Genomic DNA, 56,793 nt, shown 5'->3' with positions numbered 1-56,793 from the left:
TTTTCAACGCGCAATTCCGCCTTGTAAGTCGCTTGGAACAGCGCGCGCCAATATGCGCTTTCCCCGCCTGATGCCGGCCCCAAAGCTGCTGCCAATCGCGCCGCTGTTTTGCAGGCTGCACTAATGGCATCAGCGACCGATCCGCGCGCTTTCTCATCCGCCGCCCAGATCAGCGCAGATGGCTGGACAAAACGCGCCCAGATGGTCGTATCGATCAGCTCGCCTGCGGCGGCTTTCGCAAAGGTATCGAGCGTCATTTCCGCGACTTTGGCGCGCAAATCACACCCAGCGATAGTGCGCTCATGATAGCTGACGCGCGGCCAGATGCGCGGTTCATCGCCGCCCCGGTAAAGCAGGTAGAAATCAATCACACCTTCAAGCTCGCCCGTGCGCAGGTTTGATCCGTAAAACAGCACCGCTGCGGCGCCGCGTTTCTCCGCAAGAACATGCGCAAACTGCGCCGCCTGATCTTGCACCGATACATCCAATTGCCCGGCAATTCGGGCGGAGAGAGGCGATGCGTCTGTCATGGCGAACGGCGTGCTTAAGGGGTCACGAAGCGCAGGTCAGGCCCTGATCCAAGCGTGTAATCACCCGCTGGAAAGGATTCGCCATCCATAACAAACGGCTCTTCAAGCGACAGAGAAAGGCTGGACGCTGCCAATTGGTGGATGCCGCGCGATCGCAGGCCCTTGGTCATATAGCCTGCAAGAACAAACGGAATGAGTGCGGTCGTCCGGCGAGATATCTGATCAATCGCGACCAGTTTAAACTGAGCGGCACCGGCCTTTTGCACCGTGCCAAACGGGTTGATGCCTGCAGGCATGTTTTCAAGGCTGGAGACGAACAGCAATTGCCGCCTGTTTTCATCGCCATGCCCGCTATGGCCCAAAGGTGCCTTGTCCGGCCCAAGGCCGATTTTCATCACCGCGCCTCTGCGCCACACATTGGCGCGGCTGGCGGTTAAAGACTGAATAAGCGCCCACAGCGCGGTGCTGGCCACCGCCATGCTGTTGAATGCGCCCAGCCGGTGGGCAGATTGCCCAGCCTGCGTAGCTTTGGTGAACGCGCCTGCCCCCAAAATAAAGCCGAAGACGGGGTTCTCACCCTTGGCGTTGCGAGTGATCGCCAGCGGACGCCGTTCGGCGAAAGACCCTTTGCAATAAGCATCTTTTGCATCGGCCAATCCCCATTCCGGCGGAATATCAAGATCATGCGCCAACGCATTCGTCTTTCCGCGGGGCAGAACCGCCAATGCTGGCCAGTTTGCGCCAAACACCGCATGGCCGCAGGTCAGCACATCGCGCACAGTTCCATCGCCGCCATCGATGACCAGCAGATCAATGCCCTGCGCGGCAAAATTTGCCAAAGCTTCAGGCAAGGCTGATCGATTATCAGGCTGCGCGATATGGATATTGCTTCCCAGATCTTGCTTGAGCCTCGCCTCAGCCTCGGGGCAATTGCGATTGCGGTGGCTGCGCGGATTGTAGATCACTCCGACCTTTGGCGCTGTTTCGCAATCAGGCGCTCCGCGCGCTGACCCGCGCTGCGCTGCCTCAGGCGTATGGCCGCGCACAACACGACCGCTCATCTGCCAAACAGGCAGCGGCGCAAAGTCGTAGATTGTGCTGGACATAGCGGTCCTCAAAAGATCCTTTGTTCATCAATCAGCAGCGCGCCAATGACACAATTGCGAAATTCTGTCATATATATGTTCGGTAAAACGCAAGTTCCAACCGCTAAGCTGCGTTTTTAGGCGGGTAGCACGCCTGCAATTTAACCAACGTGACATTATTGCACTTGCGGGGGCAATTCAATTCTCCCTTTTACAAGCGATCACTGCGCTCTAGGCTGAACGCATGCTCACACAAACGCTCCTTGATGCCGCGCGCGGCCATGCCGATCAGATCACGTCTTTGCGCCGGGCAATCCATGCCGAACCCGAATTGGGCCTCGAATGCCCGTTGACCATGGCGAAAGTCCGCGATGCCCTGTCCGATCTGCCACTGGAATGGCGCGAAGGCAGCTCGACCACGGGCGCGGTCGCGACCCTGAGGGGCGGCAAAGCAGGCGTGCACGGCCGCCGCGTGCTGCTGCGCGGCGATATGGATGCGCTGCCGATGGAGGAAAAGACAGACCTCGCCTTTGCTTCCACAATTGCAGGCCGGATGCATGCCTGCGGGCACGACACGCACACGGCCATGCTGACAGGGGCCGCGCGTATTTTGTGCGAGCGGCGCGGTGATCTTGCCGGCACGGTCGATTTCATGTTCCAGCCGGGCGAAGAAGGCTTTCACGGCGCGCGCTATATGATCGATGATGGCCTGATTGATCCGCTGCCCGATGCCGCCTTTGCCTTGCATATCATGCCCAATGCGCCTTTTGCGGTGATTGCAGGAAGGCCAGGGCCGCTGATGGCGGCGGCTGATCAATTCACGATCACAGTGACCGGCAAAGGCGGCCATGCCTCCATGCCGCATGATTGCGCCGATCCCGTCCCGGCAGCCGCCGCCATCGTATCGGGATTGCAAACAATGGTGACGCGCCGGTTCAAAGCGACCAGCGCGGTGGTGGTAACTGTCACCCAAATCCATACAGGGACAACGCACAATATCATCCCCGACAGCGCTATGATTGCAGGCACAATCCGCACCCTGTCAGCAGAGCACCGCGCCAAAGCGCACGAAGTCATTACCCAAACCGTCAAAGCCATCGCGGCAGGCCACGGCGTTTCGGCCCAATGCGAAATTGACCATGGCTATCCCGTCACTCTCAACGATCCGCGCGCGGTGAAATTGGGCGAAAAAGTCGTGCGTGCCATGGGCGATGAAACCGGATGGAATGATCTGGAAGACCCGATCATGGGGGCAGAAGATTTCTCATACGTGCTTGAAAAAGTGCCGGGTGCGATGTTTTTCCTCGGCGTTGCAAAACAGGGCGATCACGATTGGCGCTGCGCTTGCTCGCTCCACAATCCTCGCATGCATGTCGATGAAAGCGCCATGCCGCACGGCGCTGCGATGCTGGCAGGATGCGCAGCCGAGTTTCTTGAAAACGGGTTTTGACAGCAGGCGGGGCACTGCCAGCGTTCAGTCTTGGCCGCGCAGAACTGACAATCCACAGATATTACCGCAATCCGCCCCAGTCATGCGGTAAGCAATCTTCAATTTGGCGCGCCCATACGGCACCGTGCAATCACGCAGCGTGCGAAGGGGGCTGTCCGCCAATGAAGCCGGGCAACATCACAATCGAAGATGTCGCCAAAGCGGCGGGCGTGTCCCGCCAAACAGTGTCGCGCGTCATCAATGCCCAGCCCAATGTTCGCCCTGCTGTGCGCAAGCGGGTGGAAGAAGCGATTGCGCAGCTCGGCTATGTTCCCAATCTTGCTGCGCGGCGAATGGGCGGGGCACGCAGCTATGTCATCCTTGCCGCATTTGAACAGGACGCCGTGGGCCGGGATATGGGACGGTTGCCGCTCGATACCATGATGCTGGAAGGTATGCGGGCATGCACCCCGCATGGGTACAGCCTGCTGTTTGAAGAGGTTGCCCCCGGCTCTGGCAGCGCCGATCAAGCCGCCACAATCATCCGCGCGCTAACCTCGCTTAAACCCGATGGCGTGATTTTGTGCCCTTCGCTTGAAGAGAATGTCGATATTCGCAATGCGCTGTCAGAGCGCGGTATTGCAGCCGATTATCTGGGGCAACGCAGCGAATTTGGGCGTATGATACCCGGCCTTGATGATGCAGCCTTTGGCGAAGCCGCAGCCGAACATCTGCTCACCCGCGGCCACCGTCAGATCGGTTTTCTCAGCGGCCTGCATGATACAATGCGCTCCGGCAGGCGGCTGGCCGGATATCGCCGGGCGCTGGTCAAAGTCGCCAGCCGCGCGCATGGCCATTTCATGTCCGAGGTACCCTTGCGCTTTGACGAAGCGCTCGAGATGGCGCGCACCTGGCTGACACCAACCATTCGCCCGACCGCGATCATCGCCGAAACGCAGGAAACCGCGCTGGCTGTGCTGCGCGCGGCTGCGCAGTTGTCGATCAAAGTCCCAGATGACCTGTCGGTTCTGGTTCTGGATGATCAGCCGGGCCTGGCGCTGGCTCAGCCTGCGCTCACGGTGCTGCATCAGGCCTATGCCGAACATTTTGCGCAGTCGTGCACCCGGTTGATGAAACGGGTCGAAAAAACCGGCGATCCAGACGCGGATATGCCGCGTGATGATGGATTTGCCCTGATTGAACGTGGCAGCATCACCAGCGCCCCGCGCGGGCGGTAATTGGCGAGCCTGCCGCCCGGCAAAATGCTGCCGGGGCGGCATGATCTGACCCCGCGCCCTTTCCCAAAAACCCCTGCTATGGCGGAAATCTGATGCTGGCATGGCTCTTGCTCCAACAGCTTCATGCCTTTCACTCCGCAACCCGCGCATCCCGCAATCGCCCGCGTGCTGTTCTACATTCCCGTAGTGACCCCGTGGTGGTTTGCCGAGGTGATCTTCCCACTCATTCAGGCCATGTCCAAAGCGCACGAAGTGCACGTAATGGCGCCCCCGCAATGGCGCGGCACGGGATTGGGGGCGGGGCAAGGTCCCTTGATTGAGCGAGCCCGCGGCGTGTTCTGGCATTTGCTCGACGGGCCAAACCACCCGCAATTGCGCGTGGATGCGAGCGAAGATGCAGCGCTGTTGGATTTCGTCAACGCATTGGCGCCCGATCTTACCCTGTGCCGCTCTGCCGATGTGAAGGCGCCCGCGCGCTTTCCTGGCGTGGTCAAGCATATGATGGAAGGGGCTGCACCGCCGCTCAAAAGCGGAGTCAATCGGATCAGGCTGGCAGACACTTTGCTCGATTACGGAATGATGCCGGATTTCACATCCGAAGAGGCAGCGCGGCTCGATGCGATCGGCGATACGCTGTGGGCCGATCAGGTGGAGCCGCTGATCCGGTCGCTCCCCAGCCGCGCGCAATTCTGCGGCGAAAATGGCCTGCCGCAGGATCGCAAGATTATCGCGCTGCCGCTGGAATATGAGCATCCGGAAAACTTCTTCACCCAGCATCTGCCCTTTGCCGGCAATGCAGCCATGGTGACTGCCATCGCACAGTGTATTCCCGATGATTGCGTGCTGGCACTGACGCAGCATCCTTTGAACGAGCTTTATGCCAATATCCTGCCCGTCAACGCCGCGATTGCCGCCCAGGATGAGCGCGTCGTCTTGCTGGAAAGCGGTCCATCGCAAGGCCGCCGGACATTGGAATTGAGCCTGCATTGCGACGGAATGATCGTGGGCAATTCGAAAAGCTGGGCCCCCTGTGCCGCTTTCGGCAAGTCGGTGGCCCGCTTGTCATCGTTTCGGTCGGGCGCATGGATCAACGCCTATGACGCGGCAGAGCCAATGATCGCCGATATCCGCGCGGCAAGCGCGCGCGTGCCCGATGCGCAAATGACGCGGCGCTGGTTCGCCTATCACTACGCAAATTGCGTGTTTGCCCCCAGCGATCCTGCGCTCAGCGCCGCGATGATTGCCGATTACGCGGTGCGCCCGCACCGCCCCGATAGGTGGGAACAAGTGATCGAGAATTACCGCGCGCAATTTGCACCAAAGGCCGCTGCTTAACCTGACCTATGCGCTTTACCTATGCGCCTCACCCAAGGAAACCTGCACCATGATTGATCTCGGCATAGTTGTCCCCGCACGGCGCGGCAGCTCTCGCATCAAGGAAAAGTGCCTGCTGCCCTTTGGCGATCAAAGCAGCCTGATCGAATGGAAGCTATCCCAGCTGATCAAAGTGATCGAACCGCATCGCATCTATCTTTCCAGCGAAGATGACGAATTCTTGCAGCTGGCTGATGGCTTCGGCGTCTCGCGCCACCACCGTGACCGCGCGCTTGCCACCGGGCATGATGCGCCGTTTTGCGATGTTATCACTGGCATTGTGCAGCACATCCCGCATGAACACATCGCCTGGGCAACAGTCGTATGCCCGCTGATGTCGCCTGCCCAATATGCAGCGGCGTTTCGCGCTTATGAAGCGCATGCGGTGAACGGCTGCGCAGATTCACTCGTGGGCGTAAACCCGGCCAAGGATTATTACTGGTCCGACACTGGCGCGCTCAATTACGAAGCGAGCCGCAATCACACGATCTCGCAAGATCTGCCCAATTGGCACCGCGTCACCAACAGCCTCTATATTGCCCCGCGCTCGCTAATGCTGGAGCGAGAATACTTTCTGGGAGAAAACCCACACTTGTTCGAGCTGCCAAAACTGGCCGGGATCGATATCGACTACATCGAAGATTACCGCATCGCACAGGCGCTATATGCAGTGTATCACGAAGATGGCTTAGACGATATGCATCAAACATATCCCGAAAAAGCAGCATAGACCGAAACAATGGCGCACCCGAGAGGATTCGAACCTCTGGCCTCTGCCTTCGGAGGGCAGGATTCTGGAATACTGAGGGATCCCAAGGGAAACTGAATACACTGTTATTGATGGACTTTTATTCTCAGGTGTGCCCATTTGTCCCTCGAGGTTTTTCATATTTTTTTCATATGGAGTCTTGGGCGACAATGGCCGACCTTTCGAAAGTGGGAACGCGCGAGCGACTGAAGCCCAGAAAGGGCAATGAGCCCTATTGGCACCGACTGCAGGCGGGTTGTTTCATCGGCTATCGCCCTTCTTTGAAAGACAAACACGGGAAATGGCTCGCCCGGGTCTATGATGAAGACAAGAAGGGATATGAACGCAAGCCGCTAGGCGACTTTGGGCATCTCGACGGGAACAAGCGGTTCGCCGCAGCAAAGACTGAGGCAGAACTTTTCAAGCAGGTCATCGACGCGGGAGGAAATGCCGCCCCGCGAGTTCAGACTGTAGGAGATGCGTGTCGTCAGTATGCGGCAACAAAGGATGAAGCCGAGGCGCGCTTTAGGCGGTACGTGTATTCCCAGCCGGTTGCAAAGGTCCGCCTCGACAAGCTTCGGAAGAAGCATCTGCAAGAGTGGCGCGAGTGGCTTGAGAGCCAACCTGCACAAGTTAGCCGTTCAAAGACAGGGGCCCAAAAGTCGAGGGAACGAGCCCCGTCGACAGTAAACCGCGACATGGCAGTACTGCGTGCCGCCTTAAGCAAAGTCATCCCCAAGGGTGCACCCAACACCCCAGCGGCGTGGCAAGAAGCCATCACTGCGATCAAGAACGCGGATGGCAGACGCCGAACCTATCTAACCAGAGAAGAGCGCGCTGGCCTGCTTAATCACATCGATGAAGAAGCGGAGCCCTTCTTCAGGGCATTGTGCCTCCTCCCTATTCGCGTTGGCGCACTAGCCGCTCTTTCCGTCAGAGATTTCGACTCTCAAACTATGGAGCTGACCATTGCCAAGGATAAGGCTGGTGAATCACGCAGGATTGAGGTTCCTACTGAAGTCGCCAAGTTGCTCTCCGAGCAGATGTCCGACAAACTTCCAACTGCACCTTTGTTCATGAGAAGAGACGGTAGCCGCTGGAATCGTCATACGTGGAAGAGACCAATGGCAATGGCCGCTAAAGCGGCAGGCCTTCCTCCTACTGCGACAGCCTACACGCTTAGGCACAGCACAATCACGGATCTTGTCAAAGCGAAGCTACCGCTGCTTACGATTGCCCAAATCTCTGGGACCAGCGTTGAAATGATTGAAAAGCACTATGGTCATCTAGCCAATGAGGCAGCTGTTGAAGCGCTCGGGACACTTGTGCTTTAGTCGACCAAATACTCGTACGGATTTTTGGTCTGATTGAGCGAAATGTGGAAAGCAAGGCCGAGATTTTCGCTATTTCAATATTATTTTTCAAATGCTTATGGCTCTGGGACAACTGCCTCGATGGCTTTTGGTATGGCCAAAAAGTTTTTGGTCTCTTTTGGGTCATTGAGGGCACGAAATCGCGGGAGCTTGCCTATCCGATTACGGTGTCCCCACCCTCGTGCAGGTCCACATGATCGTAAAGCGGAGTTTCGTCTATTTGGCGCGCGGCCTCAATCTCTCCACGCGCCCAATCGCGCTCATCAATACCCGGAATGTGAGGCGTAAAACCTCGCTGATTCATGAAGCTAACGCTTTGGTCATTGCTCTCAAGGTCAATCAGGTTGTTCTGTAGACTTTCCGCATTGCTTTTGACTTTGTCTTCATATTCAACCTCTGAGCCATCAAGCAAAATAGTCGTTGTTTTCTCGACGCCGAAGAATACGAGGCCCGGCAATCCCCCCACCTTTGCAAGGCCTCCGAAGAATGCTCGAACCCCGAATTTAATTGCTCCTATTCTTTCAAAAGCTCGCGACCGGGAAGCTAGCTGTAGCTCTTGCTGTCGCAGGGTGGCACGCGTCCTTAAGAGATCGGACCGCTTCCGAAACTCAACGTCGTATTCCATCGGCCAAGCTACCTTGTGAATTCGATCTCGAAGAGGACGAGCAAATCTAGCACAGGATCACTGTCATGATCTCTTCCGCTCCACCCAAGCTGGATGGTGCCATTTGGCTTAAGATTCAACCAGCGGGGATCAGTTAACCAAACGACTTGCGACTTTCGCGGCGTCATTGTGTCATGCTCAAAAACAAGAGTGCCAGCATCAGCCGATCCGAACTTCAATCGCTTGATGGTCTTTCTCGTTTTGTCGGCCCTATCCAAATCCCAAAGTCCATCCAAGAAAGCTTCGCGATCATCTTCTGAAAGCATTATTCTTGCTCGCCGGGCGCTATCGCCTAGGAAACGCGGAATCGTCAGATATTCGACGTAAGTACGGATCCGGACACTATGAGATCGACCCAGATAGTAGTCGCTCTCCCCAGATCTGCTCCTTGTTTGTGTGGATCTGGTCTTCACTGCGGTTCCGACCCTCTTGATCCGCGAGTTTTTGGGAAAACCAAAGTGTGAGAGATCGATGTAGACAGGAAGCTGTTTGAATTTCCTTTCCTGATCCTCAGGTCTGCCATGGAACACATCTTTGCGGGTTACGCGGCCTTTGTCATCGACTGGCGCTCTGAGCTCCACATCAACAAATGAGGAAGCATTCCTGTACATCAGCTCTCGAGCATATGCATCTCTGACACTAATGGTGACGACTTTCCTCTGAGCCTTTGCCCCCCACGCGCGTTGCAGCTCGACCAGTTTCCGCAGGGGCTCTCGGAATACAGAGACAGGGTCTTCCGTTCGGTAGACTTCCGCAGAATCGATATCATCGGGATAGCTCGCTTCGAACAAGACGCGACCACCTTTCTTGGCGGCCAGAGTGTACTTCATCAGATCGGCGAGCTTATGACCAAGTCTGAGCAAAAGGCCCTGCTTGATTTCATTGAATTGAAGACCTTTGGCCAAGCTACCGTGTCGATCTTTCGCGTCTACGGATGCCCCTGAAACTTCGAGCTGGCTCGCAATATAGTTTGCATGCATTTCGGTATAGTGGTGCTCTCTCAGCTCCAGTCGCAATCCTTCTAGCGCATCCAAAGCGGAAAGAGCGGCAGCCAAATTCTCGTCGAAATGCAGAACATTGATGTCTTCGAGCGCGTCAGCGCCGAGGTATCGCTCTTCAAAGAGCCCTTCGCCCTCGCCGCTCTGGTCAAGAGGTTTCAACGGGCGCGCAGTCTGAAGCAGGCCCCCATCTGCTGCAATGGATTGCGACACCCTGTCGTCATCTGCGGTTCCGCCTCAAAGGCAAAAGCCTTTAGCAACTCATCTAGCTTCTTGCAGTTTCACCTCAAACAAATAGGCAGCAGAAACCTTCGTGTTTTGCCGCCAAACAACATAGCAACATCGCCCTCGCGCTAACTATGACCCACCAGCTGTTTTTCGAACTGCTCGATAAAGACCTCGCTGGCATATTGCTCACCGGACAACTGACCTAGCTCACTTCGAATTCCTTCGATGCTGTGCTCTCCCACTCCACGGAAGAGCCGGAAAAGTGCCATTGCACCGGTCGATCGCTGCTCCCATATCGGAAGTACGATAGTCTCGGTCCCACCATCTGAGAAACCCCAACTGCGTGGCGGAAGATGAGGCACTGGGTCGTTGGATTTCTGGAACATGTAACGCCGCGATTGTTCGGCTTGATGCGCCGACGCGAAGCGAGGAGAGGCAAAGATGTAGGGCGTTTGCACATTCCCTTGATCGGGCCATTGCTGACACAAAATGGCGGCGACGGCCCCTCCCAAAGAGTGCCCTGTAAAGTAGACTCTCTTGCCTTTGCCTATGAGTCCTTCAAGTTCTGACAGCACCTCATCAGCTTCGAGAGCGAACCCCTCATGGTAGAAGCCCGCTGCAGACTCGTACTTCGCGGCATTGAGATCGATGAGCCAATCAGTTAGCGAGAACATGTAGGTCCCTCTGACGGCAACAATGGCAAAATCGTTGCCTGCGATGGTGATGTAGATGTAGCCTCGGCGCTCGAGAAAACTCACCTGCAGATCTGGCAGCACGGCCCCATCGACAACGTCGACGCTTTTCTTGTGATCTAACAGGAAGCGCTGGGTGATTGAGGGTTCAAAGACGCCGTGCCTCACCGCTTCCTCACGCTCCCTTTGCGAGAGCTTCCAATAGATAACCTCGCTTAGACGGGCCATGACATAAGCGGTCTTTAAGTCCCAACCCGTTGGTCTTGGCTGGCGACATACATGCCATAGATCGCTGGAAAGGCTCGCAAGCGGATTGTTGGCTTTCGGAACGGTCAATTCGTTTGAAGGGGCGACCGAGGCAACTGGGTGAAGAGCGGTATCCAGCTCATGTCGCTTGCTCTCCAACCGCACTTGTAGATCGGCGATTTTGGCTCGCAGTACTTCGTTCTTACTTTCAAGCTCATCGCATTTCTCTGCGAGGCTAGTAACCTCATTCGCAAGCCTAACCCTAACCCTCTCAGCCTGCAGCAGCTCATCGCCTAGATCACTAAAGTCGACACCCTCCTTTTCTCTCAAGAAGAGATTTCGCAAGACAAATTCCCTGCCGTCCTCAGTCTCTTGACTCTCCTCGAAATCCGCCAAGATGGCGGCCAACTCCTTGATCTTCTCTGCGCGACGTTCATCATTCATCTTGCTTGACCGTTCGACCGAATTTCTTCGCGATGAACCATAGCCATTAGCGCTTCGCCTTCGTTGGAACGCCTAGTGCCGTTGGCAATCTCTCGTTGGCCAAGTTCTCCAATGCGGCCAAACCTGATTTGAACTCATCTAGGGTCCCAGCACCATCGGCCAAAAACATACAAATACCCTGAGCTATCTCTAGCATTGGGGGATCGTCGTCAGCATTAGGTTCGATAGCTCGGAACGCTTGAGTAAGGTTTGCCTTGTGTGCTTTGAGAGAATTGGTTCCTTGGTGTGCGACCTCGTCACGCAAGTCCTGAAATGCCTTTAGCACCCCATTGAGTTTTGCTGCATCGGCCGGATCCTTTTGCCACAGTGCACAAAGCAACTTGGACTTGTGAGCGAAACTGAGCCTAGGCTTGCCTCGCAAGATCATATCGGGGTTGGGCAGGAACTCTCGCAGTACCACCTCAAGCTCATGTTCGACAGCAGCATGGAATGTCAGAACCTCGATGGCAAAGGTGTCGAGCTCCTCGCCGCGTTCCGCGACTCTGAGGAGTCCGCCAATTCCATCATAGTCAGCGCCTGCCACGATCAGGCCTAGCCCGAGGTCATCTTGAGGAAATCTCTGATCGCCCAAGCATCTTGGACGTCGTGAGCGATCTTTCTGGCAAACGCGCTTTCATGATCGCCGTGTGATACGCCAATTTTGGTGCGCATATACCGGCCCATCTCATCAGCATTGAAAGCTTCCTCGCCCACAATCTCTTTCAGAGCCGTGAGGAATCTCTGGCGATCATAGTCGTGATTGGAATGCCATGTTTCATGCCCGAGATAGTGATCGAATGCGGAGTACATCGAAAGCGCCTCCTTAGGTCAAGTTTCAATTCTATTTGAGAAAAGTAAGAACATCTTGTGAACCATATTTGATTATTGACGGTAGATTATACGGTTTTGAGGCCAAGACAATGATTCATGGGTCGCCTGTCTAATGCAGTGCAAATACTATCATCACATCTATATTCGTATTTTCTGAATTTGTTGTCGAACTCTAGGGGCCCGAAATATGGCAAAGAATGTCGGTGCAAATTCGAGAAAGCGCGAGGACTTCAGGCGATCGACACCTTGTTATCATGCGCTTTTTCAGTAGCTTGCATGATTCTCGAGATTAAGCCTTTGGGCGGCGGTATGGCCCTAAAACTGTAGGTGCCTACGTTCGTCAACGAGGCAACAGTTGAAGCGCTAAGCACGCGTGCACTCTAACTCGCAAAAATGTCATACAGATTTTTGGTAGGATAACGCAGAACAAGGGTGATTGAGAACGACTCACTCACAGATTTATCTATGTTATTCATATTCTTATTGAACCGACATGGTGAGCAATTTTAGTTTTGGTCTTGCTAGAAAGTTTTTGGTCGTAAGCGTGCCAGGAGCAGCATCGCCAACGTCGTTGCAAGCTAGTGATCAAGGTCAAGCGGTTTGTACGCTTGACTACCCTTCCAAGTCCGCTTGGCGAATTCAATATCATCAACTTCGACGTTCATGATCGTAGTTACGACATTGTTGCTTGGATTGATCCCAACCGCAACCCGATCACCATCTGGGCCAATCCAGTTAGTGGAGACTGCGGTAAATGACTTATGCTCATGGCTCCAGAAAGGGCTGTGATTTTCTAGCGCTTCCCTTATTTGATCCTTCGTGTAGCCTCGCTCAGCTATTCGCTTTTGGGCGTGATAGCTAAGCACGAAATCATCTAGGTCGTCACCATCGACCACTTTTGCAAAGCCGTATACTTCATCCACCTTGTCGGCAGGAATCTCGTGCATGCTTCGGAAAACTTTACCAGCACGACCTCCTTTGCTGCCCAAGCCGCCTGTCAGCACTCCGATGGCTGCGGACACCCTACTTAGGGTATCAAGCTCGGCCCCGGTAAAAAGATCCTTGCCAGTTACTGCTTCGTATACGTCGCGGCCCCATGAAATCCCCGGGAGAAATGCAGATGCGACATCCATCACACCTACTGCCATATCTATTGCAGCCTGTGCCGCTTGAACGTCGCCTTCGAATAGCAACTCAGCCGCAAAATTCCGAAGGGTATCCCCGGTGTCTAAGACTCGCCCTCGACGCGCGGCGAATCGGCCACCGCTCCCCAATTCACTCCTGAGGGCTGCAGAGCCTTGCTCGTAGGCTTGGTGGGCGCGCCTATAGCGGCTAATTCGGTTATGAAGAGTAGCTTCGGGCAATTCGCCTAAGCTGCTAAAAGTATGACGGACTAAGCTCTCATCTTCGCGTACAACAGTTGCATCAATGCTTGTTAACTCGCCGGATTGGAAATAGCGCAGAGCTCTTGAATCTGTTTCCAGAGCGGAGTGCAAGTTTCTTGCGTGCGAAGGTGCCAGCCTCTGGCCCTCCAGCCACTTCATATTCGATCGAATAGCTTGGGACTGCTCAAGAAGGTCTGGTGTATTCGCTAACTGGCGTTCAGAGCGTTCTGCCTCTCGGACCCTTTGGATGCTTGCTATATCACTTGAGTCGAAGCGATCAGCTTTGGCCCGTACCCCCAGAACTTCGGGTATGCTGGTTTCAATCTTGGCGCGAGGCAAATTGGGAAGACGAAGATCCACGCCCCCAACAGACGCCATCAAGTTCGCCAATGCAGTGGAATCGGCAACACCTTCAGCAAATTCTTGTATGGCTTGCTGATGTCGCTGCAAGTTAGCAGCCTCCCGCGATTGGAACTGCAGTTCCATTTGGCGGTCCTCATCGCCAGCAGTCTGCAACCTTTGCCCCAGCTCCACCAGTGCGCTTTTGTTATTCTCACGCCATTCATTGAAACCAGTACGAGCGACCGAGTAGCCCCTAATCAACCGCTGCACACGCAACTCAATGTTGCTTTTGGTCCTATCTATCGAGTCGCTAGCCCGCCTAGCATCGGAGCTGTAACCTCCATCTCCAACTCCACCGAGAATGTCCGCAGTAGGTCCGCCTCGTGATCGAAATCGATCACGATAGCGTGCACCAAGCGAGTGCGTTAGGCATACAGTCACGTCGCCCTCCTGGGCCAACGAGCAAAATCCTTCATTTAGAGCGAGGGCATTTGCCTTCTGAGCATCGGCTTTGGCAGTAATTTCAAATGGCCTCTCAAGCCAATCTGAACCGCGCGAAATACTTAGCTTAAGCTTCTCACTTTCCGCATCGACAACTTTGAGGCTTAGTTCCACGTTCTTTGTTGTGCCCAGTTGGCCTTGTGCCAAGAGATTCAGCTCGTCTTGCGCCTTTGCTGCGTTCGCATCGCTTAAGTCCAAAAGATCATGGGCAGGTACGGTGAAAGCCAAGCTTCGAAGGGCAGCAAATTGTTCTCTGGCAAAAGCCAACCCCTCTCGATGCACTTCTCGCGCTTCTAAACCGACAGCATCTGGTTTTGCAGAAAGAGCCAAAACACGATTGCTAGCTACTGCCGTATTCACTGCTCGAATGCCAGCAACAATTCGAGTCAACGCAACTTGGGCACGCAATTCCGCAGGGTCCAACCCATGCGCCAAGCTGTCCTTAATATATGATATCTTCCCAGTAGTTAGCACAGATGATGCAGCGGCGGCTCTAGATGCGTTCGCTGCAAACAAGCGATTGAATCGCTTTCTGATGCTATCCAAGGCGTCTTGCGTTTGACTACTTATGTCTCTGAATTCCGCTATAGATTTTTCATCGGCAGCGGAATAGATCTCCCATTGCTTTTCAAACGTGACCAACTTCTCTGGCAGAAGATCAAAAGCCTCTCCCATACGCTTTTTTTGCTTGTCGAACTTACTGCGACAGTCGGCATCGACCACTAAGCCAGCAATGACCATGATTGTGCCGCCGACAATAGCGTAAGGATTGCCGCCACTATTGAGCAGGACAGAAAGACCTGCTTGGATCAGTTCGTTACTGCCATCTGACGCAAAGTCAGTCTCCTGGAACTCTCCGTCTTCCGTGAATGTTACGCCGACATAGAAGCCATAGCGATCATTCAGTGTTTGAGCCGAGATGTCTCCCATTTCTCGGATAGATGCTAGCAGTGTTTCTCGCCCAACTCTGCGCAAACCAGCCTGAACAAAGTACTCCTTCGTGGTGGGAGATGACACCATTTCCAACAACATCTCGGCACGCTCTAGATCGGCCGCAACATCAAGAAGTCGAAAAAACGCGGCTTCCGAAGCAACCTCTCGTTCGATGGCCAGCGCTAAATCGGTCCTACCCGACGAGTCCAATTCAAGAATCGAATTCGCAATCGAACTGAGAATCTGATCAATCGCAACAATCGAAGTATGTAGCTGTTCGAAACTCACTAATCGAAAATTATAGACCCTAGACCTGTAATCCGCCTGGGCCAGGGACAGTGACTGCGCTTCGACATCATTCCTAACCCAGTCAAGAGCCTCGTCGCCGAAGCTTGGATTGCAATCAAAGCTCATTGTCAGTCCTCCTTGCCAGATTGGCAAATGCCAAGATCATTCTGGAAGGCCAAAGAACTCGCGAATTTCTTGGGCTCGCTCACCCAGAGCTGCTTCTGGAATGATGACATCACTAGGCAGCAGCCTAGCTCGGATTGCCTCCCGAACATCGGGTTCCAAAACAGTTTCTAAGGCGCTGTCGGGCACGTACTGCTTATACTCGAGTATCAATGCTTGATATAATTCAGTGTGGTACGCCGTTTGTGCAAAAATAGTCCGCTGCAGATCATTCACTGCATAGCCCGATTGTTCTGCTATCGACTGTAATTGGGCTAAGCGGACTTTTAAGTCCAGCAGTGTATTTCGGCTCGCATCACTTAGATCTCCTTGAGATAGCGCTGCATCTATCTTGATGAGTTCAGCAGCAATGTCATCGGGAGCGAAGAATGCTTGAGCACTTACCACCTCTCTAACCTGTCTGACTTGAAGATCGAGATTAGCTACCACCTCTGCTTGCTGAATAAGCAAATTTCGAACAAGGCTCGGTATGCCAGCGAGGTATGCTTCGGCAGAAGCCGCAGAGAGTTGCGCACGAGCTGTCTTAATCCTCACTTGTTCATCGGTCGAAACCTGCTCCGCGTTTGAGGGATTGGCGGTGACACGAATGGGTGTTAGCTTTGCGTAGAACTCTAAACGCTGCGCTCTGGAAGGGTTGAGGCCAAGGGGTTCAATTCGCGTTGATGGGTATCGTCTTACATCAAGGGAAAGAGAAAATACCTTAGCGGTTACTTGGTTCATCCGAACAACCGCCGCACCGAGACTACGATCGATTAGCACCGTTTCCCCTGGCCCAATTGATAAGTCAGGTGCACCTTCGCGACGTACTACGAAGCTCGCTGACGGAGGACGTTCGAAGCCAGTCTCGGTTCTAATCCGGTAATCAGTAGCAACATTTGGATTGTGGATCAAAACGCCTGGAGGACAGACCTGCCGTAGCAAACTAAAATTGCAGCCCGGAATCGCAAGCTCACCTCCAACCCTAAATGTTTGCTCTCCATTCAACCAGTCTTGGCCATCAACTAAGACCCTAATGACCATTGAGCGCACATTGGACTGCCGCAATCCAAACCTAATCCTATCGGGCTGAACTTCAGCCTCTGAAACTAGTACATTGAAGAACGCGCGTTCATTGCCTGATAACGTGAAAGGTCCCAAACATCGACTGGATTCCGAACAGTCGGCAGACCAAACCATTGCAGGGATAGAAAAAGTTCTTTCCCATTCGTACTCATCTCGAATTGCCAACAGACCTGTTTGCGACTGGTCTTTGGGTTGTGAGATGAGATCTGACTGTAACAATCTAACTGCAAATGCATTGGCGATTGGAGCCGCGCTCGCGAATGTCAAATCGGACTTTTGCCAGGGAGACGAAGTTTCCAAAGTCAACTCTGCACCAGCCCGGAGCAGTATTCTGGCTGCCTCCCACCTTTCGGTCGAGAGTGCAAAGCTCAAAGCAGTTCGGCCTAGTTGATCTCGTGCATCGCGCGTCTCCGGAATGCCCGCCAAGCGCACTAAAGTAGCAAAGTCTCCAGTTCGCACTGCCGTATGGGTAGATGTATCAATGTCGGAAGCGCGGTTAATGGCGCGGTTGAGGGCTTGACTTGTGCTTGGTTTGCGGTCTGCTAACTCTGCGATCGATCCGCCATTGGCGCGCGACAAGTTTACATCAAGACCTCTCTCAAGCAGAAACGAGATAACATCTTCGACTGCTGAATTGATCTTGGATGGACCAGTTCTAAGGCTATCTTTGTAAACCAAAGCATGAAGAACTGTGGGCCATTCTTGATGGGCTCCGTTTGGGTCCCAACCTGCCTCAATCAATGTCGCGATATTCATAGCTCGCCCCTGCTGAAGGGCTTGATAGAACGCATAATAGTCAAGATCATCTGCTGGCTCGAAACCTCTACGCAGAAGTGAACGCAACAACACCTCATTTTCATGACCAGCAGCATCTGAGAGCAAGCGCCCCCTCTTCTCAGCATCAAGAGGTAAAGGCGCATTTAGTTCGAGTAATGCCAGAGCTAAATCTGGCTCGCTATCAATATAGCGCCACGCTTGATCCAAATGCCGAAGTTCGAGCAGTTGTGGCTCTGTTCTTCCAAGGACTGTTCGTAGCGCCAGGGGCGAACGCTGCGAGATCGATCGCTCTATGGTAGCGTTTTCAATCGGCGCACCACCGTCAATGAGCGTCAATATTAGCTGACGGCTGGTTTCCTCACGAGCTATATTGCTATCGAGTACATTGAGGCCGTCGCGGGACTCTTTTCTGGCATCCAATCCGGCAGACAAAATCAGTTCGGCCGCGTGCGGAATACTTCCACCAACCAATCTCTGGTCTCGATTCTCGAAATTGCCGAAATCAGTTTGCAGCGTGTGTAGGCCGTGCAGCGCCGTTCGCCCTTCTATATCGGTCAAGTTTGGGTTCGCTCCTGCCTGCAGTAGTAGGCCAACCGCCTCCGTGGCACCAAACTGCGCCGCACTGCGTAATGGGAAGGCTCCAACTTCATCAATTCGGTTAGGGTCGGCCCCGGCCGACAACAAGGCTTGCAACATGCCTACCGCATTTCGCGACGATGCAATGTTCAGTGGCGAAAGTTGATCATTTGCTGGCGGGTCTGGCCAAGCTGCCGAATCCAGAAGGCGCTCCACAAGTTCAATGTTGCCCGCGTCAGCAGCTAAAGAGATCGCAAATCTCCCGTGCCGGTCGGGCGCATTGGGATTAACTCCTGCCTGTAACAACTGATCGACACCCCAGAGATTATTTGCCTCTACCGCCCCGACAAGTTGAACTTCTCGCTCAGTTTTTTCCGTCCAATCGTTCGGCAGCACCGAACCAAGACGCTTGGCCTCCTCGGCAAGAAGTACATCACCTCTCGTCGACGCCAACTCCCTAAGTCCTACATATTCTTCATTAGCGTCAATATCATATCCAACAATCAACATGACTTCCAGGAGTTCAAAAACCGGATCGTTTACATTTGCGGCAATAGCCCTCGGGCCCGCTTGGAAGAATGCGGAAAGAAATAGATCACTGTCGAGGTTGTCTTGTTCGCCTTTGACGAACGATTGGACCATATCGGTAAATTGGGAGGCTATATCGGGAGGCATCCTCGTCGCCAGAAAAGGAATACCCACTCCTCCTTGATCTGGAACCGGAGCTGTTGGATGAGTGAACAGCAGCTCACCCAAATCTGCTCGACTTAGGCTTATGACCAATTGCAATGAGAATTCATCAACTACAGCCCCTCTGTCTAAGAGGGCATTTGCTGCACGCCGACAGCCGCAAATGACGGCTGCATTTAGTGGTGTGAGCCCAATTCCGTCGTCAGGTTCTGGATTTATCTTGGCCCCGACGGAAATCAGCTCGTCGAATTTTTCAACCTCATCGAGCAACGCGGCGACAGTCAACTGCTCTTGCGCGCTTAGTCCAGGTTCAGCTGAAGCCTGGGTTGGGAGAAAGCCAGCAAAGAGCAAAAGGAGAACTAGGAGCTTTCGCGAACATAACATGCTTGAATCTACTTTCTATCTTAGCAAACCAGCAAATACGGCCACAACCTAGTCATCCTCGAATTGCTCGAGGTGGCTGGCCACCCCTCGGAACAACGTTCTTTTCTCATACAGATCAGCGAAATAGACACTGCCAACGCCACGCGGCCGATTTCCCACAGCGTAGCCAATAGGCATCGGGAATGAGAGTTGCACTTCACCATATCGTTCCCAAAAGATATATGCCGCAACCGCATGCATCTTTGAACAAACTGGCGCTATAACGAAATCGTAGTCATCGATCAGGTAGTCATAATACTCTTCCAGAATATCTAAGCTCTCTTGAATGAATAGCGTAGAAACATCTTCTGTCGCACATCGCCTTGTGGTCTCAAATTTCGAATGAAGGCTCTTCGAAAATTCTGCCCTCCAGCTGTGTCTATGGTCGCCAGGGACGCCATGAAGCAGCAGCAAAAGCGATGGGTTTATGGCATCGATTGCACCACTCGATCTATGCACCTCGTAACCGGCGAAAATAGCCAGGCAGGCGCGGCTATCGCCGCTCCGATGACCAGAAAATGCCTCAAGAACCATGTTTTCTGACATCTCCATCGCCATGGATTGAGGTAGGTAGGAGATGTCGGGCCCTGTTGTTCTCTCAGTTAGAGCGCGATACTCTTCCTCGCTAGGCACGTACTCATCGGCCGACGAGTAGACAACACGCTGCCTTTCTAACGGCCTATGGCTGCGAACTGACCTTAAACAGAGGCAGGCTGCGTAAGATGTCATTCCCGAAACATCGATGGCAATTCGCTTTACCTCAGGCGGTAATAGTGAGATCTTTGCATCAAGTTCCTTTGCAAACTTCTCGATATCATCAGTATTAAGGTCGAGGACGAGAATTCTTTCCTGCGAGAAGTTGCGCTCTGCAAGCTCTATGTATTCTTCAAACACCTGCGAATTTTCGGAGATATCATTCACGTATCGAACAATTAGGCAATATGCAGATTGACCGAATGTACCGTGTCGGAGCAGATGGAATGCTCGGTCCTCAAAACCAGCCGCGAGTACAACGGCATCCATATCGACCGCTACTCGAGAAAGGTCGTCGACCTTATGAACTTCGATCTTATCAGTCATAAATATTGTAACCAAAGAGGCCTTCGTCAAAGTCGCTCTCGGCATGGAGTTTCGCGAGGCGTCTAGTGCCTATTTTTACGAATGATTGTGGATCCAGGAGAAGCAACTCAAGCTTCTTCTGGGAAAGTCTCAAATGCTCATCCCGGCGAAAAATTATGTTGAATGCGGGACAGTAAATGCGGTTTAGAACATAAATCGGTTTCAGCACGCCGTCGTCTCGCGCATACTCGGACTTGCTATCGTCTAGAACTCCAAAAGAAATGAGCTTCTCAAGAACGATCGTCGCCTCGTCAGAGATCTCACTGGAGTCATTCCGTTCGATTGCAAGATGTTGTCGTTTCCGTTTCTTGCCTTGTTCTTCCTTCAGGTAGGCACGGAAGATCGATCCAATTGAAGCAGCTATCTCGTACAGCTTTCTGCCGAGGCTCACCTTTTTGCCCCCAATCATAACGAAACCGGGCACCTGACTGAGTGATTGGAGACGCTTAAGCGAGATTGATCGTATCGCTTTGTCCTGCACTGACATCGAAACCTCTCGCGGTTCCGTACTAGGCTCGATGCCCGCGTAAGCGAATATTTCCGAAACCAGCTCAAGAAGATTTCTTGGCGTCCGTTCTGCGACGTTCCAAACGGTGGTCCAGCCCGCATATCTAGCATCCCTTCTGCTTGCGGCTAGCAAGCCGATCAAGCGGTCAGAAATGTTTGGATTGTCACCTAAATAATCGACAATGTGATCTGATTGATATCCGAAATGCTGCAATCTCTGATCTACGATCTTGCGAAAATACTCTTCAAGTTCCTGGCGGGGGAGCCGCGCATTCCGGGAACCGACAAAAAGTGTTTGTGAGATATCTTGCTCAAAATAGTCATGGCCGTTTTCAGGGACCTTCCCCAATGAACTTTCAAACTCGAATGTGAATTTCTCCGCGGAGAACTTTACGCAAAAGATCGGATTCGACGTTAGAATTAGATCGCAAAGCACTCTTTGGAATTGCTTGTTTAGGTTTGGACTTCCCGCATCATCAAAGAGGATATGGAAACGAGTGCCGGATAGCTCGGCGAATGTCCTCCTAATGACCTTGAAGAAGTCAATAAGCGAGGCAGGGCCGAGCTTTTCACGTGTAGCAAAGCCAGCGAGATTAGTACCGCTAACGAGCTCCATCTCGATCCGGATCATCGTTGAAGCAAAGTTCTTCAACTCCGGTAGCAGATCGCCTTCGACCGAAATGATCCCAGGTGGCGGGACTATCTCATTTAGGAACTCCCTTAAGTGGCCAAGATCAGCCGGGTTCTTGAGACGGCCAGCTTCGACACCTTGTGACACCGCCTCGAGTGTTCTGCGCATAGTTTTAACAACTACTAGGTGGGCAGCAAAAACCCGGAGCTCTGTTTCTGTCCAATCAGTAGCACCAGCCAAAGACTTAAATTCCCCTTGGCGGCATGGGAAATAGACCCCAAATATCTCCCGAAAGTCCACGTTCGAGCCCTGGGAGTGCGGGAAAAAGCCCAGGGCAGCCAAATAGGTCGACTTCCCGGAACCTCGGTTACCAGAAATGAAGTTATTGCTGAAGTCAGAGACCTGGCTCATCAATTCTGGAAAAGGAACAAAAAGCTTTGCTGCTTCAGAAGGGTCGATAATCTCCTCATATCTCTGGAGGCGGAAGGTGGTGGGAGCACCGAACTTCTCGCTCCTGAATTTCAACTTTTGATCGCGAAATGCTCGTTCGGAGGAGTTTTCGCTGAGTGCTACCAAAACCTCAGAGAAATTTGCGACGTCCCCGGACATGATGTGAGTGAGCTTGCGGAATTGGTTGGTTCCCAAGAATTTTCTTAAAGACATTCGCGGTAGAAAAGACTTCTGCGCGGAAAGAATGCGCCAAACATGTCGACGAAAGTTTGCCATATCACTGTTGGCGCACTCTTCATGACTCATACTTCCCATGGCACCGAATGAAATATCAATTAAATGAAAGCTAAGTCGGCCTTCGGCATCCTCCTCCACGAGTATGTTTTCGTCGTGCAAGTCTCCATGATAGGCTCCAATAGCCTCGAGCTCAGCTAAAGCCGAGCCAATCTGTCTTACGAACGCAAGAGCAACATGTGAGTTCAGATGATAGCTCTCTTGGCTAAGAAATTTTCGGAGCGGGATACCAGCAACCACAGGATAGATAAGACAATTAAGCTTGACTTCGTTGCCAGCGGCATCGGAATGCACTGTTTCAATTATGTCAATTGGGCGAACTATGCGCGTCTCTCGTGGCAGCGCCGTCATTACCCTCATGGCCTCAACGATATTCTCGCTCGCACCGGGCCTAAGTACTTTCGCCACCACCGAATGACCGAGGATGCGATGCTCCGCAACGTAGATTGCAGAGTTTTTGCCGATCTTGATCCGTTTTTTGAACGAATATGACCCAAATTCAATTTTCTTCCCCAGCGCTATCTGTGGGAATTGCAAGACCAGTCGACCAAGAATAAGCAGGCCCGCCCTCGTTAGCTTTGAGTCATTCTCTAGCTCTTCAACGAGGCCGTGTGACAGGAAGATCTCATAGGCTTTTGAGCCTGGAACAACCGACCCGGTGGCCCAATCATACTGAAGTTTGGCCAAGTCCTCCAGGTCTGCCGAGCCCACAAAATGCAAAAGCGATCTGCGCTCATTAAGCGCAGCATTCACATCGGCGCTATCCGCATTATTCGGGCTCACATCAAGTACTTCCACATTTGTATGGTACTTGCACGGTTCTTGACATGACCAAGTAAGTGACACTCAGTCAAGTCTTCGGGGTATGTAAACTGATGAACATGTCCACCCAAATGTTCCACGAACTGGCACGCCCGCCATGCCAAGCCTTCATGGAAAGTTTCGTCGATGTAGAGAGATGCCTTCCTAGCAAGATGAGGCCGACTGGCTATCACACCGGTTTCGATATTGCTGCCCGGTGATTCAACTAATGTCACTATGAAATCAAAGTCTTCCATGATGACAATCTCTTGAAAAAAGGCATTAGCACCCGGTCCATCTATCGATGAATCAACGACATCTTCGGCGTACTTCACCTCATGGCCGATCTGTTCAAGCGCTTCTCTTATTTCTATCCGCTTGTTCTGAAGGTTCCTGGTTCGTTCGGCTTCAGAGAGATTTTCGACCTGCGGCCCAAAGACAAGAATTCTTAAATTGATCGGCGATAGCGATTCATCAATCAACTCGTTAATAGATGGCATTAAATCCCCCCACGTATTATTTGCCTAGAGCAAATAGAATGCTGCGCGCAATAGTTTTGGCGAGATCTACGGGGACTGCATTGCCTAATTGCTTCATTGCTGCCGTCCATGAACCATGAAATTGATAAGTGTCAGGGAACGTTTGCAGGCGAGCGCATTCGCGAAGAGTAAAGTATCTGAGCCGGCCATCATGATCCTTCAGCATATTCTCGCCACCTGGAACCCCATGAACTCCAGCTTTTAGCGTCTTAGCGGGCAGGTCTAAGTCGCTTCCTGTGTGTCCTTTGTACGCTTTAGCCCCTGGCTTCAGATAGTGCATTGGGTCGTCCGAGGATGCAGTTTTCTCCATCGGTGATGCCAAGCCAGCAATGGCGTCACGTGTCGTATTCCAGGGAAGGTGCACAGCCGTTTCTTTGAAGGACATACGTTTCTGCAACGAACTCGGAAGTCGGAATCCTGGTTCTGGCAGAACTTTATGCCTATCCCAGTAGCGCCCCGATGATTGCTCATTCAGCAATGCAGTCTTAGAGTGGGTCGGCATTGGGAAATGCCATTGTGCACCCAGACCTTGTCGAAACCCGATAAAGAAGACACGGTTTCGCTGTTGCGGCACACCGTAATCAGCAGCGTTAACACAACTGACTAAGACTCGATAATGCAAGCCCGAACGATCGCCCAAAGTGTGATATTCCTGAAGCCTGCAATAGTGCTCCTCCCAACTCTCGGTTGCAGCCTGGCAGATATGAGGGTGGGCCAGCTGCAATCTAATGTATTCAAAGTAGGTCCTAAATCGTTGCCTCATAAGACCGGCCACGTTTTCAAAGACAAAGGCCATAGGCATTATTTCTCGAACTGCACGGACGGCTTGAGGGAATTGATCACGTTGATCTTTTTGGGCCACGTGCTTGCCACCTACCGAGAATGGTTGACAAGGTGGCCCACCGCTCAACAGGGCAATCTGGTTCTCAAAGCGCTTGAAATCGACATTCGCAATATCTGACTCGACGACCTCAAAATTATCCGACAACTTCTTTGCCGCTAGGTTGTTGCGCAACGTCTCACAACTTGCTCGATCGAAGTCATGGCTGCTTATCGTTTCAAAGCCCGCAAGTGCGACGCCTTTGGCTAGCCCCCCAGCCCCCGAAAAAATATCTACTGCTTGCAAATCAATGACCCTGCCCACGATTTTTCTCGGTGTAGCATCTGAAACTAAAGTGAGAGTGTCAATCGGCCAAAGCTGAGCTTCTAAGCGAGCGGAGTTCGCGGGCCCTAGGCGACCAAATACATGCTGGCGACAATGGACAAAGGCTGACCATCGTCATATCATGACAGCGCTCTTTCAATCTTGATCGTGAGAAGGAGCCCGCAATCGTGCGGTTGAACACAGAGACCGGCCTTTTTCAGGTCGGGCGGCCTGCGAAATATAATACCAGCAATGGGAATACGCGGGGCGCGGTTCCCTGTGTTCTCGTGCGATCAACCGTCCCGACTGGCGGGACGGAGCGGTAGAGCACGGGAAATATTATGAGAGTTTTGATCACTAGCGCTGTCGCGCTCACAGCTGCGGCTTGCTCAAGCGAGAAAACAGATCCCTACAACATCAAGCCAGAGGAAGCGCCAGTTCTGGCTCGAATGATGGCTGAGGAAATTGTCAAGCCACGGCTGAGAGATCCGGCTTCAGCTGTTTTTTCCGACCTCGAGATTTACTCGAAGACTGCTAATCGCCCGATCATTGTATGCGGCAAAGTCAATTCACGAAATGCACTTGGCGGAATGACGGGGCCGAAGCGCTTTATTGCTGGCGACACCTTGACACTCGAAGAACAAATCGGCGCGGTCGAGATGGATGTTTTGTGGCTCAGTGAATGTCATCCATAAAGAGCAGAAGCGTTCTTCCAACCTTGCCATGCGGCGGCTCTCTTTCCGAACACCAATCCTTCGCGCCCCCAATGTTTACTGTAGTGCGCTCGCTCCCAAACCATGTTGAGCTCGGCCTCAAGTTCGTATGGGGCGTTCTTCATCATGTAATGAAGCCGTGCCATTAGCTCCTCCTGATACAAGTGGGAAGAGTTTTTGGCATCTGCATCTCTGCCCACTCGATCAGAACGAAGCGTTCGAGCGACGTATGTGCCGCCACTCAAGTGCTTCACCCACTTCCTCGGCATTGTGCGAAACTGCTCGTTCAGAGCGACCGGAACGTGAAGAAGGATGTGGACATGGGCACCCTTGTGCCTCCCCCATTCCTGAACCCAAACCCAAGTTAGACCGTAGCCATTACGCTTAGCCCAATCGTTGGCTAGCTTGATGAACCGGCCGGTAGTCTTCGCATTTTCCAATCGACTAATACCTGCCTCTTCCCAAAGTATGGTGATGAAGCGATTGAAGGGCCTGCCGCTCGACGCGGCGGCATTAGTGGCTCCTATCAGTTTTTTGCAATCCTCCCGTGATAGCTGGTTGCTTTCCCGATGGCGATCAAGCCGCTTTCCTCCACGTCTCGAGCCTCGAGCAGCCACAAACTTCGCCCCTAAAGAGGGCTCGCCGGATACTTCAGCAAGTCCCTGTAAAGTTTGAAAGACACCCATTGCGGATGAAACGCAGAGGGACCTACGCGAATTTCCGAGCGTAAGTTTCAAATGGGACGAGCAGGAACATTACGAAGACGGGAGATTATTGACCCAATCGACCGCATCGCTTTCGGAAATGCGCGTTGCGCGCCCAATCTTCACAAACGGAAGCCTGCCAGCGTCGTGTTCCCGGTACACGGTAGAGCGCCCAACTTCGAAGCGTTCACAGAACTGGGGGATAGTAAGCAGCTTGGTCATGATTGTGTCTCCTTGATTTCAGGAGAGCACGGGTATTCCCAATCGGGTGAGTGGTCAGTCGCATTTAGAGGAGAAAAAGGCTCGGCAAAAAGCGACTGATGGCAAGCAGAGTTAGGCCTGAGGCCAAATCGCCTCCCTCAAGACCCTTTGACGATCTGGCGTTGCCTGTTCCTGCCACACAAGGCCTGCCGCCATTTGATAGAAGCGAGTCCAATCATTCGCATCTTCGTTTGGTACGGGCCGATCACCGCCAACCGGTTTCGCGTTCGCTTCAAACTGTTGCTCAAAAAGAGGGGTCAAGAGGACCGCCAGCTTTATCCTTTGGTTGCGGCTGTAGGTCGAATTGAACTTCTTCGGAGTGTCGACCTGATCGAGCGCATCGGCAACGCTAGCAAGCTTCTCGATCATCAACTGAAGATGCTCGATATCGTTTTGCTGATCGAACTGATCTCTTATCTCAATTGCCGCAAGGATAAACTGCGGCTCATTATTGAGAGCTTTGAGCTTCGAAGAGCTGGCTTTCAAGGAGGCAATCGTCTCCAGCACAAGCTTTCTGGTCCCTGCTGGCGACTTTCCAAACCGTGTCAGCCCGCCACATGCAAGGCCTGCCAATCGCACTTCTTTAGCGATGTGCTCCCAACCGTCTTTCGGTGACCCTTCTCCATGCAATTCTGCAAACTTGTTTTTGCAAATGTTCGCTTCGATCGCAGCCGACCCAAACACTTTATGCTCAACATGAAACCCATAAACTCGCTGTAGTTCAGATCGAGTTGCGGCCGGGTATGGCGGCAGTATCTCTTCTTCTGCCTCACCGCTCACATTAGAACCTTTCGCCGGGATAAGCTCACCTCTTGCAGGTCTGGGTGCCGGTGCGAGAAACTGAGTTCAAAGACCCAGGTTTTCATAATATTTGCACAACGTCGGGCAGGAAGTCTCCTAACCCATTGAAATAATGGCGCACCCGAGAGGATTCGAACCTCTGGCCTCTGCCTTCGGAGGGCAGCGCTCTATCCAGCTGAGCTACGGGTGCGGGCCGGCTTTGTCCTATGCCGGGCGGGCGCTTTAGCAAGACCTGCGATGCTTTGCCACACTAATGTCGCGGCCTTGCTGCTCGCGTACTCTCGGCCAGCGTGATTGCACAAATGGCAAGCCCCACTTTAACCCTTCGGCAAGTCTGCGCCGATAAGACAACCTAATGTCTGCCCTACCCCCCGAACAGATGCGCGCCATGCGCAATACCGCCGCAAAACCCGCTGGCTCATTAACCGAGCGCTGGCAGGATCTGCACAGTCAGGCCGCGCAATTGGCGCGGTTGGCGCAGCTTTCGGATGAGCCATTTGAGGGCGATCTGGCTGCTATCCCCACCATGCTGAACAAGGCGACCGAGTGGCAGCGCGAACTGGCTTGGCAGACGATTGAGGATATCGATGCGATGATGCAGCCGGGCATGGTTGCCTTGTGCTCTATCAGCGCGCGCGGGCAGGACGTAAACGCTCCGGCGCTCGCACTGTGGCGCGAATTTCATTCCGCTCGCGGCACGGTGATTAAATTGGCCAAACAGGGCGCGGACGGCTGAGATTTTCGTCCCATTTGGGCACAAATCACTTGACCATGTTCGCGCAATGTTCCAGCAAGAGAGCATGGCATCCGCAGCTCTCTCTCGGCCCGATCAGGCACCGTCAATCACTTCATCCGATAACGAAGCGCCGCCTGCGACATCCTCGCGCGATGTTGCGCGCGGGATCGCCCGATTGTTTGCGCGCAATGGCATCTGGTGCCTTCCAGAAATGCCACTCAAAAATGGTCGGCGGGCAGATCTGATGGGGATCGATGCCAAGGGCTTGATTGTGATTGTTGAGATCAAAGTCGCGCGCGCTGATCTGCTGGGCGATACCAAATGGCCCGATTACCTCGATTTTTGTGACCGGTTCTTCTGGGGCGTTCCCCGGACCTCAACCGGGAACCTTTGGCGAGCGAAGCGTACCGCCCCGATGAATGCGGTGTGATTGTGGCTGATGGCTATGATGGTGAAATTATCCGTCACGCCAGCCTCAATCCGCTGGCACCGGCTCGGCGCAAATCTCAAGTGGAACACTTGGCTCGCGCCGCCTTGCGCCGGCACACCATGGCTCTCGATCCGGAATGCGTGCCCCCCGGCGTGGCTGAGTGACAAGGCGCGCAGGCAAGCAGCCGTCTTGAGTATTACACGCGGATAGGCAAATTTGGAGACGCCCCTCTATCCGCGGCCTCCGAACTGCGGCATATACGCTTCATGCTCAGTCCTGATTTACCCGTGCCGCTTGCTCTGCTGATTGTCAGCCTTGCGGTTTCGGCGATTGTGGCTGTGCGTTATTTCCTTGCAAGTGGACTGTTCGCCTGGATGACAGCGCGGCTGCGGCCTGGATTATACGCGGGCAAATCGCGCCAGATCGGCCGCGAAATCCGCTGGTCAATGATCGCAGCGCTGATTTACGGCAGTCCGGCGGGCATCGTCTTTTGGGGCTGGAACCATCACGGCTGGACGCTGCTTTATACCGATATCAGCGCCTATCCTGTTTGGTATATGCCGCTATCAGTGCTGATCTATCTGTTTGTGCAGGACAGCTGGTTTTACTGGAGCCACCGGGCCATGCACCATAAACGCCTGTTCCAACTGGCACATGCCGTCCACCACGACAGCCGCCCACCCACCGCATGGACCGCGATGAGCTTTCACCCTATCGAAGCAGTGACCGGCGCGATTGTCGTGCCCCTGCTTGTGTTTGTAGTGCCGATCCATATCGCCATGGTCGGCATTGTGCTCACCATCGCGACCATCATGGGGGTCACCAATCATATGGGCTGGGAAGCGTTTCCGCGCTGGCTTGTTCATTCTCCATTGGGACATTGGCTGATAACAGCGAGCCATCACGAAAAACACCACGAGGAATATCGATGCAATTTTGGCCTGTATTTTCGCTTTTGGGATCGCGTTTGCGGGACAGATCGCGGCCTATCAAAGCGGATGACAGCAACCCCGCCACCCCGCGCATCGGCGGATCTTTCGTGAAGCGCGCGGCGCTGATTGGCGCAGGATTGTATGCGGGCGTTGCCGCGGCAAGCCCGGCAGCTGCGAACGAGGTCCAGATTACCATCACTGATCTGCGCTCAGACAAAGGCGTGGTGCGCGCGTGCATGACGACGAAAGAGGCAATCTTTCCCAAATGCCGCAAAGATCCCGCCTCGCACCGGACCGTCGTGCCTGCGGGCAAAACTGTCACGATCACATTCAAGGATGTGAAGCCGGGCGATTATGCCATCGCATTGCTGCATGATGAGAATGACAATGGCAAAGCTGACCGCGCGCTCGGCATGATGCCCAAAGAAGGCTATGGCTTTTCGCGAGACGCCAAAGTGCGCATGGCCCCGCCCAAATTTAAGGATGCGGTATTCGAAGTGGGCGATGCACCGCAAAAACTTAAGATAAAGATGCGGTATTTCCTCTAGAAATCGCGCGCGCAGGCACGCCCTATCCGGCGCTTTTTTGACGTCGGCAATGCGCTCAATCTCGCTTTTGCTGCAACCGAGGCGACTTTTCCGTGCAACTTAACGCAATGTTTACCACGACCGTCCAAAACCAAGTCTGCAACCGTTTAACAAGGGGCAATGCGGGCCATGGACGATGTGCGCGGCACTTTCGGTACCAACGAGAATACTGACCAGACCGAAGATTGGGCAACCCCCGATGCTGACGCTGCGCATGATGGCCCTCCCGCTGCGATTGGCCAGGATGAGCGGCGCATGCAGGTGCGCGCCTACAATCACTGGGCCAGCCTTTTGGGCGAACGCAGCTTTCCCTCGATAGAAGAACTTCATCCCGAAGACATCTCGGACTTTGGCCCCAATTCGGTGCTGCTCGATTTCTCGGTCGGGATTGAAGATCCTGCAGTGCAATATCTTGGCGACAAGCTGGCCGAAGAATGCGGTGCGACAGGCGAGATTAACAAGCTGTCCGATGTGCCCGCTCGTTCGCTGCTCAGCCGAATCACCGATCATTACATGCAAATCCTCGCCAATGAGGCACCGATTGGATTTGAGGCCGAATTCGTCAATCGCGAAGGCGCAGCGATCCTGTATCGCGGCATTCTGCTGCCCTATTCCAGCGATGATGAAACCATCGATTTCATTTATGGCGTGATCAACTGGAAGGAAATGGCCGACCAGGCGACCGCTGATGAGCTGCTGCTCGAAATTGACCAGGCGCTTGAGGCGGAGCCGGTTGAAGAGGATGAGGCGCACAAGCATCCCAGCGATCCCGTGACCGAATGGGCCGCGTCCTCGCTCGATGATTTTGACGAGCTGACCGATCTGACCCCGGCGAATGAAGATGATATCGAACCGCCTTTGGTGCTCGAAGTTGAAGCTGAGGCCGCCAATGATGTGTTTGAGCTTGGCCTTGATCAAATCGACGAAACAGACGCTGGCGATGAACCCGAATTGCCCGCTGAAACCAAAAGCAAGACCGCAAGCCTGCTCGATCTGGGCGGCTGCGATGCCGCGTTTGATCATGAGCTGGGCGCCGATAGCGATCTGCCCGATTTCGCGCAGTACAAGCTCGAAGACCCTGAAGAAGAAGAATTCGATGAAGACTTCGAATCGGGCGAAGACGAGGCGGCCTATCATTTCGCGTCGCTTGCCGATTATCTGGAAACACCAACCAAAAAGGCGATCGATCTCGATGCCGAGATGAAAGTGCCAGACGAAATTGATCGTGACGCATTTCCTCATACGGAAGACCAAGCTGGTGAGGGCCAAGCCGCCGAAGACCAAGGCGACAGCAACAGCGACGATATACGCGATGAGTTTGCCGATGCCGATAGCGATAGCGATACGAGCGCTGAAGACACGGCCATAAGTGACAATGTTGAAGAGGCTCCGCTCGAACTGGGCGGCGCGTTTGAAATCGAAGACGCTGAAACGGATGACACGCCAGTATTGGATACCCCTGTATCGGATACGCCCGTATTGGTCGGCGCAGCTGGTGATGCGTCTGGCGATGAAAGCGCGTCTGTAGAAGACGTAACAGACACTCCGGCAGATAACGACGTAAGTGATGATCTGGCTGACGATTACGCCGATCACGATCATGCCGATAATGCTGACGCCGATTCGCAAGCCGCAGCCCTTGGCAATTCCAGCTTGCAAATCTACCTCGCCTCGGCCCGCGAGCTGGTGCAAACCGCGCTCAAAGCGGAAGACCGGAGCCGCAGCGCGCTCTATGCCGCGGTCAGCCGCGCTTATGACTTCTCTCTCGAAGCCAAAAAAGCGCCGGCTGATTACGAACAGCTGATCGCACAAAACGGCCTTTCCGCGCAGGACCGGGCGCCGATGACACCGATTGTTAAACTTGTGTTCGGCCGGGATTACGACAAAACGCGCCTCACCGAATATGCCGCCGTTCTGGCGCATGCACACCGGCATGAACTGGGTTATGGCGCACTTGCGCAATTCCTCGCCGATGCGGATGGCGGCCTCAAAGGGGTCGTTCAGGCCGAACGCCGCCTGCGCCGCGAAGAAAGCGGCAAACCGGTCGAAGCGAAACACACACCACGTGCCGCATTGGCCAAAAAACTGCGTAAGCTTGAAGGGCAGGCGATTGAAGAGATCGCAGCCGATGGCCCGGAATTTGCGCTTGTCATGGTGCGCCGTGATGGCAATGGCGGGGTCGAAATCCTCGGCGAAATCGGCGATGACGTGCCTATGATCGAACGCGCGGCGAAAAAGCTGATTGGGTGATCTTTGGCATAGGCCAGACCCAATAAAACGCATTAAAGCGCTGCGAAATTTGCGGTTTCAGTTCCCGTTCAGGTCAAAACCCGCTACGCCATGGGGATGCGCGCCGCTTATCAATCCGCTTACAAAATGGCTGCCTATTGCCTCGCGTTGATCGCGTGCTTTGCCACCATTGTTACACCTGCATTTGCGCAAAGCGTGCTGCGCGATGCGGAAACCGAACAATTGCTGATCGATATGAGCGCGCCGCTGATCGAAGCCTCCGAGCTTGAACCCGGCAATGTCGATATCGTGCTCATCAACGATCCTTCCATCAACGCTTTCGTGGCGGGCGGCCAAGTCGTTTATGTCCATGCCGGACTGCTCAACGCGGCGGATACCGCGAACGAAGTGCAAGGCGTGATCGCGCACGAATTGGGTCACATCACCGCAGGCCACGTGGTGCGCTTTAACGAACGCACCCGGGCGGCCAATGGCATCACGATCCTCTCGCTTTTGCTGGGTGTGGGCGCGGCGCTTGCAGGCGCGGGCGATGCGGCGCTGGGCGCGATTATGGCGGGTCAACAGGCCGCTTTGGGCAGCTTTCTTGCGTTCAACCGCAATCAGGAAGCCGCAACCGATCTCGCCGGCGCGCGCTATCTTTCAGGCGCTGGTATCTCCGGGCGCGGCATGATCAGCTTCTTTGAAAAACTGCGCAATCTCGAAATTCGCCGCGGGTTTAGCCAGGCGGACGAAGCTGCCTATGGGCGCACCCACCCGCTTTCTGGCGACCGGATTTCAACCCTGCGCGGTTTGCTTGAAGAAGACCCGGCCTGGGACACCCCCGATGATGCCGCCTTGCAGGAACGCTTCGCCCGCGTTCAGGCCAAGCTGTATGGCTATCTGGCTGAACCGTGGCAGACGCTCAACCTCTATCCGGAAAGCGATACAAGCGCGGCGGCGCGATATGCGCGCGCTTATGCCTATCACAAGGATGCGCAGGTTGAGAAAGCTCTGGCGGAGGCGCAGGCGCTGCTCGATCTGGAATCGGAGAATCCGTATTTCCTTGAATTGCAGGGGCAAGTTCTGCTCGAATCGGGCCGCCCGCAAGAAGCGCTCGCCCCCCTGCGCCGTGCGACCGAGCTGACGCTCAACCAGCCGCTGATTGCATCCATGTTCGGGCACGCACTGATCGCGACTGAGGATACCTCAAACTATCCAGAGGCGGAGCGTGTTCTTCGTGCAGCGGTTGCGAAGGACCGGTTTAATCCGTTTGCGTGGTATCAGCTGGGCGTGGTCTATGCCGAACGCGGCGATATCCCGCGCGCCAAACTCGCCAGCGCAGAACAGCAGGTGATGGCGCGCCAGTATCCCCAAGCTTTGCGCAGCGCGCAGGCGGCAGAGGCTGGCTTGCCGCGCGGCACCCCTGATTGGATCCGCGCGCAGGATATCAGCCTACAAGCGCGCGCCGAACTGGAAGCTCTGCGCGATCGCCGCTAGGGCGCAAGCGCACCGGCCAACGACTTTTTCAGATAGGTTCACCCCATGCCCGCAGCTTTTCGCAATTCGCTTTTAACCGCGCTTTTGGCTCTGGCCTTTGGCTTTTTGGGAGCGGCAACCTGGTCCTATTCCGGTCTGGCTGATGCCCGCACGCAGGCGTTTCTGCTCGAAAACCCTGACATGCTGCCGAAAATGGCCGAAGCCTATCAAGCTCAAGAGGGTCAAAAGCGCCTCGCCGATTTGGGCGATGATCTTTACACCCCGGCAGCTGGAGTTGTGCGTGGGAACCCCAATGGTTCGAAAACACTGGTGAAATTCACCGATTACAATTGCGGCTATTGCGAAGCCAGCCTTGCCGATGTTGACCAATTGGTCCGCGAAGACCCTGATTTGAAAGTGATTGTGCGTGAAATGCCACTGTTCGAAGGCAGCGAAGCGGCCGCACGCATGGCCATGGCCGCCGGGATGCAGGGCAAATTCGAACAATTTCACCTCGCAATGTTTGCGCGCAGCCCCGTAACCCCGGAGAGCCTTACCGCCGCAGCAACCGCAGCGGGGCTTGATATGGCCAAAGCGGAAATTGACGCGAAATCCGAAGCGGTGACTGTCGAACTGGCCAAGAATTTCAGCTTTGCTCGGACATTGGGTTTTGATGGAACCCCTGCATGGGTAGCGGGCGGCAAAACACTCAACGGCGCAGTTGGGTATGATACCTTGAAAGAAGCGCTCGACAATCCGGTTAGCGCGCCCAGCGACAGCTGATGCAGCACGCCTCCACCCGGCGGGCCTCTCTGGTCGGGGCGCTCGCGGTTGCCCTGGCGGCAATCGCGCCCGGCAATGCCGCAGACCCGCCGGCAGACTTGTCCCAAGAACAAGCAGCGATCCTGGCATTTCAGGCCAAGGATCAGCTGCTGCAGGATGTCGGCTGGAAACTGGTTCACGGCAATGCCGGTTTTTGCGAGCGCGCGATTCCTTCCATCGGCCTCCAACTCCACGATCTTGCCAGCTATTCAGACCCAGACGCCGCTCGCACAGCACTTGGGCTAAGCGGTGATTTTGCCGTCCAGACTGCCGCGCGCGGATCGCCTTCCGCGAACAGCGGCGCTTTCACAGCCAATCGCGAAGTCACGGCGCTGGGCGCGGCCAACCCCAATGGATGGGATGCAGACGCCCGGATGGATTGGCGCCGCCTTACGCGCGCACACGACTTTATCGATGCCCATTTGGCTGAGCGCGGCGCCATCACGGTGCGCTTCGCCGATGGAGCCGCCACCACGGTCAAAGCCGAACCCGTCTGCGCCACCCGGTTTGAGCTGGCGGGCGGCAATTCGAAAGCCGTTGCAGAAGGAAAACGCGTGGTGATCGGCACGCGCTTTGTCGGCTTCAGCTATGCAGAGGAGCTGTTCGCAGCCGCCATCGCGCATGAACTGGCGCACAACCTGCTTTTCCACCGCGCATGGCTTGACCGAAACAAACGCAAACGCCGCAATGTTCGATTGACCGAACGGGAAGCGGATCGGTTGATGCCGTGGCTGCTGGCCAATGCAGGATATGATCCGCGCGCCGCCGTGACCTTTATGGAGACTTGGGGCCCGCGCCACGATGGCGGGTTATTTCGCGCGCGCACGCATGATGGCTGGGATGAACGCGCAGAATTCATCGCGGCAGAAATTCCGCAGATCAAGCAGTTGATGAAGGCCACCGGAAAAGCGGACTGGCGCACCCATTTCCGCCGGGCAATCGATCCCGATAAGAGGCTATAGGATACGCAAAAGTTGCGCCATACGACTTCGCGTTCGCCGCCAGCGCACCCCGTTAGGCCTACGCCTTTTTCCGCCGAACTTGCGCCCAATGGTTGCCCGTCCGCGCCCGGAATGCGCTTACCCCCTCCTAACCTTGTGATTTTGCGCTATACGGGTTCGCTATGGCCGTGCTTCCAATTCAGCCAGCACCGTTTTTCGCCAGTAAGAACCGCGCCTTCTGGTATCTCCAGTTTGCCGGTTGGGGCGGTGCATTTCTGCTGCGCTCTGCAGCAGCACTCGCGAATGAGCGGCCACTTGATCTGCTCGCGGTTATCCTCGTCAACACGATCACGGGCTTTTCGATCACTTTGGTGCTGTCGGTCGTTTATCGCCAGTTGATTGCACGCCAGCCTTTCATCACCTGGGGCGGCACAGTGCTGGTGCTGATCGGCGCGGTTGTCATTCATGCTTCGCTCGATGCGTGGGTGCAGGGCATCTATTACGGCATCAGCCGCGAGACAACCTTCGCCCAGCGCTTTATCGGCATCACCTATATTCCGCTCACTCTGCTGGGTGCGTGGAGCGCGCTTTACTTCGCGATCAATTACTTTTTGACGGTGGAGCGGCAACAGGATCGCCTCGTGCGATTGGAAGCGCAAGCCACCGCCGCGCAGCTTGCCATGCTGCGCTATCAGCTTAACCCCCATTTCCTGTTCAACACGCTGAACTCGATCAGCACGCTCGTGCTGCTCAAGCAGACAGAGCCTGCCAATGCGATGCTCACCCGGCTTTCAAGCTTTTTGCGCCATACGCTGATCACCGAACCTGGAAGCCAGGTGACGCTGGAACAGGAGATTGAAACGCTCCAGCTCTATCTCGATATTGAACGCATGCGATTTGAAGAGCGATTGCGCACCCATTTCGATGTCGAAGACGAAGCGCTGGAGGCCTGCCTTCCATCCATGCTGTTGCAACCGCTGGTCGAAAACGCGATCAAATATGCGGTGAGCCCGCAGGAAGAAGGCGCGCGCATTTCGCTTTCCGCCAAGGTGGTGGGATCACGTCTGCGGATGAGCGTATCGGATACGGGCCCCGGCATTGATGGCCCATTGCAGCACAACCTGCTCGATCTGACGGCTCAGCCCGCCGGACGCGAAAACACCACATCAACGGGCGTGGGCCTCGCCAATATCCGCAATCGCCTGACACAGGCCTATGGCGATGAGCATATTTTTGACACCAGCTCAAAACCGGGCGGCGGGTTCAGCGTCACTATCGAAATTCCCTTCCAGCCCGCGCGAGAGCCGGAACCATCCGTGCTGGAAGGAGCGCTTTCCGGCAATTCTGAGCCTCCATCCCAAATCGCAGATGACGCGCCACAGGAACGTCCCGAGAACGCGCCTGAGAATTCATCTGAACATTCAGCCGACATCACCAATATCCTCAATCCCCCCGCCCAATTGGACAAACACAATGACCATTCGAACAATCCTCGTCGACGATGAAAAACTTGCCATTCAAGGCCTTCAAATCCGGCTTCAGGCGTTTGAAGATGTCGAAATAATCGACACCTGCTCCAATGGCCGCGAAGCGATCCGCAAGATCAAGACCGAGAAACCCGATCTCGTTTTTCTCGACATTCAAATGCCGGGATTTGACGGGTTTTCGGTTGTCAAAGGCGTGATGGAGATCGAACCCCCCTATTCGTGTTCGTCACCGCTTATGAAGAGCACGCAATCCGTGCGTTTGAAGCGAATGCGGTGAATTACCTGATGAAACCTGTCGATGAAGATAAACTCGCCGACACTATCGAGCGTGTGCGCCAACGCATTGCGGAGAAGAAATCAACCGACGATGCGGAACAATTGCTCGGCGTGCTGTCCGAAGTCGCGCCCGATCGCGCCATCGAATTTGGCGATGATACGGGCGAAAGCGCGGAACGCTTTGAAAAGCTCATCAATGTGAAAGATCGCGGGCAGATCTTCCGGGTCGAAGTCGATTCGATTGAGCGGATCGAGGCGGCGGGCGATTATATGTGCATCTACACCGCCGAGAATTCGCTGATCCTACGCGAAACAATGAAGGATCTGGAACGCCGCCTGGACCCGCGCGTGTTCCAGCGTGTTCATCGCAGCTGGATCGTCAATCTCGATCAGGTGCGTCAGGTAAAACCGCATACCAATGGCGAATGCTTCCTCGTCCTCGATTCGGGTGCTGAGGTGAAAGTGTCGCGCAGCTACCGCGATGTGGTGGCTAGGTTTGTGCATTGATGTTTGTGTTCGCCCATCCGGGCGAACTCCAGTCAAACATCTCAAGGTTTCACCGGTTCTTGGTCACGGCAGTCAGAGGCCGACCGGCCGAGCCGCAGCGGGCCTGTAGCGAAGCGAAAGGCGTCTGGCGAGGAGGCGAGCGCGGATGCGCTTGCGCAAAACAAACGACTCCTTCAAACCCGCCTCCATGACCTTTACACTCCCCGGTTTCGACCTCGACACCTTCATCCGCGACACCCTTGCCGAAGATCTGGGCGCTGGCTTTGAGGGCGGCGGGCGCGATGTGACGTCTGACAGCGTCATTCCGGCAGATGCCCAGTTTTCCGGCGTGATGGATAGCCGCAATGCCGTGGTGATCGCTGGCCTGCCCCTGGCGGAAGCATTTTTCCGACATCTCGATCCCGATGTGCAGATTGAAACACTGGTTGCCGATGGTGACGCCGTGGCAGCGGGCACCGATGTCATGCGCCTTCAGGGCAATGCGCGCGCGCTGCTGACCGCAGAACGCAGCGCATTGAACATCGTCCAGCACCTGTCGGGCATCGCCACCATGGCGCGCGGCTATGTGACCGCGATGCGCGAAGGCAGCGAAACCTGCACTTTGCTCGACACCCGCAAGACACTGCCCGGCCTGCGCGTTCTGGAAAAATACGCCACTCGGCAGGGCGGCGCGGAAAACCACCGTATGGGATTGTGGGATGCCGCAATGATAAAGGACAACCACGTCGCGGTCGCCGGAAGTGTAGGCGAAGCGGTGCGCCGCGCGCGCGATGCAGGTGTCGCGCCCATCATTTGCGAAGTGGACAGGCTCGACCAAATTGAACCCGCGCTGGATGCCGGCGCGCATCATCTGCTGCTCGACAATATGAGCCCCGAGACACTGCGCGAAGCGGTCGCCATAGTCAAAGGCCGCGCTAAAACCGAAGCTTCAGGCGGGATCAACCTCGACACCATCGCCGCCAAAGCGGCCAGCGGCGTCGATTACTGTTCGGTCGGCAGATTAACCCAAAGCGCGCCCGCCGCAGATGTGGGGCTGGACTTCACCCCGCTATGAAATGGCGCAAGGGGCCGAGGCCTTGGACGATTTGGGTGTTTGCCATCGCTTTTGTCACTGTCGCGTTGGTCAGTCTGGCCGAAGGGCTGAGCAATTGGTACTTCCCCATGCTGCGCTATAGCCAATGGATGCCGTGGATTAATTGGAATGCGGACCTGGCGATCACCGGAGTGTTCAGCGAATTCACCATTGCTCTTATCCCAGTCGCATGGATTTTTGGCTTTGCCAGCCGCATCGCCTGGGGTTTGGTGACGATTTTCACCGTTATCAAATTGTTGAATGTGCCCAATATGATTTCAGCATTTCTATCTGTAGGCGGAGCCGCGAGCTGGGCCTATTTTCTAGAGCCGGCTCTGCTCGCCTTTGCGCTCATTTGCCTCTTTTTGCCGTCAAGCAGGCATTGGTTTACAAAGATCGAGACGAAAGAGAGCGCTGTTTTCGAATAGCGCCAAAGAGCGATAGAAAAGGAGCGTATGAAACCCAAATCGATCATTTGGTTCGATCGCCTTTTCTGGGCGTCAATGGCAGCAAGCGCCGCAATAATTGCATTGAGCTTTTTCTATTTGGAAGAAGATCTTGGCGCTGGGTTTGAGGGCGAACCTGGGCTGTTCAGCGCAATGATAGTAGGAGCGGTTGCCATCGCTGCGATGATGTACGGTTTGTCCGTTCTGCTCTGGTTCTTTGCATCGATGAAAGCGAGCAATGCCGCGCGCTGGATCTATTCCCTTTTTACTGGTTTAGGTGTCATTTCAACGCCGTTAGGTTTGCTCGATGTATCGGCAATCGAAGTGGTAGCCTCATCAATTCTCACAGCGCTCTCTATCGCTACAATTGTGGCGCTTTTCCTACCCGGCTCCAATGCATGGTTTCGCAATGGCCGCGTGGGCGGGCCGGATGATATCAAGGCTTTTGAATGAAGCGGTCCGCGATTCTATTGCTTGCGCTCTCCATCCCCGCCACCGCCAGCGCGCAGGCCTATCAATGCCGCGCGCCGCAGGTGCACTCCGTACCCAACATCACACCCGATGGCGCGATGCGCGTGCTGCCCACAACCGGCTACACCCTCGCGCTGAGCTGGTCGCCGGAATTTTGCAAAGGGCGCGAAAGCCAGCGTTCGCACCGGGTCCAATGTTCGGGCGATCATGGGCGGTTTGCCTTCGTGGTGCATGGGCTTTGGCCGCATACTCAAACGGGCGGGCGCAGCACATGGCCGCAATGGTGCTCGCCGCAAACCAAGCTCACCCCGCAAGAAGTCCGCCGCAATCTGTGCACGCTTCCCTCTGCCCGGCTGGTCGCGAAACAATGGGCCAAGCACGGTTCGTGCATGACGAAAAAGCCGGAGACCTATTTTGCGATTACGCGGGTTCTTTGGGAGGCCCTGCGCGTGCCCGAATATGACCGGATCAGCCGTGAGGATAATCTTACTGCAGGGCGGATCCGTCAGGCTTTTGCCGATGCCAACCCTGGCCTTTCCGCCAGTGCTGTGGGCGTAAAGCTGAATGCGCGCGGCTGGCTGCAGGAATTGCGCATCTGTTATTCAAAGCGGTTCAGACCGTCGCGCTGCAATGCAGCACGATTCGGCGCAAAAGACACGCAGAAAGCCAAAATCTGGCGCGGCTTATAAGCTTTCAGCCGCGCGCTAAATCAAGCGGCATCAGCTGTGCGCTTTGATAAGGTCGCTGAACAACCGCGCAGCTTCTGCCGGGTTCAAACCGTCGAAATCGGCAGAAACCGGGCGCGTAGAACCATCAAAAGTGCTTCGCTGCATTTGGGGGGCTGTGTAAGGCTTGCGGGGTGACAACATCATTTAAGCGGCTCCATATGTTGCTCTCCCTGTTGCGGTGCAGCATTACCCTGTGCATCCGCAAAATCACGCACTAACCGACCAACCGTTATCAAAGGGGGATGAGTCGGCGCTTGACGTGCTTTTGGCTGATTTTATTTCGATAACCATCCGGAAAAACACCCATTCTGGGGCCTTTTGCCGGAATTCTGCGGGCCATCATCGAGCCAATGCGATTCGCAGCTTAACGTTTGCGCCGGTAATCCTCACCGCCGATCCACAACACACCGTACTGATCCGAGCCTTTGCGCTTGGCGCTGTAAAAGACGCTCGTGCGCACCACGCGGCCATTGCCATAAGTCAGCGTGAGGTTCGCGCCATTGAGGCTCCACCGGCCTGCCGTGCCTGACCGCGACCCCGCAGCGACGCGCGGGGCGCTGGCGGTTTTGCTGCTTGATTGAACAAATGTGCCATCGCTTCGGAAGGTGAACTGCTTCACTTCGGCTGCCAATGTCTGCCCGCCCAATGCGGTGTTTCCCCCTCCGCCAATCGCCTGATACGTGCCGGACAACTGACGCGCTGACGGCAAGGGGGCAGGCGGGCCGACGCTTGGCTTAACATCCGATGTCTTGCCGTCTGCCCAGCGCACCGCATACTGCCCGCCTGTGCGCCGCCAAGTGCCGACATGGCCGCGCTTTTTCCGGCCAATCGCAGCAACATCAATCGCATCGGTCGCATAACTGCCAAGCCGCACGGCCTGACCGCCTTCGAGCAAAGCGACGAGATGATAGGTCGGATACACTGCGCCGCCCACGCCGTAGCTGTATTTGAGGTCGAACAGAACGCGCTCAACCTTTGGCCCGGCCCCAGTGGTTTGAGTGATAGGCGGCGGCTTTGAAGACGCCGTTTGCGGCGCTGCTGCGGGTGGAGGCTCTGCTGCACTCCCGCCAAGCGCCGCCATCCGTTCGCTCGCCCGCTTGACCCGCGCAGGCGATGCGGCGTTCGATTTTTGCGCAAGATAGGCCATCACCAAAACGGTCCCATCCCCCTGTCGCACTCCCATGACTGTGCAGCGCATGGTCGCCTTGCGCTGAACATAATCAACCTGCTTGATCTGCAAAGGCCCTTTCGCCGAGACATCGGATGCCAAAACCCGGTCCGCCCGAGCCGTCACAATATCGGCAAACAGCGCGACTTTCTCGCCGATATCGCTGCCCGCTTCAAACATGCGGAACACCATAACTTCGCCAGCAGGTTGGGATTGATACACCGCGAGGCCGTTGCTTTCAGAGCGCTGCCAGCCATCGGGCGCAATCGCTGCGGGATCGGCAGACGCTGGCTGCGCCAATACGGCTGCGAAAAATCCAGCCATTGCGGTGAAAGCTTTGAGGTTCATGGTGACCGCCCCTTTTTGCCCTTGCATTTCCTACCACACAATCGGCCCTGTTCCATGCACCTGCGATGAAGCAAAAGGTGCCTGCGGCGATCAGCGGCGATCCTTGAAGAAAGCGCGCAGGAGCTCGGCGGCTTCCTCTTCGCCCATGCCGCTGTAAATCTCGGGCCGGTGCAGGCATTGATCCTGCTCAAACACGCGCGCGCCCTGTTCCACGCCGCCGCCTTTGGGATCACTCGCCGCGTAATACAGCCGCGCAATGCGGGCATGGGCAATCGCGCCTGCGCACATCGGACAAGGCTCCAACGTGACATAGAGATCGCAGCCGGTCAGGCGTTCCTCACCCAAAATTCGCGCCGCCGCCCTGATTGCGCGCAGTTCAGCATGGCCCGTGGGATCGGGCGGCATCCGGGTCGCATTGCCTGCCGCAGCGATCACTTCGCCGTCTTTCACGACAACAGCGCCGATGGGCACCTCACCCGCCTCTCCTGCTTCGCGCGCGGCTTGCAGTGCGTGTTGCATTGGTTCAGGGATCGGCCAGCGGGTCATTGCATCCGCCAGCTAAGCGCACCGGGTGCACATATCAATTGACGATCTCGCCCATGCGAGGTTATGCGGCGCGCTTTCTGGGATGCCCGCATTGCCGGGTCCGCCTCAAACAGGGCGGCGCTCCCACCACTTTGATCAGATGAGAGATAGCATGTCGCGTATTTGCGAACTGACCGGCAAGGGCCGCCTGACAGGCAACAATGTAAGCCACGCCAACAACCGCACCAAGCGGGTTTTTCTGCCCAATCTGCAAAATGTGACCTTGTTGAGCGAAAAGCTTGATCGCGGGTTCAAGTTTCGCGTGTCCACTCACGGCCTGCGCTCGGTAGAGCACAATGGCGGTTTGGATAACTGGCTGCTCAAAACCAAGGACGACAAGCTTTCGCCGCGCGCACTCAAAGTGAAGCGCGAGCTGAAGAAGGCTTCCGAAGCCGCATAATTTTATCGCCGCTCCAGCCGCAGCATCACAGTGCGCTGGAAGCTGGCAAAGTTATCATCCGAGATAAGATAAAGCGCGCCGCTGCGAAGATCATCTTCCGGCGGCGCGTTCTTTGTGTCTGCATCCGTGGTTTCGGCAATGCCGGATTGCGCTTCTGCCTTTGCTGGCACCCAGGTCAGCCCTTCGTAATTGTCGGTAAGGGTGCCGCCCGTCATCTCAAACGCGATCACGCCCGTCCACGCCCGCGTTGGCGCGATCAGGGAAGGATCGGCAATCATGATCGCAGTGTCGAAAGTGGGGGGAAGGGTAAAGTCCAGCCGCCGCAGCAATATCGCGATCCTGCCATCAGGCAGCAAAGTCGCATCTACGGGCCGGTAATCGGACCGCGAGACGAACCGGAACGGCATCGGTTCGTTATCAGGATCAAGCAGGCCGCGCGGGAACAGCAAGGCCTTGTGATAACGAATGCCCCCGCCATCACGCGAAGGGGCCTCTGCAATGACCAAGACCCGGCCATCGCCAAGCCGCGCCAGCGTTTCGGCGCCGCGATTATTGGTCCAGTCCTTCATCGCCACCGGGCGAATTTCGCGCCGAGTGCCGCCCGCATCGATCCGCTCGATTACATTGCCATGTTCGTAGGCGACCCATAATTGCTGGCGCTGTACGTCCCAGCTCATCGCTTCTAGATCAATAAGATCAAACCCGTCGCGCTTTTCGCGGCCCAGCAATCGCAAGGCCAAAGGGCCAGAGCGCGGCCCGGAATCTGTAGCTGCGTTCGCAAATGGTATGGTCAGCCCCCAGCCGCGATCGCTGCCCGCCAGAAACGTGCCATCACCGCGCGCCACCAGCGCAGAAAAGCCGCCGAAAAAGTGATGATCGCCGGTAAGCTGCCATGCGCCTTTGATGGCGAACGACCCTTTGACGGCTTCGGCGACCTTTGGCGAGAGGGTGAGCGGCGTGACTTCGACCATGCGCCCCTCCAGCGACAATTGCGGCGCAGAACGCACCCATGTCCCCGGCGCACAGCCAAGCGCGATGAGCACAATCAGGAAAAGGCGGCGCATAATGGTAAAGCGTTCCCAGCGGGCGAAAGAGGGCCAAAAGCGAGCGTCAATGCGCTGAATACCCGGCGCATGATATCGGCAATGGGCTATGCGCGCTTTATGGTTAGCGCGAGGTTAAGGATTTGCAGCGAAGCCGTGCAGTGCGAGAACGATGTGAGCGCCCTTATGGCATCGGGCCTGCAAACAAGAGCGGATCAAGCCGCGCATCGTTCCATTTCAGCCCCCAATGCAGATGCGGCCCCGAAGATCGCCCCGTGGAACCAACATTGCCGATATACTGGCCCTGTTTCACCACATCGCCTTCTTTCACGGCAAGTTTGGAGGAATGCAGAAACGCGCTGTTTAGGCCTGCTCCGTGGTCGATAATAATCAACCCGCCCTCAAGGCTGAACCCCGTGCGCGCCAGCACGACCACGCCATCAGCGGGCGATACATAAGGCACTCCGTTGCCGGGCGCGATGTCGATGCCCGAATGATAACTGCCGGGTTCACCGCGATATATGCGCTGACGGCCAAAGCGGCCCGAAATCCGCCCGACGACCGGCCAGATAAAGTCCTGCCGCCACCCTTGCGCGCCGGTTTCCACCGCGCGCGCGGCAACAATTGCATTGTATTCCGGCTCGCGCTTTTTCCACCACGCCTCGCTTGATCGGCCCGTGCCGCGCGCGACATTGACCCGCTCAATCTGCCAATCACGGGGGGAAATGGCGATGTCCTTGCGCACAAATTTGCCCGTATTGAGCGTAGCGAGCAATGTGAGAGAAGCAGGTGCATCGCGGTCAAAAGCGGCAAAGAAAGTGCCATCTTGCGCATATTCAAGCGGCGCATCACCCAGCGAGGCGCGGATGGTGCCGGCAGGGACCGTGCCGCGGATAAAGCCGCCCTGGGTCAGTTCGCCGGCAAAGGTAAACTCAGCGCGGACGGGTTCCGGCGGGTCTTGGGTTTGCGCCTGCCGAGTGGCTGAGGGCGCGGGGGCCGCCTGCTGCGTTTCGGTGTCTTGCGGGGCGGGCGCCGTGCTGACAGTGCCTGGCACGGCGGCTTCGCTCCCGCTGCATGATGCGAGCACGGTTATGGCGGCGAACAGGCCAAGGCTTTTCATCAATCGAACTTTCAACCTGCCTCAAGCATCCGTTTGGTCGCGATCTCGCAAGTCGCATAGGGCTCCTGAAGCTCCGCGCTCCAATAGCGCAATTCTTCAAGCGGGATGATCGCCCCGCTCACCGCGCACACAACGTGCTGTCCTGAACGCAGGACGCGAAAGCTGGAGGGGCCATAATAGAGTTTGGCAGCGTTATCGCTTCGAGACATCAACATGCATGCTGGCCTAGCACAGGCGGTCAGCCAAATAAATCATCTTGGCCCGGATTGGAGGGTTTTGAAGCGCGTTTTGGGCGAGGGCGTTTTGAGGCGGTGCCCTCGGGGTGCGTGGGGGTGGGTTTAGGCGCAGGCTCAGCGCCCGCAGCGGTGCGCACATCCAATCCCCCATCGCGAAATTGCAGGGTAAGCCGCGCCTCATCCGCAGCCGCCCCGCGCGAGGTTAAAGCTGTGCCAGCCTGATCGCGCACAATCGCATAGCCGCGCTCCATCGGCTTTTCCGGGTGAAGCTGGCTTGCCAGCCGGGCAAGCGCCGCCAATTGTTCGCGCCGCGCCTTAATCGGCCGTTCCACCAGATCCGGCACCAACCGCACCCGCGCCAGCCGTTCGGCCGCCATATCGCGCCGCCGCTCAAGCATGGCAGGCGACAGGCGCGCAGCCGTTCCGGCAAGCCGCTCGCGCCCCTTGCTCGCCCGGTCCCTTAACCCCCGGCGCAGGCGGTCGGTCAGCTCGTCAAGCCGCTGTGCCTGAGGGTGGAGCACGTTTTGCGCCTTGGGCATGCGCTGCATCCGCGCCGCCAATCTTTCGCGGCCAAGCTCAACCGGGCGCAGCACTGCGCGGCTCTGACGATTGGCAAGATCGCCCAGGGTCGCCGCCAAATCCGCGCGCACCGGAACCGCGACTTCCGCCGCTGCTGTGGGGGTGGGCGCGCGCCTGTCGGACGCGTAATCGACCAGCGTCGTATCGGTTTCATGACCCACGGCAGAAATAACCGGAATGGTACTTTCTGCGACAGCGCGAACCACTATCTCCTCATTAAAGCTCCACAAATCCTCAATCGAACCGCCGCCGCGCGCGACGATCACCACATCAGGCCGGGGCACCGGGCCCTCGGCTGGCATTTGAGAAAATCCCCGCACCGCACCTGCCACCTGCTCTGCTGCGCCCTGACCCTGCACCAACACCGGCCAAACAAGCACATGGCTGGGAAACCTGTCTGCCAGCCGGTGCAGAATATCGCGGATCACCGACCCCGTCGGCGACGTCACCACGCCAATCACGCGCGGCAGATAGGGAAGGCGGCGTTTGCGCCCTTCGGCAAACAGGCCCTCTGCCGCCAATCGCTCACGCGTTTTTTCGAGCAGCGCCAGAAGTGCCCCTTCGCCCGCCAGTTCCAATTGATCGATCACGATCTGGTATTTTGACCGCCCCGCATAGGTCGTCAGCTTGCCCGTCGCGATCACTTCGAGCCCGTCTTCGGGGACAAAGCTGAGCCGCCCGGTATTGCCGCGCCACATCACCCCATCAAGCACCGCTTTTTCATCTTTCAGCGCGCAATACATATGCCCCGATGCCGCGCGCTTAACCCCCGAAAGCTCCCCGCGCAGCCGGACATGGCCAAACCTGTCCTCCACCGTTCGCTTCAACGCTTGTGACAATTCGGTGATCGAAAGCGGCTGGTCGTTGTCGCTCGGCGCAACGCGCGCTACCAGCCCTGATGGATCGCCAGATGAGGAAGGAGTGCGCGCCATGAATGTCCTGTTATTGGGGTCGGGTGGCCGCGAACATGCGTTAGCCTGGAAGCTGGCGCAATCCCCCAGCGTAACCCAGCTTTACGCTGCCCCCGGAAATCCCGGCATTGGCGAATGCGCGCGGTGCGTATCGCTGGATGCAGGGGACCACGCAGCCGTGAGCGCCTATTGCGCCGCGAATGCGATCGCGCTGGTCGTAATCGGGCCTGAGGCACCCTTGGTCGATGGGCTGGCAGACAGCCTGCGCGCAGATGGCGTGCCCGTTTTTGGCCCTGCAAAGGCCGCGGCGCAATTGGAAGGCTCCAAAGGGTTTACCAAGGATCTGTGCGCACGCGCCAAAATCCCCACAGGCGCCTATGTTCGCACCGAAAACCTGGAAGCTGCGATCAGCGCGCTTGATCGGTTCAAACCGCCTTATGTGCTCAAAGCCGATGGCCTCGCAGCAGGCAAAGGCGTGGTGATCGCGCAAAGCCACTCAGATGCGCTCGCCGCGTTAAACGGCATGTTCGCTGGCGAATTTGGCGATGCGGGCACCGAAGTGGTGATTGAGGAATTTCTGGAAGGCGAAGAGGCAAGCTTTTTCGCCATCACCGATGGGACCACCATCCTTCCTTTTGGCAGCGCGCAGGATCACAAGCGCGTGGGCGAAGGCGATACCGGCCCCAATACCGGCGGCATGGGCGCCTATTCGCCCGCACCAGTGCTGACACGAGAGCTGGAAGCGCGCGCCATGGCCGAAATTATCGAGCCAACGGTAAACACATTGCGGGCCGAGGGCACGCCCTATTCCGGCGTGCTTTATGCAGGGCTGATGCTGACGGCAGACGGGCCGAAACTGATCGAATACAATTGCCGATTTGGCGATCCGGAATGCCAGGTGCTGATGATGCGGCTTAAAAGCGATCTGGCGGCCATGATGCTGGCCTGCGCTAACGGAGAATTGGCAGGGATAGAGGCTCAATTTGCCGATGAAGCGGCGCTGACCGTGGTGATGGCGGCAAACGGCTATCCGGTGCGGCCCGACAAAGGCGGCAGCATCGATCTGGGTAAAGCCGAAGCGTCTGGCGCAAAGGTCTTTCACGCTGGCACGGCCTTGAAAGATGGCGCGCTGGTGGCCAATGGCGGCCGCGTGCTGAGCGTAACGGCGACGGGCGGATCAGTGACTGAGGCGCAGGCGGCGGCTTATGCAGCGGTTGCCGAGATCGACTTTGCCAGCGGTTTCTACCGCAGCGATATTGGCTGGCGGGAAGTTGAGCGTGAGAGGGGCGGGCGGTAGACTGGATAACATCGTCAGCCCCGACCTGATCCGAGGTGCAGCTGGCCGTCTCATCACTAGAGTGGATGCCGGATCAAGTCCGGGATGACGGAAAAAGGGATAAGAGCGCGCATGATTTTCCTACATGCGCGCCCTGCGCTATTGCCTAAGCTGCTCTTTCACATCGTCAGCCCCGGCGTTTTCGCGCTCGTTTCGGACGTGTTTTGCAGAATTGCGATCCGGTGGGTTTTTAGTCCCAGGACCGTGTAACATGCGGTCCATGCTTCAGCTTGCGCGGGCTGAAGCTGAACGGGATCAGCGATAGGCCGTCCTCACGTTACAGCTTGTCTGCCATCAGCGCCTGCATATCGGCTTCGGGGCGGGGGCCGTAATGCGCGATCACTTCGGCTGCTGCGATCGCGCCGCGTTTGAGGCACACCTCCAGCGGCGCGCCTTTGGCATAGCCTGACAGGAAGCCCGCTGCGAACTGATCGCCTGCGCCTGTCGTATCGACCACCTTGGCCACCGGCTCAGCGGTCACCTCGGCGCGTTCGCCATGCGCAACCGCGACCGCGCCCTGTTCGCCCTTGGTCGCGACCAGAACCGGCACCTTGCCTGCAATGGCAGCAATGCCTGCTTCGAAATCCGCCTCACCCGTCAAGGTTGCCAGCTCGCCTTCGTTGACAAACAGGATGTCGATCACGCCGTCTTCGATCATAGCGCGAAAGTCATCGCCATGACGCTCAATCACAAAGCTCTCCGATGCGGTGAATGCGATGCGGCGACCCGCAGCGCGCGCCACCTCAATCGCGCGGCGCATGGCGCGGCGGGGCTCTTCGGGATCCCACAGATACCCTTCGAGATAGAGGATGCCCGCGCTGGCAATTAGCCCTTCATCAAGCGCGGCGGCGGGCAGATACTGGCCTGCACCAAGGAAGGTGTTCATCGTGCGTTCGCCATCAGGGGTCACGAAGATGAGCACGCGGCCCGTCGCCGGTTCGCCTTCGCGCGCGGGCGTGTCAAAGTCGATGCCTGTGGCGCGCATGTCATGGCGGAAGACCTGGCCAAGCTGATCATCGGCAACCTGTCCGATAAATGCGCATTGCAAACCAAGCGTGGACAGGCCCGCTAGCGTGTTCGCCGCCGATCCGCCCGACAGCTCCTTGGCAGGCGGCATGGCATCGTACAGAGCATCTGCCCGCGCGTCGTCAATCAAGGTCATCCCGCCGCGATTGAGCTCTAATTCGGCGATCAGCTCCTCTTCGCAAGACGCGATCACATCGACCACGGCATTGCCAATGGCGAGCACATCATAACGCGGATCAGAAGTCGGTTGGGTCACTTGGGTGTTCCTGTCATTCAAGGGAGGTGCGCGCTGGGTAGCGACACGTGACCGCCAAGCCAAGCCGTTTGAGCACGCCGTTTGACTTCGCCTGCCTGCCAGACCATGCGGAACCCGAGCCATGCAACCTGTCATCCAGTCTCTTGCGAAAGCCTTCGGCCAATTGAGCGATCCGGCGATCTTCCGGTTGCTCGTCAAGACCATCGCAATCACTCTGGCGCTGTTCGCGCTGGGCGGCGGGTTGCTGGGTTGGGGTGTCTACAGCGTGCTGGTCGCCTGGGGCGTGACGAACAGCAGCGCGGAAATTGCGAGCGTGATCGCCGTCCTGCTGACAGGGCTTGGCATATGGCTGTGGCTGCGTGTTGTTGCAGTCGCGGTGTTGCAGTTCTTTGCAGATGAAGTCGTCGCAGCGGTTGAACGCGCGCATTATCCAGATGCCGCACGCATCGCTCAAAAGCTGCCATTTGCGCGTGATCTGGCCAATGCGCTACGCGGAATGGGCCGCGCGCTTGGAGCCAACCTGCTGGCGCTGCCCGTGGTGATTGCGCTGGTCGTGACAGGCATTGGCCCGGCGCTGGCGCTTATTGCGGTGAATGGCTGGCTGCTGGGGCGTGAGCTCACCGACATGGCCTGGCTGCGCCATTGCGGCGATGCGCCCGATGCCAATCCGGTGACGCAGGGTCAGAGGTTTGCCTTGGGCACAGCAATTGCAGCGCTGATGCTGGTGCCGTTGGCCGGGTTGGTGGCCCCTATTGTGGGGGCGGCAGCGGGCACCCATCTGGTGCACCATGCCCTGCGCCATGGAAGAGAGAAGGATTAGAACCTTGCGGCAGCTGTTCCTGATAGCGACCCTCGCTCTGCTGGGAGCTTGCACAACATCGCCTGGGGCGAGCTCAAAAGCGCCGTCCGCCAGCATTCCGCGCGTCTCCTTACCTGTGCGGCCTGGCAGCGCACCTGCAAGGCCCCCTAGCCGCCCGCCAGAGGCGCCCGCTCCCACCGCCGCAACCCAGCCGCGAATGATGCAGGAGGCGGGGCTTGAAGGGATCATCGGCAAACCGGCAGAAGCGCTGACCGCGCAGTTTGGCAAAGCCCGGCTTGATGGGACAGAGGGCGATGTGCGCAAACTGCAGTTCCGCGGGCGAACGTGCGTGCTCGACATCTACCTCTACCCCTCAGGGCAAAACCGCACGCAGGTCGCCGCCCATGTGGAGGCTCGCAATCCCTCTAACGGATCTGCCATAGACCGCGCGCGCTGCGCGGCTGACATCGCAAGGTCTGCACAAGGGTAAGCCGGTAACCCGGTCTTAAGCGTGTTTGTGCCATTACATGCGGGAATTCAGCAGGGACCAGAGGAACCGTTCCGACATGACCACGCATTTTACCGATATCGCCAAGCGCGCCGCCGAAGATGGCACCGTTTCAAGCGAGGAAGTGCTCGCGCTGCGCCGTCAAGGCTGGGGCGATGGCATTATCGCTCGTGATGAAGCCGAAGCGCTGTTTGCCTTGAACAACAATCTCGATGATCGCAGTGAGGAATGGTGCGACTTCTTCGTCGAGGCGATTGGCGAATTCGTGCTCAACGGGACCGAACCCAGAATGCAATGCGATGCGCAGGAAGCCGACTGGTTGATCGCGCAGATTGACCATGATGGCGTCCTAGAAAGCATGGTTGAACTGGAAACCATGGTGCGCATCATCGAGCGCGCGCAAAACGTGCCCACTGCGCTCAAAGACTATGTGCTTGCCCAGATTGAGCGCGAAGTGATGACAGGAACCGGGCCCACACGCTGCGGCGGGGAATTGTCAGCGACGCATATCAGCACCGCCGAATGCCGCATCTTGCGCCGCGTGATCTTCGCCAGTGGCGGCTACGGTCCGGCCGCGGTTTCTCGGTTTGATGCAGAATTGCTGTTTCGTTTGAAGGACGCGGCGCTTGCAAGCGATAATGCGCCCGAATGGGCCGATCTGTTTGTCGATGGGGTCGCCAACTACATCACGGGCTTCACCATGGCGAACGCGCAACTGGACCATGGCAGACGATTGGAACTTGAGCGTTTCATTGCTGACAACCAAGCCAATGTTGGCCGCTTTATGGGAGCGGTTGTGCGCGAAGCTCCCAAAACTGCAAGCAATCTTGGCAATGTGATGGGCGTTGTGTTCGGCAAGCGCAAAGGCGGCGCGGTCTCTGAATATGCGGGCGAACAGATCAATGCGCGCGCCTCTGAAGGTGCGAAGGTGACAGAGAGCGAGTTGGATTGGCTGGATAGCATGGTCACAGCTGACGGCCAGCTGGATGATCTTGAGAAGCGTCTGATCAGGCGGCTTGAGGAAGACGCCTAAGCATCTAGCTGCGAAAAGCGAGACCGGGCCAATCCGCGCCAGCGCTTTTGTCTATGGGCGAAAAAAACGCTGGCGAAGAGCGCGATAATCGGCGTGAGCAATCCAGCCTCAAGGGTAACCTTATCCTTATAAAGGGTCGCTTTTCCATCAGCGCTCGGCTCAATAATGATCCAATGATCCCACGTCCTGATAAGAGGGCTGTATCCATTATCCTGCACAAAACGGGCATTGCCATCGGGCTCGGGCTTGCTGATTACAATTGTCTGCCATCCCAAAGGAATGAAACCGAACAGAAACATCCAGGCCTGATACTTACCTGGCTTCCAAATTCTTGGAAAGGGCGCGCCGCGGGACTTAAACCGGATCAGTGGTTGCGCGACATAGTGAAGGAGCGAGGAAGTCTGAAGTCGATCCCACGCTTCATCGGGCGGGCATTCAAGTGTGCAGGTCAGTTCAACAACCCGCGCCATCAAACCATAAAGCTTTCGCCGCAACCGCATGCGCCTTTGGCGTTGGGGTTTTCGAACACGAACCCCGCGGTGAAATCGTCCTCGACCCAGTCCATCGTCGATCCGACGAGATAAAGCACGCTAGCGCCATCGATATAGAAGATGCCGCCGGGCGTTTCGATCTTCTCGTCAAACTTTGCTTCCTCGGTCACATAGTCGACCGAATAGGCAAGGCCCGAACACCCTCGCCTAGGGGTCGACAGCTTTACGCCAATCGCATCTGTCGGCGCCTGGCGCATCAAATGAGCGATCCGCTCTTCTGCGCCGGGCGTAAGGATGACGGCTGCGGGACGTTGTTTCAAAGTGGTTGTCATTACAGCATCCCCAATTCAAGCCGCGCTTCGTCCGACATCTTTTCAGGCGACCACGGTGGATCCCACACCAGATTTACCTCCGCGTCCCGAATGCCGGGCACTGACGAAGCGCGAAGTTCAACCTCTCCGGGCATGGTTTCCGCGACCGGACAATGCGGGGTGGTCAATGTCATCGTGACAGTTGCATCAGCGTCATCATCCACCTCAACACCGTAGATCAGGCCCAGATCGTAGATATTGACCGGGATTTCAGGATCGTAGATTTCCTTGAGTGCATCGACGACGGCCTGCTGCAATTCACCGCCATCACCCGTTGCCGCTTCGCCTTGCGGCACGGCCGCGAGAAAACCATCGAGATAGTCACGCTCGCGCTTTGGCGCGGGCTCTGCGGGGGCATCATCCACCGCATCGGACACACGCGCGCGCGGGGGTTTAACCACATCGTCATTGGGAGCAGGGGCTGCGACAAATTCGCTTGTGTTGTCTGGCTTGTTCATCATGCTTTTCCAAAAATCCGCTTGGTCCGGATGATACCTTCCAGCAGCGCATCAACATCCGCCTCGCTGGAATAAGCCCCGAAACTGGCGCGGGCAGTCGCGGGAACTTTGAGATAATCCATCAGGGGCTGTGCGCAATGATGCCCGGCACGGATGGCAACGTTCGCTTCGTCAAGGATGGTGCCCAGATCATGCGGGTGAATACCGTCAATTGCAAAGCTGACAATGCCAGCGCTGTCAGCGGGGCCAAACAGCGTCACATCGTTCATTTCGCCAAGCGCATGGCGCAAACGCGCCACCAGTTTCGCTTCGTGAGCGTGCAGCCGGTCCAAACCGATTGCGCTCACATAATCGGCGGCCGCAGCAAAGGCGATAGCTTCGGCAATAGCCGGCGTGCCAGCTTCGAAACGCTGCGGGGCAGGGGCATAGGTGGTCCGCTCGAAAGTCACGCGATCAATCATCGCACCGCCGCCTTCCCATGCGGGCATTTCGGCAAGGATATCGCTGCGCGCCCATAAAGCTCCGATACCTGTGGGGCCGTAAAGCTTGTGTGCGGAAAAGACGTAAAAGTCGCAGTCCAGAGCTTTCACATCGACCGGCATGTGCGGGGCGGACTGACAGCCATCAAGCAGCAGCTTGGCGCCCACCTTATGCGCCAATGCGGCAGCTCGCGGGGCATCAAGCACCGATCCCAGTACATTCGATACATGACCAAAAGCGACCAGCTTGTGCCGTTCACCCAGCATGGCTTCGGCTGCGTCGAGGTCTATTTGATGGTCGTGCGTCAGCGGGCACACATCAACATACGCACCTGTCGCCTCTGCGACCATTTGCCAGGGCACGATATTCGAGTGATGCTCCAGCTGAGACAAGAGGATGCGGTCGCCGGGCTTCAAATTTGCTCTACCCCAACTATTGGCAACCAAATTGATCGCTTCTGTCGCGCCCCGGGTAAAGACAATCTCATTGTCTAAGCCGCCAACAAACGCCGCAATCCGGCGCCGCGCAGCTTCAAACGCCAATGTCATATCAGCAGAACGCGCATAGACCCCGCGATGAACAGTCGCGTAATCCTCACCCATGGCGCGCGCCATCGCGTCGATCACGGCGCGCGGCTTTTGCGATGTGGCTGCTGTGTCGAGGTAATGCCAGCGCGCGCCGTCGCCCGTGACAAGGCCGGGAAAATCACCGCGCAAATCCTGAAAAGCATCAAGAGTGATCGGCGCGTTCACAGCTTTGCCCCCTCAAGAGGCCCAAGCGCGGCGTCCAGAAGCTTTTCGTGCGCCGCTTCATCTTCAAGCTCCACAAAGGCATCGCCGATAAAGGCCTGCACCAATAGGCGCTGCGCCATCTCTGGCGAAAGCCCTCGAGCTGCCATGTAAAAGCGGGCGTTTTCGTCAAGCTCACCCACGGTGGCGCCGTGCGCGCATTTTACATCGTCGGCATAGATCTCCAATTGCGGGACTGCGTTCGCGCTTGCACCACGTTCCAGCAGCAGCGCTTTAAAATCCTGGGCTGCATCTGTTTTCTGAGCATGGCGAGCGACTTTTATCTCGCCAAGGAAATTCCCGACCGCAGTGTTCCAGTGCACGGCCCGCACGGTTTGGTTGCTGGTCGCATCCGGTGCGATGTGCAAGGTTGTTGTAACGATCTCTCGCGTGACTTCGCCGCCACCAATCGTGACCCCTCCGAGTTCGAAGTGAGCCCCTTTCCCGAGCGTCACTTCAATTTCCAGCCGGATAGAGGCAGAGCCGCACAAAACTGCGAAAAACTCGCCGCGCGCGCCTTCACCCAATGTCACGCGGACACGGCGCAATTGCGCCATGTCTTCATCCAGGACCCATTCGTGCCGGGCAGTGTCACCTGCAGCCACATCAACAATGTCCCACTCAGCAAGCGTGGCAGCGCCTATGGCCTCAGCGGCTGAGATATCAGCATACCGCCAGGCTTCATCGCGCCGGGTAGGGAGGGTTTGGGTGGCCATCGTCAAGAGCCTTTTGCCAGGGATTTTTCAACCTTGCGCACAAGCCGGCTGCGCGTATTGCGAATGCAGTTTTTGACGGCCTCCTGATTGTCTGCGCCTTTACGCACGCACTTGGTAACAGCTTTGCAGAAAGAGTGATCGAGTTTGGGCCGCCCGGTCGATTTGTTCATCGAGCAATGCCATTCGCCTTGCGGGTCTTGGCCGACGCGAACTTGGACGCTGCGCAAATTGCCCAAAACCACGATTTCAGGCACGGGCTTGGCCGCCGGTTTTGCAATTTGGGCGCCATCAGGCGCGGCTTGTGCAGCCATAAAGAGCAGCGCAAACATCATGCGCTTGCCTCGGCCATAACCGCGTCATAGCCTTCTTTTTCGAGCCGCAGCGCAAGCTCAGGCCCGCCGGTTTCGATGATCCGGCCGCTGGCCAAAACGCTCACCCGGTCCGGTTTCACCACGTCTAGCAGGCGCTGGTAATGGGTGATGAGGAGCACGCCTTTGTCGCCGCTGCGCATAATCGCATTGATCCCCTCGCCAACGATCCGCAATGCATCAATATCAAGCCCGCTATCGGTTTCATCCAGTACGGCAAAGCTGGGGTCCAAAATTCCCATCTGCACCATTTCTGCGCGCTTCTTCTCACCTCCGGAAAAGCCGACATTCACTTGCCGCTTGAGCATTTCCATATCCATTTTGAGCAGAGCGGCTTTCTCTTTGGCAAGCTTCAGAAATTCGCCGCCGGACAAAGGCTCCTCTTCGCGATATTTGCGCTGCGCATTGAGCGCTTCTCGCAGGAATTGGACATTGGAGACACCGGGAATTTCGACCGGATATTGAAAACCAAGAAACAGGCCTGAAGCAGCGCGCTCATGCGGATCGAGCCCAAACAGGTCTGACCCTTTGAACGAGACCGATCCGCCGGTTACGTCATAACCCGGCTTACCGCCTAGCACGTTCGCAAGGGTCGATTTGCCCGCGCCATTAGGGCCCATGATTGCGTGCACTTCGCCGGCCGCAACCTCAAGATTGAGGCCTTTCAAAATGGTCTTGGCGCCATCGGCGCTGCCAACTTGGGCAGTAAGATTGTTAATAGCCAACATTGGTCGGTTCCTGATTGGTGGAATTGGGTTCGCCCGTTTGGGTTTCTCGCGCCAAAGCAGCATCACGGGCCGCTATTTGCGCATCATATTGGCGCTGGCGTTCTTGGGCCGCGCGCACTTGCAGCTGGAATTGCGCATCAAGGTTTCGGCCGCGCTGGATATGAATATAGCCGAGCGTATCGAACGCCTCGCTCACCTTGTCTGGCGGCATCGTTTCGGTGCGCCCGCGCCGCGCTACAGCAGCGTTTGACTGCGCAATCGATTCTGCCCGAACGTCAGCGCAGCGCGGGATGGCTGCGCGATGCTGCACCTCAACATTCGGCGTGCCGTTAAAGATCAAATTTGTGTGCTCAAGGCACCGTTTGTAATCCTCAATGTAAGGCGTCATCGCGATGTCGTAAGACAGCTCCCACGTTTCGGGCAGCTTGGAGTATTTGGTGCCGCCGAGCACGCTTTCATCCGATTGCGCGGCGGCGAGCAGAGCTGCGGTGGTCAAGGTCAGGAACATTGGCATCAATCCTCCTGCGGCGCGTCAGACCCGGCCGCAACCTCTTCGGACCTCCGCGATGGGGCGGAGTTGCGATGATGTTCGGCGCGGCGATGCTTTTTGTCGTCGATGCGCTGGCGCATTCCCAGAGTGATCCGGGTGAGCACGCCTTCCATATTGTCGAGGATCTCAGACGCTTTGATCCGCATCACTTTGATGCCAACCGCCTCAAGGCTTTTGTCGCGGCGCGCGGCGAGCTGTTCGTTATCGCCCGTTTCAAAGATATCGACTGCCATGCCGAGCGAGTGGCAGTTAAAGTCCACAATCGCGCTGCCGATCACGGCATGGCGCTTGAAGGTGTGGCGGCCCAGATCA

General features: G+C 56.2%; 56 protein-coding genes, 1 tRNA gene and 2 pseudogenes (2 of these 59 running past the window's edge). 25 read left to right on the top strand and 34 right to left on the bottom strand.

All coding sequences use genetic code 11. The features are described from left to right. Together AC0V6L_RS06060 and AC0V6L_RS06055 are read right to left on the bottom strand one after the other, a co-directional pair. Window positions 1–530, bottom strand: the 5' portion of a protein-coding gene (locus AC0V6L_RS06060; protein ID WP_486153440.1) for a hypothetical protein. The gene continues 370 nt to the left of window position 1, outside the view; the window shows 530 of its 900 coding nt (coding positions 1–530); it begins with the start codon at window positions 528–530; the stop codon falls past the left edge of the window. 14 nt (window positions 531–544) lie between these two features. Further along, entirely contained in the window at window positions 545–1,636 is a 1,092-nt protein-coding gene (locus tag AC0V6L_RS06055; RefSeq protein ID WP_486153439.1) for a diacylglycerol/lipid kinase family protein, read from the bottom strand. Between the two features lie 223 nt (window positions 1,637–1,859). Here AC0V6L_RS06055 and AC0V6L_RS06050 point away from each other — a divergent pair, with 223 nt between their 5' ends. The 5 genes from AC0V6L_RS06050 to AC0V6L_RS06030 all read left to right on the top strand — a co-directional run bounded on the left by AC0V6L_RS06050 (window position 1,860) and on the right by AC0V6L_RS06030 (window position 7,738). Further along, complete coding sequence (locus AC0V6L_RS06050) at window positions 1,860–3,065, top strand: M20 metallopeptidase family protein (protein WP_486153438.1); 1,206 nt, start codon at window positions 1,860–1,862, stop codon at window positions 3,063–3,065. Between the two features lie 161 nt (window positions 3,066–3,226). After that, on the top strand, window positions 3,227–4,282 hold the full coding sequence (locus tag AC0V6L_RS06045) for a LacI family DNA-binding transcriptional regulator (protein ID WP_486153437.1): 1,056 nt from the start codon (window positions 3,227–3,229) through the stop codon (window positions 4,280–4,282). Between the two features lie 123 nt (window positions 4,283–4,405). Further along, entirely contained in the window at window positions 4,406–5,617 is a 1,212-nt protein-coding gene (locus AC0V6L_RS06040) for a hypothetical protein (RefSeq protein WP_486153436.1), read from the top strand. 49 nt (window positions 5,618–5,666) lie between these two features. Beyond that, complete coding sequence (locus AC0V6L_RS06035) at window positions 5,667–6,386, top strand: acylneuraminate cytidylyltransferase family protein (RefSeq protein WP_486153435.1); 720 nt, start codon at window positions 5,667–5,669, stop codon at window positions 6,384–6,386. Window positions 6,387–6,574: 188 nt separating this feature from the next. Next, window positions 6,575–7,738 (top strand): tyrosine-type recombinase/integrase, encoded by a 1,164-nt coding sequence (locus AC0V6L_RS06030; protein ID WP_486153434.1) that lies wholly within the window; start codon window positions 6,575–6,577, stop codon window positions 7,736–7,738. Window positions 7,739–7,931: 193 nt separating this feature from the next. On the opposite strand, the gene AC0V6L_RS06025 is transcribed toward AC0V6L_RS06030, so the two are convergent. The 11 genes from AC0V6L_RS06025 to AC0V6L_RS05975 all read right to left on the bottom strand — a co-directional run bounded on the left by AC0V6L_RS06025 (window position 7,932) and on the right by AC0V6L_RS05975 (window position 24,564). After that, on the bottom strand, window positions 7,932–8,402 hold the full coding sequence (locus tag AC0V6L_RS06025; protein WP_486153433.1) for a hypothetical protein: 471 nt from the start codon (window positions 8,400–8,402) through the stop codon (window positions 7,932–7,934). A gap of 8 nt (window positions 8,403–8,410) precedes the next feature. After that, window positions 8,411–9,652, bottom strand: a complete 1,242-nt coding sequence (locus AC0V6L_RS06020; RefSeq protein ID WP_486153432.1) for a hypothetical protein — start codon at window positions 9,650–9,652, stop codon at window positions 8,411–8,413. A 140-nt stretch (window positions 9,653–9,792) separates the two neighbouring features. After that, a complete protein-coding gene (locus tag AC0V6L_RS06015; protein ID WP_486153431.1) occupies window positions 9,793–11,049 on the bottom strand; it encodes a lipase family protein in 1,257 nt (418 codons plus the stop codon). A 46-nt stretch (window positions 11,050–11,095) separates the two neighbouring features. Next, complete coding sequence (locus AC0V6L_RS06010) at window positions 11,096–11,632, bottom strand: hypothetical protein (RefSeq protein WP_486153430.1); 537 nt, start codon at window positions 11,630–11,632, stop codon at window positions 11,096–11,098. Between the two features lie 8 nt (window positions 11,633–11,640). Further along, window positions 11,641–11,898: a hypothetical protein gene (locus tag AC0V6L_RS06005; RefSeq protein ID WP_486153429.1), complete on the bottom strand. Its 258-nt coding sequence runs from the start codon at window positions 11,896–11,898 to the stop codon at window positions 11,641–11,643. Between the two features lie 599 nt (window positions 11,899–12,497). Beyond that, window positions 12,498–15,494 (bottom strand): pre-toxin TG domain-containing protein, encoded by a 2,997-nt coding sequence (locus tag AC0V6L_RS06000; protein WP_486153428.1) that lies wholly within the window; start codon window positions 15,492–15,494, stop codon window positions 12,498–12,500. Window positions 15,495–15,530: 36 nt separating this feature from the next. Beyond that, window positions 15,531–19,007, bottom strand: a complete 3,477-nt coding sequence (locus tag AC0V6L_RS05995) for an ankyrin repeat domain-containing protein (RefSeq protein WP_486153427.1) — start codon at window positions 19,005–19,007, stop codon at window positions 15,531–15,533. Window positions 19,008–19,088: 81 nt separating this feature from the next. Beyond that, window positions 19,089–20,159, bottom strand: coding sequence for a hypothetical protein (locus tag AC0V6L_RS05990; protein ID WP_486153426.1), 1,071 nt, complete (start codon window positions 20,157–20,159; stop codon window positions 19,089–19,091). Further along, the gene (locus AC0V6L_RS05985) at window positions 20,152–22,878 is read right to left on the bottom strand and encodes an ORC-CDC6 family AAA ATPase (RefSeq protein ID WP_486153425.1); all 2,727 of its coding nucleotides are present in this window, start codon (window positions 22,876–22,878) and stop codon (window positions 20,152–20,154) included. Before AC0V6L_RS05985 ends, AC0V6L_RS05990 begins: the two co-directional genes overlap by 8 nt. Continuing rightward, complete coding sequence (locus AC0V6L_RS05980) at window positions 22,860–23,381, bottom strand: hypothetical protein (RefSeq protein ID WP_486153424.1); 522 nt, start codon at window positions 23,379–23,381, stop codon at window positions 22,860–22,862. The genes AC0V6L_RS05985 and AC0V6L_RS05980 overlap by 19 nt, the downstream gene beginning before the upstream one ends. A 16-nt stretch (window positions 23,382–23,397) precedes the next feature. Then, on the bottom strand, window positions 23,398–24,564 hold the full coding sequence (locus AC0V6L_RS05975; protein WP_486153423.1) for a DNA cytosine methyltransferase: 1,167 nt from the start codon (window positions 24,562–24,564) through the stop codon (window positions 23,398–23,400). Between the two features lie 341 nt (window positions 24,565–24,905). Here AC0V6L_RS05975 and AC0V6L_RS05970 point away from each other — a divergent pair, with 341 nt between their 5' ends. Then, window positions 24,906–25,259: a hypothetical protein gene (locus AC0V6L_RS05970; protein WP_486153422.1), complete on the top strand. Its 354-nt coding sequence runs from the start codon at window positions 24,906–24,908 to the stop codon at window positions 25,257–25,259. Here the strand turns inward: AC0V6L_RS05970 and AC0V6L_RS05965 are convergent. The 4 genes from AC0V6L_RS05965 to AC0V6L_RS05950 form a co-directional block, all read right to left on the bottom strand. Further along, entirely contained in the window at window positions 25,250–25,963 is a 714-nt protein-coding gene (locus tag AC0V6L_RS05965) for a rolling circle replication-associated protein (protein ID WP_486153421.1), read from the bottom strand. The two genes, AC0V6L_RS05970 and AC0V6L_RS05965, sit on opposite strands and share 10 nt — an antisense overlap. A gap of 69 nt (window positions 25,964–26,032) precedes the next feature. Continuing rightward, entirely contained in the window at window positions 26,033–26,203 is a 171-nt protein-coding gene (locus AC0V6L_RS05960; RefSeq protein WP_486153420.1) for a helix-turn-helix domain-containing protein, read from the bottom strand. A 111-nt stretch (window positions 26,204–26,314) separates the two neighbouring features. Then, window positions 26,315–26,749 carry a hypothetical protein gene (locus AC0V6L_RS05955; RefSeq protein WP_486153419.1) on the bottom strand — a complete coding sequence of 145 codons (435 nt, stop codon included), beginning with the start codon at window positions 26,747–26,749 and terminating at the stop codon, window positions 26,315–26,317. A gap of 407 nt (window positions 26,750–27,156) precedes the next feature. Continuing rightward, window positions 27,157–27,233: transfer RNA gene (locus AC0V6L_RS05950), tRNA-Arg, on the bottom strand. Window positions 27,234–27,398: 165 nt separating this feature from the next. Here AC0V6L_RS05950 and AC0V6L_RS05945 point away from each other — a divergent pair. The 14 genes and pseudogenes from AC0V6L_RS05945 (at window position 27,399) to AC0V6L_RS05880 (ending at window position 40,144) form a co-directional block, all read left to right on the top strand. Continuing rightward, window positions 27,399–27,779, top strand: a complete 381-nt coding sequence (locus tag AC0V6L_RS05945; protein ID WP_486153418.1) for a hypothetical protein — start codon at window positions 27,399–27,401, stop codon at window positions 27,777–27,779. A gap of 64 nt (window positions 27,780–27,843) precedes the next feature. Further along, a pseudogene (locus AC0V6L_RS05940) lies at window positions 27,844–28,373 on the top strand (MmcB family DNA repair protein). Window positions 28,374–28,475: 102 nt separating this feature from the next. After that, on the top strand, window positions 28,476–29,252 hold the full coding sequence (locus AC0V6L_RS05935; RefSeq protein ID WP_486153417.1) for a sterol desaturase family protein: 777 nt from the start codon (window positions 28,476–28,478) through the stop codon (window positions 29,250–29,252). Next, entirely contained in the window at window positions 29,249–29,689 is a 441-nt protein-coding gene (locus AC0V6L_RS05930) for a DUF2141 domain-containing protein (RefSeq protein ID WP_486149110.1), read from the top strand. Before AC0V6L_RS05935 ends, AC0V6L_RS05930 begins: the two co-directional genes overlap by 4 nt. A gap of 168 nt (window positions 29,690–29,857) precedes the next feature. Further along, the gene (locus tag AC0V6L_RS05925) at window positions 29,858–31,978 is read left to right on the top strand and encodes a PAS domain-containing protein (RefSeq protein ID WP_486153416.1); all 2,121 of its coding nucleotides are present in this window, start codon (window positions 29,858–29,860) and stop codon (window positions 31,976–31,978) included. 96 nt (window positions 31,979–32,074) lie between these two features. Continuing rightward, window positions 32,075–33,454, top strand: coding sequence for a M48 family metalloprotease (locus tag AC0V6L_RS05920; protein WP_486153415.1), 1,380 nt, complete (start codon window positions 32,075–32,077; stop codon window positions 33,452–33,454). A gap of 45 nt (window positions 33,455–33,499) precedes the next feature. Beyond that, complete coding sequence (locus tag AC0V6L_RS05915) at window positions 33,500–34,216, top strand: DsbA family protein (RefSeq protein WP_486153414.1); 717 nt, start codon at window positions 33,500–33,502, stop codon at window positions 34,214–34,216. Continuing rightward, window positions 34,216–35,217 (top strand): M48 family metalloprotease, encoded by a 1,002-nt coding sequence (locus tag AC0V6L_RS05910; protein ID WP_486153413.1) that lies wholly within the window; start codon window positions 34,216–34,218, stop codon window positions 35,215–35,217. The genes AC0V6L_RS05915 and AC0V6L_RS05910 overlap by 1 nt, the downstream gene beginning before the upstream one ends. 161 nt (window positions 35,218–35,378) lie before the next feature. After that, a complete protein-coding gene (locus tag AC0V6L_RS05905) occupies window positions 35,379–36,701 on the top strand; it encodes a sensor histidine kinase (RefSeq protein WP_486153412.1) in 1,323 nt (440 codons plus the stop codon). Further along, window positions 36,670–37,466, top strand: a pseudogene (locus AC0V6L_RS05900) (LytR/AlgR family response regulator transcription factor). The gene AC0V6L_RS05905 and the pseudogene AC0V6L_RS05900 overlap by 32 nt, the downstream one beginning before the upstream one ends. A gap of 187 nt (window positions 37,467–37,653) precedes the next feature. Next, window positions 37,654–38,520: a carboxylating nicotinate-nucleotide diphosphorylase gene (gene nadC, locus AC0V6L_RS05895; RefSeq protein ID WP_486153411.1), complete on the top strand. Its 867-nt coding sequence runs from the start codon at window positions 37,654–37,656 to the stop codon at window positions 38,518–38,520. Between the two features lie 35 nt (window positions 38,521–38,555). Beyond that, complete coding sequence (locus tag AC0V6L_RS05890; RefSeq protein ID WP_486153410.1) at window positions 38,556–38,966, top strand: hypothetical protein; 411 nt, start codon at window positions 38,556–38,558, stop codon at window positions 38,964–38,966. A gap of 27 nt (window positions 38,967–38,993) precedes the next feature. Beyond that, window positions 38,994–39,437, top strand: coding sequence for a hypothetical protein (locus AC0V6L_RS05885; RefSeq protein ID WP_486153409.1), 444 nt, complete (start codon window positions 38,994–38,996; stop codon window positions 39,435–39,437). Next, window positions 39,434–40,144 carry a ribonuclease T2 family protein gene (locus AC0V6L_RS05880; protein ID WP_486153408.1) on the top strand — a complete coding sequence of 237 codons (711 nt, stop codon included), beginning with the start codon at window positions 39,434–39,436 and terminating at the stop codon, window positions 40,142–40,144. The genes AC0V6L_RS05885 and AC0V6L_RS05880 overlap by 4 nt, the downstream gene beginning before the upstream one ends. Before the next feature lie 30 nt (window positions 40,145–40,174). Here AC0V6L_RS05880 and AC0V6L_RS05875 read toward each other — a convergent pair whose 3' ends face one another. The 3 genes from AC0V6L_RS05875 to AC0V6L_RS05865 all read right to left on the bottom strand — a co-directional run bounded on the left by AC0V6L_RS05875 (window position 40,175) and on the right by AC0V6L_RS05865 (window position 42,245). Beyond that, complete coding sequence (locus AC0V6L_RS05875; RefSeq protein ID WP_486149088.1) at window positions 40,175–40,327, bottom strand: hypothetical protein; 153 nt, start codon at window positions 40,325–40,327, stop codon at window positions 40,175–40,177. Window positions 40,328–40,547: 220 nt separating this feature from the next. Then, window positions 40,548–41,699 carry a lipocalin-like domain-containing protein gene (locus AC0V6L_RS05870; RefSeq protein WP_486153407.1) on the bottom strand — a complete coding sequence of 384 codons (1,152 nt, stop codon included), beginning with the start codon at window positions 41,697–41,699 and terminating at the stop codon, window positions 40,548–40,550. 90 nt (window positions 41,700–41,789) lie between these two features. Next, window positions 41,790–42,245 carry a nucleoside deaminase gene (locus AC0V6L_RS05865; protein WP_486153406.1) on the bottom strand — a complete coding sequence of 152 codons (456 nt, stop codon included), beginning with the start codon at window positions 42,243–42,245 and terminating at the stop codon, window positions 41,790–41,792. 151 nt (window positions 42,246–42,396) lie between these two features. Between AC0V6L_RS05865 and rpmB the strand changes: the two genes are divergently transcribed. Beyond that, a complete protein-coding gene (gene rpmB, locus AC0V6L_RS05860; RefSeq protein ID WP_486153405.1) occupies window positions 42,397–42,684 on the top strand; it encodes a 50S ribosomal protein L28 in 288 nt (95 codons plus the stop codon). A gap of 2 nt (window positions 42,685–42,686) precedes the next feature. Here rpmB and AC0V6L_RS05855 read toward each other — a convergent pair whose 3' ends face one another. From AC0V6L_RS05855 to xseA, 4 genes are all read right to left on the bottom strand, one after another. Further along, on the bottom strand, window positions 42,687–43,748 hold the full coding sequence (locus tag AC0V6L_RS05855; protein WP_486153404.1) for an esterase-like activity of phytase family protein: 1,062 nt from the start codon (window positions 43,746–43,748) through the stop codon (window positions 42,687–42,689). A 163-nt stretch (window positions 43,749–43,911) separates the two neighbouring features. Beyond that, window positions 43,912–44,847 (bottom strand): M23 family metallopeptidase, encoded by a 936-nt coding sequence (locus tag AC0V6L_RS05850; RefSeq protein WP_486153403.1) that lies wholly within the window; start codon window positions 44,845–44,847, stop codon window positions 43,912–43,914. 11 nt (window positions 44,848–44,858) lie between these two features. Continuing rightward, window positions 44,859–45,062 carry a DUF2093 domain-containing protein gene (locus AC0V6L_RS05845; RefSeq protein WP_486153402.1) on the bottom strand — a complete coding sequence of 68 codons (204 nt, stop codon included), beginning with the start codon at window positions 45,060–45,062 and terminating at the stop codon, window positions 44,859–44,861. 23 nt (window positions 45,063–45,085) lie between these two features. Then, window positions 45,086–46,594, bottom strand: a complete 1,509-nt coding sequence (gene xseA / locus AC0V6L_RS05840; RefSeq protein WP_486153401.1) for an exodeoxyribonuclease VII large subunit — start codon at window positions 46,592–46,594, stop codon at window positions 45,086–45,088. Between xseA and purD the strand changes: the two genes are divergently transcribed. Then, the gene (gene purD, locus AC0V6L_RS05835) at window positions 46,593–47,870 is read left to right on the top strand and encodes a phosphoribosylamine--glycine ligase (protein WP_486153400.1); all 1,278 of its coding nucleotides are present in this window, start codon (window positions 46,593–46,595) and stop codon (window positions 47,868–47,870) included. The genes xseA and purD overlap by 2 nt on opposite strands. A 316-nt stretch (window positions 47,871–48,186) precedes the next feature. Here purD and AC0V6L_RS05830 read toward each other — a convergent pair whose 3' ends face one another. Beyond that, entirely contained in the window at window positions 48,187–49,191 is a 1,005-nt protein-coding gene (locus AC0V6L_RS05830; protein ID WP_486149070.1) for an adenosine kinase, read from the bottom strand. A gap of 121 nt (window positions 49,192–49,312) precedes the next feature. On the opposite strand from AC0V6L_RS05830, the gene AC0V6L_RS05825 reads away from it, so the two are divergent. The 3 genes from AC0V6L_RS05825 (at window position 49,313) to AC0V6L_RS05815 (ending at window position 51,531) form a co-directional block, all read left to right on the top strand. Then, window positions 49,313–50,011: an EI24 domain-containing protein gene (locus AC0V6L_RS05825; RefSeq protein ID WP_486153399.1), complete on the top strand. Its 699-nt coding sequence runs from the start codon at window positions 49,313–49,315 to the stop codon at window positions 50,009–50,011. 196 nt (window positions 50,012–50,207) lie between these two features. Further along, on the top strand, window positions 50,208–50,480 hold the full coding sequence (locus AC0V6L_RS05820; protein ID WP_486153398.1) for a hypothetical protein: 273 nt from the start codon (window positions 50,208–50,210) through the stop codon (window positions 50,478–50,480). Window positions 50,481–50,556: 76 nt separating this feature from the next. Beyond that, complete coding sequence (locus AC0V6L_RS05815; protein WP_486153397.1) at window positions 50,557–51,531, top strand: hypothetical protein; 975 nt, start codon at window positions 50,557–50,559, stop codon at window positions 51,529–51,531. On the opposite strand, the gene AC0V6L_RS05810 is transcribed toward AC0V6L_RS05815, so the two are convergent. The 9 genes in view from AC0V6L_RS05810 to AC0V6L_RS05770 are tightly spaced (at most 2 nt apart) and all read right to left on the bottom strand, a layout consistent with a single transcriptional unit that may run on beyond the window. Next, window positions 51,528–52,004 (bottom strand): hypothetical protein, encoded by a 477-nt coding sequence (locus AC0V6L_RS05810; RefSeq protein WP_486153396.1) that lies wholly within the window; start codon window positions 52,002–52,004, stop codon window positions 51,528–51,530. The genes AC0V6L_RS05815 and AC0V6L_RS05810 overlap by 4 nt on opposite strands. Next, window positions 52,001–52,354: a HesB/IscA family protein gene (locus tag AC0V6L_RS05805; RefSeq protein WP_486153395.1), complete on the bottom strand. Its 354-nt coding sequence runs from the start codon at window positions 52,352–52,354 to the stop codon at window positions 52,001–52,003. The genes AC0V6L_RS05810 and AC0V6L_RS05805 overlap by 4 nt, the downstream gene beginning before the upstream one ends. Next, entirely contained in the window at window positions 52,354–52,851 is a 498-nt protein-coding gene (locus AC0V6L_RS05800) for an SUF system Fe-S cluster assembly protein (RefSeq protein ID WP_486155057.1), read from the bottom strand. The genes AC0V6L_RS05805 and AC0V6L_RS05800 overlap by 1 nt, the downstream gene beginning before the upstream one ends. After that, a complete protein-coding gene (locus AC0V6L_RS05795) occupies window positions 52,851–54,083 on the bottom strand; it encodes an aminotransferase class V-fold PLP-dependent enzyme (RefSeq protein ID WP_486153394.1) in 1,233 nt (410 codons plus the stop codon). Before AC0V6L_RS05795 ends, AC0V6L_RS05800 begins: the two co-directional genes overlap by 1 nt. Beyond that, a complete protein-coding gene (locus tag AC0V6L_RS05790; RefSeq protein ID WP_486153393.1) occupies window positions 54,080–54,835 on the bottom strand; it encodes a SufD family Fe-S cluster assembly protein in 756 nt (251 codons plus the stop codon). The genes AC0V6L_RS05795 and AC0V6L_RS05790 overlap by 4 nt, the downstream gene beginning before the upstream one ends. 2 nt (window positions 54,836–54,837) lie before the next feature. Further along, on the bottom strand, window positions 54,838–55,167 hold the full coding sequence (locus tag AC0V6L_RS05785; RefSeq protein ID WP_486153392.1) for a hypothetical protein: 330 nt from the start codon (window positions 55,165–55,167) through the stop codon (window positions 54,838–54,840). Then, the gene (sufC, locus tag AC0V6L_RS05780) at window positions 55,164–55,931 is read right to left on the bottom strand and encodes a Fe-S cluster assembly ATPase SufC (RefSeq protein ID WP_486153391.1); all 768 of its coding nucleotides are present in this window, start codon (window positions 55,929–55,931) and stop codon (window positions 55,164–55,166) included. The genes AC0V6L_RS05785 and sufC overlap by 4 nt, the downstream gene beginning before the upstream one ends. Beyond that, window positions 55,918–56,445, bottom strand: a complete 528-nt coding sequence (locus AC0V6L_RS05775; protein WP_486153390.1) for a hypothetical protein — start codon at window positions 56,443–56,445, stop codon at window positions 55,918–55,920. The genes sufC and AC0V6L_RS05775 overlap by 14 nt, the downstream gene beginning before the upstream one ends. Next, window positions 56,445–56,793, bottom strand: partial view of an endonuclease domain-containing protein gene (locus AC0V6L_RS05770; RefSeq protein WP_486153389.1) — the 3' portion only. Its footprint extends 185 nt past the window's final position; the window shows 349 of its 534 coding nt (coding positions 186–534); its start codon lies beyond the right edge, outside the window — the gene reads right to left on this strand; it ends in the stop codon at window positions 56,445–56,447. The genes AC0V6L_RS05775 and AC0V6L_RS05770 overlap by 1 nt, the downstream gene beginning before the upstream one ends.

This window comes from Erythrobacter sp. JB1-15, assembly GCF_057365035.1.
This window is presented reverse-complemented; position numbering and strand designations above follow the sequence as displayed.

Bases quoted from the DNA above. Each gene is read 5' to 3' on its own strand.
- AC0V6L_RS05820 (WP_486153398.1), top strand. From the start codon at position 50,208: ATGATGCAGGAGGCGGGGCTTGAAGGGATCATCGGCAAACCGGCAGAA.
- AC0V6L_RS05885 (WP_486153409.1), top strand. From the start codon at position 38,994: ATGAAACCCAAATCGATCATTTGGTTCGATCGCCTTTTCTGGGCGTCA.
- AC0V6L_RS05865 (WP_486153406.1), bottom strand. From the start codon at position 42,245: ATGACCCGCTGGCCGATCCCTGAACCAATGCAACACGCACTGCAAGCC.
- AC0V6L_RS05800 (WP_486155057.1), bottom strand. From the start codon at position 52,851: ATGAACAAGCCAGACAACACAAGCGAATTTGTCGCAGCCCCTGCTCCC.
- purD (WP_486153400.1), top strand. From the start codon at position 46,593: ATGAATGTCCTGTTATTGGGGTCGGGTGGCCGCGAACATGCGTTAGCC.
- xseA (WP_486153401.1), bottom strand. From the start codon at position 46,594: ATGGCGCGCACTCCTTCCTCATCTGGCGATCCATCAGGGCTGGTAGCG.
- AC0V6L_RS05785 (WP_486153392.1), bottom strand. From the start codon at position 55,167: ATGATGTTTGCGCTGCTCTTTATGGCTGCACAAGCCGCGCCTGATGGC.
- AC0V6L_RS05855 (WP_486153404.1), bottom strand. From the start codon at position 43,748: ATGCGCCGCCTTTTCCTGATTGTGCTCATCGCGCTTGGCTGTGCGCCG.
- AC0V6L_RS05905 (WP_486153412.1), top strand. From the start codon at position 35,379: ATGGCCGTGCTTCCAATTCAGCCAGCACCGTTTTTCGCCAGTAAGAAC.
- AC0V6L_RS05920 (WP_486153415.1), top strand. From the start codon at position 32,075: ATGCGCGCCGCTTATCAATCCGCTTACAAAATGGCTGCCTATTGCCTC.
- AC0V6L_RS06040 (WP_486153436.1), top strand. From the start codon at position 4,406: ATGCCTTTCACTCCGCAACCCGCGCATCCCGCAATCGCCCGCGTGCTG.
- AC0V6L_RS05935 (WP_486153417.1), top strand. From the start codon at position 28,476: ATGCTCAGTCCTGATTTACCCGTGCCGCTTGCTCTGCTGATTGTCAGC.
- AC0V6L_RS05870 (WP_486153407.1), bottom strand. From the start codon at position 41,699: ATGAACCTCAAAGCTTTCACCGCAATGGCTGGATTTTTCGCAGCCGTA.
- AC0V6L_RS06055 (WP_486153439.1), bottom strand. From the start codon at position 1,636: ATGTCCAGCACAATCTACGACTTTGCGCCGCTGCCTGTTTGGCAGATG.
- AC0V6L_RS05970 (WP_486153422.1), top strand. From the start codon at position 24,906: ATGAGAGTTTTGATCACTAGCGCTGTCGCGCTCACAGCTGCGGCTTGC.
- AC0V6L_RS06035 (WP_486153435.1), top strand. From the start codon at position 5,667: ATGATTGATCTCGGCATAGTTGTCCCCGCACGGCGCGGCAGCTCTCGC.
- AC0V6L_RS05815 (WP_486153397.1), top strand. From the start codon at position 50,557: ATGACCACGCATTTTACCGATATCGCCAAGCGCGCCGCCGAAGATGGC.
- AC0V6L_RS06015 (WP_486153431.1), bottom strand. From the start codon at position 11,049: ATGAATGATGAACGTCGCGCAGAGAAGATCAAGGAGTTGGCCGCCATC.
- AC0V6L_RS06005 (WP_486153429.1), bottom strand. From the start codon at position 11,898: ATGTACTCCGCATTCGATCACTATCTCGGGCATGAAACATGGCATTCC.
- rpmB (WP_486153405.1), top strand. From the start codon at position 42,397: ATGTCGCGTATTTGCGAACTGACCGGCAAGGGCCGCCTGACAGGCAAC.
- AC0V6L_RS05775 (WP_486153390.1), bottom strand. From the start codon at position 56,445: ATGCCAATGTTCCTGACCTTGACCACCGCAGCTCTGCTCGCCGCCGCG.
- AC0V6L_RS05990 (WP_486153426.1), bottom strand. From the start codon at position 20,159: ATGACTGATAAGATCGAAGTTCATAAGGTCGACGACCTTTCTCGAGTA.
- AC0V6L_RS06000 (WP_486153428.1), bottom strand. From the start codon at position 15,494: ATGAGCTTTGATTGCAATCCAAGCTTCGGCGACGAGGCTCTTGACTGG.
- AC0V6L_RS05980 (WP_486153424.1), bottom strand. From the start codon at position 23,381: ATGCCATCTATTAACGAGTTGATTGATGAATCGCTATCGCCGATCAAT.
- sufC (WP_486153391.1), bottom strand. From the start codon at position 55,931: ATGTTGGCTATTAACAATCTTACTGCCCAAGTTGGCAGCGCCGATGGC.
- AC0V6L_RS05965 (WP_486153421.1), bottom strand. From the start codon at position 25,963: ATGGGTGTCTTTCAAACTTTACAGGGACTTGCTGAAGTATCCGGCGAG.
- AC0V6L_RS05915 (WP_486153414.1), top strand. From the start codon at position 33,500: ATGCCCGCAGCTTTTCGCAATTCGCTTTTAACCGCGCTTTTGGCTCTG.
- AC0V6L_RS05925 (WP_486153416.1), top strand. From the start codon at position 29,858: ATGGACGATGTGCGCGGCACTTTCGGTACCAACGAGAATACTGACCAG.
- AC0V6L_RS05960 (WP_486153420.1), bottom strand. From the start codon at position 26,203: ATGACCAAGCTGCTTACTATCCCCCAGTTCTGTGAACGCTTCGAAGTT.
- AC0V6L_RS05880 (WP_486153408.1), top strand. From the start codon at position 39,434: ATGAAGCGGTCCGCGATTCTATTGCTTGCGCTCTCCATCCCCGCCACC.
- AC0V6L_RS06030 (WP_486153434.1), top strand. From the start codon at position 6,575: ATGGCCGACCTTTCGAAAGTGGGAACGCGCGAGCGACTGAAGCCCAGA.
- AC0V6L_RS05845 (WP_486153402.1), bottom strand. From the start codon at position 45,062: ATGTTGATGTCTCGAAGCGATAACGCTGCCAAACTCTATTATGGCCCC.
- AC0V6L_RS05910 (WP_486153413.1), top strand. From the start codon at position 34,216: ATGCAGCACGCCTCCACCCGGCGGGCCTCTCTGGTCGGGGCGCTCGCG.
- AC0V6L_RS05805 (WP_486153395.1), bottom strand. From the start codon at position 52,354: ATGACAACCACTTTGAAACAACGTCCCGCAGCCGTCATCCTTACGCCC.
- AC0V6L_RS05850 (WP_486153403.1), bottom strand. From the start codon at position 44,847: ATGAAAAGCCTTGGCCTGTTCGCCGCCATAACCGTGCTCGCATCATGC.
- nadC (WP_486153411.1), top strand. From the start codon at position 37,654: ATGACCTTTACACTCCCCGGTTTCGACCTCGACACCTTCATCCGCGAC.
- AC0V6L_RS06050 (WP_486153438.1), top strand. From the start codon at position 1,860: ATGCTCACACAAACGCTCCTTGATGCCGCGCGCGGCCATGCCGATCAG.
- AC0V6L_RS05790 (WP_486153393.1), bottom strand. From the start codon at position 54,835: ATGGCCACCCAAACCCTCCCTACCCGGCGCGATGAAGCCTGGCGGTAT.
- AC0V6L_RS05945 (WP_486153418.1), top strand. From the start codon at position 27,399: ATGTCTGCCCTACCCCCCGAACAGATGCGCGCCATGCGCAATACCGCC.
- AC0V6L_RS06045 (WP_486153437.1), top strand. From the start codon at position 3,227: ATGAAGCCGGGCAACATCACAATCGAAGATGTCGCCAAAGCGGCGGGC.
- AC0V6L_RS06025 (WP_486153433.1), bottom strand. From the start codon at position 8,402: ATGGAATACGACGTTGAGTTTCGGAAGCGGTCCGATCTCTTAAGGACG.
- AC0V6L_RS05875 (WP_486149088.1), bottom strand. From the start codon at position 40,327: ATGATGTTGTCACCCCGCAAGCCTTACACAGCCCCCCAAATGCAGCGA.
- AC0V6L_RS05825 (WP_486153399.1), top strand. From the start codon at position 49,313: ATGCAACCTGTCATCCAGTCTCTTGCGAAAGCCTTCGGCCAATTGAGC.